Genomic DNA, 55,688 nt, shown 5'->3' on the forward strand with positions numbered 1-55,688 from the left:
ACCAACGTGCAGGTCACCAACCTCGGCGGCCTGGGCGCATTGACCAGCGGCAACGGCATCGAGTTGATCAGCGCCGTCGGCGGTGCCACCACCACGGCGCAGACCACCAAGAGCGCGTTCAGCCTCGCGGGTGGCCACGTCGATGCGGGTGCCTACGAATACCGGCTGTACGCGGCCGACGCCAGCGGCGCGGGCGAGAACTGGTACCTGCGCTCCACCACCACGGCCGTGCCGCCGGCCACCGGTGGCGGCACGGGCACGGGGACAGGGACAGGGACCGCCACCGGCGGCGGCCTGGTCGTGCCGACCTACCGCGCCGAAGTGCCGCTGTACGCCGCGCTGCCCGAGCAGTTTCGCCAGGCCAACCTGTCGATGCTGTCCAACCTGCACCAGCGCGTGGGCGACGACGGCCCGAGCGGCGCCAACACCGCGTCGCCGGAGCAGGGCTACCGCCAGGCCTGGGCCCGCATCATCAGCACCGACCGCACCATTTCGCAGGGCGGCACCGTGAGCCCCACCAGCAAGGGACGCCTGACCGGCTTCCAGGCCGGCACCGACCTGTGGGCCGACCCCAACTGGCGCGTGGGCGTGTACGTGGGCCAGCTCGACGGCGACATGCGCGTGACCGGCTTTGCCAGCGGCCTGGCGAACCTCGGCGTGGGCTCCACCGACCTGCGCAGCGAGTACGTCGGCGCCTACGCCACCTGGAAGAACGACAGCGGCCTGTACGTCGACGGCGTGCTGCAGGCAGGGCGCCACCGCTACACCGCGTCGCCCACGCTGAGCTTCGGCAGTTCGGGCAAGGGCAACAGCCTGCTGGCGTCGATCGAGGTCGGCCAGTCGTTTCCGCTGGCCGAGAACTGGACCATCGAGCCGCAGCTGCAACTGGTGCACCAGCGCGTGAACCTGGGCGACACCGGCATCGCCGGTGCGCTGGTGCAGCAGGACAGCCACAACGGCTGGCTGGTGCGCGCGGGCGTGCGGGTCAAGGGCGAGATCGCCACCAGCGCCGGCCTGCTGCAGCCTTATGTGCGCGTGAACGTGTACCGCAGCGGCAGTGGCACCGACGTGACCCGCTTCGTCGGCCCGGCCGGCTTCACCGACATTGCCACGCGCACGGGTGGCACCAGCACCGAGCTGGCCGGCGGTGCCACGCTGCAGCTGACCGAGAGCACGAGCCTGTATGCGGAAGTGGGCAAGCTGTGGGGCTCGGGCGGCGGGGCGCGCACGAAGAGCGGGATCGAAGGCAGCATCGGGGTGAAGGTGCGCTGGTAAGCGTGAGCGCGGGCCCACGCCAACGCCCGCGCCCTCAACGCGGCTGCTGTTGCGTGGTGCAGTGGATGCCGCCGCCGCCCGCGGCGATGGCATCGATGTCGAGCTGCACCACCTCGCGTCCCGCAAACAGCTCGCGCAGCAGCGAACGGGCGTTGCCGTCGGCGCGCGCGTCGCCGAACTGCGGCGCGAAGACGGCACCGTTGCACACGTAGAAGTTGATGTAGCCCGCCGCGAACTCGCGTGTCTCGAAGGTCTTGCGCACCGTTGCCGGCCCCTTGAGCACCTCCACGCGCAGCCGCTGTCCGCGCGCATCGGTGGCCTGCCGCAGGATCTCCAGGTGGCGCCGCGTCACCGCGTGGTCGTAGGAGTCGGGGTCGTCGTCGAGGCCGGCCACCACCACGCCGGGCGACGCGAAGCGGGCGTAGAAATCGGTGTGGCCGTCGGTGATGTCGCGGCCCGCGATGCCCGGCAGCCAGATGATCTTGCGCAGGCCCAGCAGTCGCCTGAGCTCGGCCTCGCAGGTCTCCTTGCTCAGGCCCCGGTTGCGGTTGGCGTTGAGCACGCAGCTCTCGGTGATGATCGCCGTGCCGGCGCCGTCCACCTCGATGGCGCCGCCCTCCAGCACGAGCCGGGTGCGCAGGCGCTGTACCTCGGCCGCGTCGCTCACGTACTCGGCCACCTCGGCGTCGTGGCCGTGCGACTGCTTGCCGCCCCAGCCGTTGAAGTTGAAGTCCACGCCGGCCCGTTCGCCGGCGGCGTTGCGCACGAACACCGGCCCGGTGTCGCGCATCCAGAGATCGTCGACCGGCTGCACCTCCAGCTGCACGCGGTCGCCGCACAGGCGCGCGGCGATGTCCTGCTCTTCCTCGCGCACCAGCATGTGCACCGGCTCGAAGGCGGCGATGCCGCGGGCAATGCCGGCCAGGTGCTCGCGCGCCGGCTTCAGCAGGCGCCGGCCCCACACTTCCTCGCTGGGGCCGAAGGACATCCAGGTGGCGCGGTGCGGCTCGCCTTCGTCGGGCATGTGCCATGTGTCACCCGTGGCCCCGCCCGGGCTTGCGGCCCTGGCGGCTGTGACCGCCGTGACCGCCGGCATGACGGCCCAGCCCAGCGGCGCGAGGCCCAGGCCGCCCAGCAGGCGGCGGCGTGTCGCGGAAAAACGCATGTCGGGCTCCTCGGTGGGCGGCGCGCTCACGCCGGCTCCTGCTGCGTCGTGCAATGAATGCCGCCGCCGCCCGCGGCGATGGCGTCGATGTTCAGCTGCACGATCTGATGGCTGGGCAGATGGGCGGCCAGCGCATCGCGCGCCGCCCGGTCGGCGACAGCATCGCCGAATTCGGGCAGGAACAGGGCCTTGTCGGTGATCAGGAAATTCACGTAGCCGGCCGCGAAGTCCTTTCGCGCGTACGCCGGCCGTACCTGTCCCGGCGTTTCCAGCGTGACGATCTGCAGGGCGCGTCCGCGCGCGTCGGTGGCCGTGCGCAGCAGTTCCAGGTGCCGCCGCGTCACGGCGTGGTCGAACGACTGGCTGTCGTTGTCCAGCGCCGCCACCAGCACGCCCGGCTTGAGGAAGCGGGCGTAGAAATCGGTGTGCCCGTCGGTGATGTCGCGGCCCGCGATGCCCGGCAGCCAGATGATCTTTTCCAGTCCCAGCAGCCGCTTGAGCTCGGCTTCCGCATCGGCCTTGCCCACGCCCGGATTGCGGTTGGCGTTGAGCACGCAGCTCTCGGTGATGACGGCCGTGCCCTGGCCGTCGACCTCGATGCCGCCGCCCTCGAGCACCAGGCTGCTGCGCAGCAGGGGAACGCCCGCCTGCCCGGCCATGAAGGCCGCCACCGTGGCATCGCGCGCATGGGCCTGCTTGTTGCCCCAGCCGTTGAAGTTGAAGCCCACGGCGGCGCGTTCGCCGCGTGCGTTGCGCACGAACACGCAGCCGGTGTCGCGCATCCAGAGGTCGTCGATGCCGTGTTCGATCAGTTGCACGTTGGAGCCGCAGAGCTGCCGCGCGGTGGCGAAGTCTTCCGGGGTCACCAGCATGCGGACCGGCTCGTACACGCTGATGGCATTGGCGATGCGTGCCAGCGCCTGCTGCACCGGCTGGCGCAGCTGCGCCGTCCAGATGGATTCGCGAGCCGCGAAGGCCATCCATACGGCGCGGTGCGCGCCGCCTTCGTCGGGCATCTGCCAGCCGTCGCAGCCGCTGGAAGCCACGGGGGCGGCCGCCGGTGAAGGCGTGAGGGAAGGAGAAGGGGGCCATGCAGGGAAAAGGGCGGACGAGCCGCCGCCACTGCCACCACCGCCGCAGGCGCCGAGCATTCCGCCCAGCAATCCGAGGCTGCCCAGGCCCATCAGGGCACGTCGAGTTGTCATGAAAACTAAGGGTTACTACCAGGGCATCGGATTCTGTCGACCTTTATTCATTTGCATAACTGATCTTTATTGGCTGAATCAATCAACCCAGCTCATGATTGTCTTGCGCGTCGCGCGCATAGCCCAGCAGGCTGTCGAAGACCTCGCGCACCAGCGGCAGCCGCGGCTCCCCGCCGGTGCGCGACATCCATACGGTGCCCAGCGGCAGGCTCGGAAAGCCGGCCAGGTGTTGCAGCTGGCCGTTGCGCAGGGCCTCGTCGGCCAGCAGCCGCGAGAGCAAGGCCAGGCCGCGCCCGCGCAGCGCGGCGTCCAGCAGCAGGCGCGGATCGTCGTAGATCGCCACCTTGCGCAGGCCGCCGAAGTGCTCGCGGATGAAGGGACCGATGCGGTCGCTCGTGAGGTCGCCCTCCAGGCACAGCATGCCGGTGTCCTGCGGTGCCCCCGCGCCGGGCACGCCGACGGCGATCAGCTCGTCGTCCAGCAGCGGCACTTCGAGCACGCCCTGCTGCTTGAGCGGCTCGCGCGTGATGGCGATGTCCACGTCGAGTTCGTCGATGTAGCGGGCCGTCTCGTCGATCGAGATGATCGGGCACAGCGCCGGGTGCGCCTGCAGCAGCTGGTCCACGCGCGCCTGCAGCCAGCCCCTGACGATCGGCGCGGGGCAGACCACCGTCACCAGGTTGTCGTCCATGTAGGTCTCGATGCGGCTGAGCCCGTTGCGGATCTGCTCCAGCGACTTGCTCACGCTGTCCAGCAGCAGGCGCCCCGCCACCGTCAGTTCCACGCCGCGGCCCTTGCGCCGGAACAGCGGCTGGCCGACCTGCTGCTCGAGCTGCGCGATCTGGTGGCTGATGGCCGATTGGGAAACGAAGAGCTCGTCCGCGGCGCGCGAGTAGTTGCCCAGGCGGGCGGCCGCCTCGAAGCCGATCAGGAACCTGAAAGAGGGCAGTCTGGCGTTTGACATATGCACATATGAGCTGGGTCGATGAATACATGGCAAATTCATCGTTTTTCAATCAGCTGGGTTCAACTCATAGTACGCGTCCCTTTGAACGACACACCCGAGGAACGACGTGATACCGAACGATTTCGACTGCCGCCGCGCCGGCTTGCGCATGCCCGCCGAATGGGAGCCGATGGCGGCCACCTGGCTGGGCTGGCCGGTGCTGGCCGACCGCGAAGAACTCTGGGGCACGCACTACGACGCGGTCTGCCGCGCCTTTGCGCTGCTCGCGCGCACGATCGCCCGCTACCAGCGCTGCATCGTCGCCGCCCACGCACCGCTGGCCGACCGGGCGCGCGAGCTGTGCGGCCCGCGGGTCTGCGTCGTGCCCATGGCCGTCGAGGACAACTGGCTGCGCGACTGCGGCCCCGTCTTCCTGGTGGACGCGCAGCGGCGCACCCAGGTGGCCGCGGGCTTCCGCTTCAACGCGTGGGGCGGCAAGTACCACCCGCACGACGGTTGCCGGCGTTGCGCGGCCGACATCGCGGCATGGGTGGGCGTGCCGCTGGTCGCGTCGGACATGGTGCTGGAGGGCGGCGCCTTCTACGTCGACGGGCAGGGCACCCTGCTGACCACCGAGAGCTGCCTGCTGCATCCCAACCGCAATCCGGGCATGCGCAAGGCCGACATCGAGGCCGAACTGCGGCGCATGCTGGGCGTGCGCAAGATCGTCTGGCTCCCGGGCCACCCGGGCGAGGTCGAGACCGACGGCCATGTGGACGGCATCGCCTCCTTCACGGCACCGGGCCGCATCCTCTTCAATGCCGCCGACCCCGACCAGGGTGAGCTCTACTGCGCCATGCAGGAAAACCGCCGTGCGCTGGCGCTGGCAACCGACGCGCAGGGCCGCCGCTTCGAAGTGCTCGACCTGCCCGTGCCGCGGCAGGTTCGCAACCACGGCAGCGAGCGCTTCTGCGACACCTATGCGAACTACATGCTGGTCAACGGCGCGGTGATCTCCACGGCCTTCGGCGTGCCGCAGGACGCACAGGCGCGCGAGGTGTTCGCCCGTGCCTTCGCGGGCCGCACGATCGAGCTGCTGCCGATCGATGCCATCTCGCTGGGCGGCGGCGCCGCGCACTGCTCGACGCAGCAGCAACCCCTGCCGGCCGCCCGCTGGCGCGGCGCGGGCTTCGGCCCGGCCTCCTAGGGAATTAGGCCCCTGTGTTCATCGCCGCAAACCCGCGCGCCAGGTCCGCCACCAGATCCGCCGGTGCCTCCAGCCCGACATGCAACCGCACCACCGCCCCGCGCCCGCTCCAGTCGGTCACGCTGCGTGCGGCGCGCATGTTGGTCCACGCCACCAGGCTTTCGTAGCCGCCCCATGACGAGCCACGCCCGAACAGCGTGAGCGCATCGACGAAGCGCTCGACCGCGGCGTTCCCGGTGCCGGGCTTCAGCTCGATCGACAGCAGCCCGTTGGTGCCGCTGCAGTCGCGCTTCCAGATGTCGTGGCCCGGGTGCTGCGGCAGCGCCGGGCAGAACACGGTGGCCACCTCGGGCCGCTGCTCGAGCCAGTGCGCCACTTCGAGCGCATGCCGCTCGTGCATCTGCAGCCGCGCCGACAGCGTGCGGATGCCGCGCAGCACCAGCCACGCGTCATCGGGGCTCACGGTCATGCCGAAGGCGTCGCAGCGTTCGTTCAGTGGCCGCCATGCGGCCTCGGTGGTGGCGACGGTGCCCATCATCACGTCGGAGTGGCCCGAGAGGTACTTGGTCGCGGCCATCGTCGAGATGTCCGCGCCCAGCGCGAGCGGGCGGTACTGCAGGCCCGAACCCCAGGTGTTGTCGGCCGCCAGCAGCGCGCCGCGCGCATGCGTGAGCGCGGCCAGCTTCGGCAGGTCGCACATCTCGTACACCAGCGAGCCGGGGCACTCCGCGTACACCAGCCGCGTGGCGGGCTCGAACAGGTCCTCGATGCCGCTGCCGTCCGCCGCGAAGAAGCTGCTGCGGATGCCGTAGGGCTCGAGGAACGAATGCACGAGGTTGCGCGTGGGCTCGTACACGCTGTCCGACATGAGCACATGGTCGCCCGGCTTCAGGTACGACAGCAGCACCATGCCGATGGCGGCCAGCCCGGTCGGGAAGAGCCGCGTGCGGTAGGCGCCTTCGAGCTCGCTCACCGCGTCTTCGAGCGCGAAGGTGGTCGGCGTGCCGCGCGCGCCGTAGCTGAACACACGCTCGCCGTCGCGCCGCGCCCGCGCATCGCGCATGGCGCCCACGCTGTCGAACAGCACGGTGCTGGCGCGCACCAGCGGCGTGTTGACGGGCGAGCCGCCCGCATGCGACGGGTTCTTGCCGGTGCGCGTGAGCCGCGTGTCGGGGGCCAGGTCTGCGGGGACGTTGTGCGGGTCGGACATGGTGATGAAGAGGGCGGATGGCGAAAGAATTTCAGGCCGCTATGTTGCGTCAATCGGCGCGGGCGCCGGAGAGCTTGACGATGCGCGACCAGCGATCGATGTCCTGGCGCATCTGCGCGGCAAAGGCTTCCGACGAATTGCCGACCACCTCGCTGCCGCCGTCGGTCACGAGCTTGGCCACTTCGGGCAGGCGCAGCGCGCGCACGATGGCTTCGTTCAGGTAGGCCACGCGTTCGGGCGGCGTGCCGGCCGGTGCGAAGAAGCCGTACCAGTCCTCGAAGCGCGCGCCGGCGTAGCCGAGCTCTTCGAGCGTCGGTGCCTTGGCGAACACGCCGATGCGCCGCGGGCTGGTCACGGCCAGCACGCGCAGCTTGCCGTTCTGCACCAGGCCCGCCACCGACGCGGTGGAGGTCACCAGCACGTCGACCTGCCCGCCGAGCAGGTCGGTCAGCGCGGGGCCGGCGCCCTTGTAGGGCACGTGGGTCATCTCGATGCCGTTGTCCTTGCCCAGCACCACGCCCACCAGGTGCGACAGCGTGCCGTTGCCCGGTGTCGCGTAGGTCACCTTGCCGGGGCTCGACTTGGCCTTGGCGGCCAGGTCGCCGAAGCTCTTGAGGGCCGAGTTGGCGTCGACCACCAGCGCGAGCGGCGCGGCGTTGATCTGCGTGATCGGGATGAAGTTCTTGACCGGGTCGAAGCCCGCCTGCGCATACAGCGTGGGGTTCACGGCCATGATCGACACCTGCGAGGTGAGCACGGTGTAGCCGTCGGGCTTGGCGTCGGCCACGGCCTTGGCGCCGATGTTGCCGCCCGCGCCGCCACGGTTGTCGACCACGGCCGCCTGGCCGATGATTTCCGGCAGGCGCGTGGTGACGAGGCGCGCGGTGGCGTCGTTGCCGCCGCCGGGCGGGAAGGGCGAGATGAACTTGATCGTTTGCGACGGGAAGCCGTGGCGCTGCGCCATCGGCTCGGCGGTGGCGGGGTGCACGACCAGCGCCGCGAGCCAGGTGGCGGCGACGGCGAGGCGAACGAGCGGTGAGATGCGACTGACAGACGACATGACAGGACTCCTGGAATAGGAACGGACAAGGACGAACAACAGAAAGCGAAAACCGGGGGGTGGATCAGGGGTGGATCACTGGTGCGATGGCGTGGCCGCCACCGCCGCAGGCAGGCGGAAAGCGGCTTTTTCCTGCGCATCGAGCTGCGCGACGAGACCGGTCTCCCATGCGAGGTAGCGGCGAGCGGCTTCCTTGTTGCCGTCGTGGCGGTCGTGCACGAAGAACAGGTAGTCGATGCAGTCGGCATCGGCGGGCAGCGCGGGCGTGGCTTCCAGCGGCAGGCCGGCGGCGCGCCAGGCGGCCATGCCGCCCTGCAGCAGCAGCGGCGCAGGCAGGTTCGCGAGTTCGGAGGCCGCGGTCCAAGCCGCGAGCGCGGCGTCGTCGGCCACCAGCACCAACTGGCGCGTCTCGTTCTTCACGTCGGCGGCCAGGCGCGGGCGGATCGACCAGCGCGCCTGTGCGATGTGCCCGGCGCGAAACGGCATGCTGCCGCGCAGGTCGATCACCGCCACGTCGTTCTTCTCGAGCCGCGCGGCGAGCGCTTGCGCATCGATGGTGGCCAGTGGAGGAGCCGCCGGTGCCTTGGCGGGCGCCAGCGACAGCCCGCTCGCGAGGCCGCCTTCGAGCACGCTCGCGTCGTGGCCCATCTGCCGCAGCCAGCTCGCGATGGTCGGCGCGCGCACGCCGTCGTTGTCGAACAGCACGAGCCGCGCGCCGCGCACGCCGACGTACTGGTCGCCGGCCTGCATCAGCTGGCCGCCCGGCGTGTGCTGCGCGCCCGGCAGGCTGCCGGCGGCGAACTCTTCGGGTGTGCGCACGTCGCACAGGAACAGGCTGCGGCACGTGTTGGCAGCCTCGGCGGCCCACTGCTGCACCGTGGGCGCGGTGACCACCGGTACGTCGAAGCGCGCGGCCAGTGCTTTCGCGGCGGGGCGCAGGTCGGTGTTGCCGCTGTCGTCGGCGTAGCGGCGCGTGCCGCCGTGCTCCAGCACGTGGTCGTTCAGGTACCAGCCCTGCGTGCCGTTCTCCAGCGCGTACACCGGGTTGGGCAGCCCGAGGTTGATCAGCGTCTGCGCGCCGATGATGCTGCGCGTGCGCCCCGCGCAGTTGATGACGATGGGCGTGGTGGTGTCGGGCACCAGCTGCCGCACGCGGTAGGCCAGCTCGCCGTTGGGGCAGCAGGTGGCGCTCGGGATGTTCATCTTGTGGAACTCGCTCACGGGCCGGCCGTCGAGCACCACCACCTTGTCGTTGCGCGCCAGCATCTCGGCGAGCTGGTCGGCGCTGACGCGGGGCGTGTGATAGACCTCCTCGGCCAGTTCGCCGAAGGTCTTCGAGGGCAGGTTGACGCCCGCGAAGAGCACGTAGCCCGCGGCCTTCCATGCGAGGGCGCCGCCCTGCAGCACGTGCACGCCGGTGTAGCCCAGCGCGGCCAGCTGCGCGGCGGCACGCTGTGCCACGCCGGCGGATGCGCCGTCGCCTTCGTCATAGACCACCACCCGCGCGCCGCGGCGCGGCACCAGGCGCGGCACGTCGAGCTCGAGCCGGCTGAAGGGCAGCGGGATGCCGTAGAACAGGTGCGCCTCGCCGTACTGGCCGTGCTCGCGCACGTCGAGCAGCGCAATCTCCGCGCCGTCGTGCAGCCAGGATTTGAGGGTCTTCGGGTCGATGAAGGAGGTCATGAGAACAAGTCGTTGGGACGAACGGGGTCCTGCGAGGCCGCGCGTGCGGCCCGCATGAACAAAAGTGGAAAGCCGGAAGGCGCTTCAGCGGCGCGTCTGCACGCCGATGCCCATGGTCTGGTAGGTGCCCGCGGCCAGGTCGTAGGCGGTGCGCTGGTTCAGCGTTTCGAGCGCGCGGCCGTACATGTGCAGGTGGCGGATCACCTGCTCGCCCTGGATCTCCACCGAGTGGATGTCCTCGGGCATCAGCGCGATGCCCGTGCCCGGTGCCACGACGACCAGTGCCGTTTCCTCGAGCCGGCCCTTGCCGGCCACGGCGCCGTCGTCGGTGCGCTCGTACACGCGGTTGTGCTCGGTGCCTTCCACGGCCGCGATGCAGGCCCAGGTCGTGTGGTTGTGCGGCACGATCTTCTTGCCGGGGCGCATCACGTTCAGGTAGAGCGCATAGCTCTGGTCGGCGTCTTCGGCGATCAGGTAGCGCGCCTGGTGCTCGCCGGCCTCGGGCGGCGGGAAGTCGGCGGCGCCCCAGTACGCGGTGTGCGCGGCCAGGTCTTGCAGCGAGCCGAGCACCACGTCGAGCGTCTCGCGGGTTGCTTCAGCGCCGCCGATGGCTTTCTTCATCGCATCGATGGACGCGGTCACGGCCTGCTGGCGTTGCTCGGATGGGGTGCTCATGCGTGTTCTCCAGTGGGGTTGCGTGTTCGGTATGCATTCACTGTAGTGACCGGCGCGTGACGCAACAATCCAAGCGGTGCAACAAACACATCAATAAAATTAATGTATGGCCACCCTCGATCTTGAACTGCTGCGCTCCTTTGCCGCCGTTGTCAGCCACCACAGCTTCGCGGCGGCGGCCGTTCACCTGGAGCGCACGCAGTCGGCCATCACGCAGCAGATGCAGCGGCTCGAGGAGCAGATCGGCCATCCGCTGTTCGCCAAGCAGGGCCGCCAGAAGCGGCTCACCGAGCACGGCGAACGCCTGCTCACCTACACGCACCACATGCTCGCGCTGAACGACGAGGCCCTGCGCAGCTTGCGCCAGGGCCAGCTCGAAGGCAACCTGCGCATCGGCGCGCCGCACGACGTGGCCGAGACCATGCTGCCGCTGCTGCTGACCGAGGTGGCGCGCACCTCGCCGCTGCTGCAGCTGGACATCCACATCGGCCGCAGCCCCTACCTGATGACTTCGCTGAAGAGCGGCGAGGTCGACATGATCATTTCCAACCGCGCCGATGCGCAGTCGCAGTTCGAGGGCGTGGTGCTGCGCAACTCGCCCACCGTGTGGCTGTGCGCCGCGGGCTACGTGCACGACCCGACCAAGCCGGTGCCGCTCATCATGGCCGACGGCCCCAGCATCTTCCGGCGCATCGGCCACGAGGCGCTCGACACGGCGGGCGTGGCCTGGACGCCGCGCTACACCTCGTCGAGCCTGATCGGCATCAAGGCCGCGCTGCGCGCGGGGCTCGGCGTGACCGCGCGCGGCGTGGAGCAGCTCGACGCCGGCCTGCGCGTGCTGGGCGCGGGCGACGGCATGCCGCGGCTGCCCGACCTGGCGTACTACCTCTACGTGCGCAGCCATGTGGTGAACCCGGTCACGCGCCAGGTGTTCGAGACGCTGAAGAAGCACCTGCGGCTGCCGCGCACCGACGTGCCGGCCTGAAGCACCAGAAGAGCCAGAACCTCGGAACGTCAAACCCGAGAGCGCGAAACGGCTTGTGTGCGCTTGGGCGACAGTTCTGCAAGGAATTGTTGCTACAGTCGGCGGCGTCATGGGTCGACGAAACAAAGCGCTCGTATGGCGCCTGCTGTGGGTGATGCTTGTGCTCGCAGGGCTGGGATGGAGCGTTTCCGCCCGCGCCGTGACGCTGGTGGAGCAGGCGCAGCTCACGCTGGCCTTGCGCGGCCAGGCCCCGGCCCCCGCCGAAAGCCCCCAGACCGTGTCGCTGCCCTACCTCTGGGACGAGCGGCAGGGCGCGGTCGATGGCGAGGCGCGGTTCACCTTCGAGATTCCGGCCGCCGACCCCCACACCCCTCTTGCGCTGTTCGTGCCGCGCCTGGGCAACAGCTACCGGCTGTCTGTGAACGGCCATGAAATGGCGCGCTTCGGCGCCTTTCCCCCGGGCCCCTATGACGACGCGGCGATCGAGCCGCAGTACTTCCTGCTGCCGGCCTCGGGCCAGACATCGCCGCAGCGCGTGGAAATCGCCATTGCCGCGCAGGCCGCGCGGCAGGGCGGCCTGTCGCCGGTGGTGGCGGGCAGCGAGGCCGAGATTCGTCCGCTGTACGAGCAGGCGCTGTTCTGGCACGTCAGCGGCGGGCGCTTCATTGCCATCGTGAGCGGCGTGCTGGGTGCTCTGTCGCTGCTGGTGTGGCTGCGCCAGCGCGAACCCATCTACCTCTACTACGGCCTGGGCGAGCTGCTGTGGTCGGTGCAGACGGCGCGCGTGCTGTTCACGCATGCGCCCTTGGCCTGGCCCTGGTGGGGCGTGCTGCCGCTGGCGGCGTTCCAGGCGGCCACGCCCCTGCTGTGCCGCTTCGCGCTTTCCGTGGTGGGGCGCGACGACAGCCCGCTGGCGCGCTTCCTGGGCCTGATGGCGTGGCTGGCGCCGGTGACGGCCGCGATCGGCATCCTGGTGCCGGTGCTGTGGCTCATGCCGTTGTGGCGCGGGCTGAGCCTGCTGATGGCGCTGGCGATGATGGTCGTGGTGTTGCGCGTGGCGCTGCGCAGCGCGGTGCTCGAGCATCGCGTGCTGGCCGTGGCCGTGCTGCTGATCGTGCTGTGCGGCGCGCGCGACGTGTGGGTGATGCGCACCTCGCCCGAGGCCTACGCCATGGTGCCGTGGGTCCGCTTCGCGTGGGTGGGCTTTGCCATCTCGCTGGCCTGGATCATTGCCGAGCGCATGCGCAAGGACGCCCGTGTCATGGCGGCCATGAACGTCGCGCTGGAAGCCGAACTCGCCGAGCGCAACGCCGCGCTGGAGGCCGCCTTTGCCCGCGAGCGCGAAGGCGAGAAGGCGCGCGGCGCGCTCGAGGAGCGACAGCGCCTCACACAGGACCTGCACGACGGCCTGGGCGGCCAGCTCATGGGCGTGCTGCGCATGGCCCAGCAGCCGGGCGCGGCGCTCGGCGACGTCGCGCTGCATTTGCGCGACGCGGTCGACCAGCTCAAGCTCACGGTGGACGCCATGCACGGCTGCGAAGGCGACGTGGCCTCCGCGCTGGGCACGGTGCGCTACCGGCTCGGGCCGCGGCTGCAGGCCGAGGGCATCGACCTGCACTGGGACGTCGGCCACCTGCCGACGATGGCGGGCTGGACCGCGCGCGAGTCCCACCAGATGCAGATGCTGCTGTTCGAGGCGTTCGCCAACATGATGGCGCACTCGGCGGCCACGCAGGCCAGCCTGGTTGCGCGGCTGGTGCCCGGTGGCGGGGAAGGCGAGGGCAACGGCAACGGCAACGGCAACGGCAACGGCAACGGCAACGGCCAGCGCATCGGCGAACGCATCGAGATCAACCTGTGCGACAACGGCCGCGGCTTCGACGCCAACGCCAGGTCCGGCGGCCGGGGCCTGACCAACATGCGCGTGCGCGCCGCCGCGCTGGGCGGCACGCTCACGCTGCGCTCGCGGCCCGGGGAAACCGTGCTGTGCCTGCACCTGCCGGTGCCCGAGGCAACCGCGGGTGGGGCCGCCTTCGCCATCGACTGACGCGCGCCTTCGAAGGTGGCGCCTGAAAGATAATCGGCCGCCCTGCGCCGCGCACTTCCTGTCCGGGTCAACGCTTGCATTCGGGCCAGCGCCATTCACTCGGGCCCGGCACCTGAAAACCGAACTTCCCAGCATGACAGAACCCACTCGCCGTCGAGGCGCCGATGCGCTGATCCAGTCCCTGCAAGCCGCGGGCGTGAAGCGCATCTTCACGCTGTCGGGCAACCACATCATGCCGGTGTTCGACGCCGCGTTCGGCGCCGGCATCGAGCTCGTGCACACGCGTCATGAGGCCAGCACGGTCCACATGGCCGATGCGTGGGCGCGCATCACCGGCGAAGTGGGCATTGCCCTGGTGACGGGCGGCCCGGGGCACGCGAACGCGGTGGCGGCGCTGTACACCGCGCAGATGGCCGAGGCGCCGGTCGTGCTGCTGTCCGGCCACGCGCCGAACGACCAACTCGGGCAGGGCGCGTTCCAGGAGATGCGCCAGGCCGAGATGGCCGCGCCGGTCTGCAAGGCCGCCTGGACATGCGCCAGCGCCGACGACGTTGCCGCCGACATCGCCAGGGCGATCCGTCTCGCGCGGTCGGGCCGGCCGGGGCCGGTGCACCTGAGCTTGCCGACCGATGTGCTCGAAGCTGCTGTGGCAGACGCTTCCTTCACTTTGGATGCGGCAGCGTTCGCACCCGAGCCGATGCCGCTCGATGCGGCCGTTGCGGCGCGGTTGCTCGACTGTCTTGCAGCAGCCCGCAACCCCATGATCGTCGTCGGACCCTCGTGCATGACACGCAGCGGCCGCGCGCTGACCCATGCGCTCGAAGAGGCGACCGGCATTCCCGTGGTCGGCATGGAGAGCCCGCGCGGCGCCGGCGATGCAAGCCTGGGCGCGTTCGCCCAGCTCGCGGCCCGCGTCGACTGCCTGCTGCTCGTGGGAAAGCGGGTCGACTTCACGGTCAAGTTCGGCGCTGCCTTTCCCGCGGCGACGCAGGTGCATCAGGTCGATGCCGAGCAGGCCGAGATCGATCGCAGCCGCCGTGCGCTCGGCGACCGGTTGCAGACCGTGGCGCAGGCCGATGCCGCATCGGCATTGCGCGCGCTGACCGATGCCGCATCGCCGGCCGCGCGCGAGCCGGCGGCTTCTGCGTGGCTGAGCGAAGCGCACGAGGCGCTGGCCTACCGGCCCGCCGCGTGGGACAGCGCCAGCGCGCCATCGCCGGGCCGGCTGCACCCGGTGCAGATGCTGCGCCCCCTTCAGGCCCTGCTCGACAGCCATCCCGAATCGGTGCTCGTCTGCGATGGCGGCGAGATCGGCCAGTGGGCCATGGCCTGCCTGCGCGCACCGCACCGCGTGAACAACGGCGTGGCCGGGTCGATCGGCGCCGGGCTGCCCTATGCGCTCGCGGCGCGCTGCGCCCGACCCGAGGCGCCCGTGGTCGCGGTCATGGGCGACGGCACCGTGGGCTTTCACATCGCCGAGTTCGACACCGCGGTTCGCTACGGGCTGTCCTTCGTCGCGGTGGTCGGCAACGACGCGCGCTGGAACGCCGAGTACCAGATCCAGCTGCGCGACTACGGGCCCGAACGATTGATCGGCTGCGAGCTGCGGCCCACGCGCTACGACACCGTGGCGCAAGCCTTCGGCGCGCATGGCGAGTGCGTGACGGAGGCCGCCGAGCTGCTGCCCGCCGCGCGGCGGGCGCTCGCCAGCGGAATGCCGGCGTGCCTGAACGTGGTGATCGAGGGCGTGCCCGCGCCGCAGATCCGGCGCTAGCCGCCGGTAGCGCCAGTAGCGCCGGCCGAACCGGTAGGGCCGGCAGCACCGGAACGAAGGCCCGGCTCGGCGCCGGTCTTCGGCCTGTGCAGCACCACCTGCACCTCGGCCGCGCGCGCCCTCAACTGGCCGCAGCCGCCGTCGATGTCCTGGCCGGCCGAGTTGCGCAGCTTCGTGAGGATGCCGCGCTGGTGCAGCGTGCGCGCCATCTGCTCGCAGCGCTCCCACGACGGGCGGCTGAACGCCACGCCGTCCACCGCGTTGAACGGAATCATGTTCAGCACGCCGTACTTGCCCGAGAGCAGTTGCACCAGGCCTTCAATCTCGTCCGGCCCGTCGTTCACGCCTTCCAGCAGCGTCCATTGGTACTGAATGGGGTAACCCGTGGCGCGCGCATAACGCTCGCCCGCGGCGACCACTTCCTCGGGCGTCATGTTGGGCGCGCGCGGCAGCAGCTTCCTGCGCAGCTCGGCCTTGGTGGTGTGCAGCGAGAGGGCCAGCGCGGGCTTCACGCGCTCCTGCTGCAGCCGCTCGAACGCGCGCGGGTCGCCCACGGTCGAGAACACCAGGTTCTTGTGGCCGACATTGCCCACCGTGCCGAGCAGCTCGATGGCCTCCAGCACGTTGTCCAGGTTGTGGGCCGGCTCGCCCATGCCCATGAACACCACCTTGCGCACCGGCCGCCGCAGGCGCGCAAGGGCGACCTGGGCAATGATCTCGGCGCTGCCCACCTGGCGCAGCAGGCCGTCGCGGCCCGTCATGCAGAACTGGCAGCCGACCGCGCACCCGACCTGCGACGAGACGCACAGGCCGTCGCGCGGCAGCAGCACGCTCTCCACGGTCTGCCCGTCGGCAAGGGCCACCAGCAGCCGCTCGGAGCCGTCGGCGCCGGGGTGCACCGCGTGAATGCGCGCCAGCCCCGCAAGCTCGGCCTCGATGGCGGGCAGGGCCTCCATCAGCGACGACGGGAAGAAGCTGTGCGGCAGGCGCCGGCCGCTGTCGCGCGGCAATGCATGTGACCACAGCCGCAGGATGCGCTGCTCGTGGCTGGGGCCCGCGCCGGCTTCGCGCAGCCGGCGTTTCAGTTCGTGGATTCGCATGCGTGGGGCAGGGCAGGGGGGCGCTGCGGGCTCTGGTGGCTCTGATGACCGTAGTGGCTCTGGGACGACATGCGACAGATTGTGCATGGCAGTCACCCGAAGTCAGGCGGCTTGTGCCCCCCGATGGTGGCGCGCAGAATCGCGCTCCCCGCCCTGGAGGCATGGAACATGACGATTCCGTACTTTGTCCTGACGCCCGAGCGGCGCGACAGTCCTCTGAACGTGGTCGGTACGCAGGTGACCGTGCTGGCGTCGAACGCGACGACGCAGAGCTTCGGCATCACCCTGCAGCGCGGCGACGAGGGCACGGGCCCGCCGCCGCACAGCCACGACTGGGACGAGGCTTTCTACGTGCTTGGCGGCCAGATCACGTTTCTCTGCGACGGCAAGGCCCACATGTGCCAGCCGGGCACGCTCGTGCATGTGCCGCGCGGCACGGTGCATGGCTTCCAGTACGGCAAGGGCGGCGGGCAGATGCTCGAGATCACGGGCCAGGGTGCCCTCGCGTCGGAAATGTTCGCCGCCGTCGACCACGAGATTCCGGCGGGCCCGCCCGACATTCCCCGGCTGCTGGCGGTGCTCGCGCGCAACGGGGTCACCGTCGAGTCGTGAGCTTCAGCCTGCGTACCGAGGCGAAGCAAAGGCCGGTCACTGCCGGGCCGCAAGCCATTCACGCGCGGACACGCCGACCTTCTGCGTGAACAGGCGCGACAACGCCGACGCATTGGCATAGCCGAGCGCCTGTGCGATGGTCTTCACCGATGCGCCCTTCCTGAGCTCGGCCTGCGCGATGGTCAGGCGCCAGTTCGCCAGGTAGTCCGCCGGCGTGGCGCCGACCACCGCCTTGAAGCGCTGGGCGAACGCGCTGCGCGACAGGCCGGCCTGTTGCGCCATCTGCTCCAGCGTCCACGGCTCGCCCGGGCGCTCGTGCATGGCGACCAGCACGCGCGCCAGTTGCGGGTCGCCGAGGCCGGTCAGCAGGCCGGCCGGCAACTCGCTTTCCTGCGGATGGTCGAGCAGCCAGCGCAGCAGCTGGATCAGCACCACCTCGAACATCCGGTCGGCCAGCAGCCGGTGCCCGCATAGCACCCGCGTGGTCTCGGCGAAGAGCAATGACAGCGACTGCTCGAGGCCTTCCACCGCGTGCAGCGGAAGGCGGATCAGCGCAGGCAGCGCACGTGCCAGCGGGTGCGCGTCGCCGCCGTCGAAGTCGAGCGTGGCGCAGACGAAATCCGAGCCTTCCGTCGGCGCGTTGTGAAAGTTGTGCGCCAGCGGGCGCGGATAGAAAAGCAGGCTCGGCTCCTTCACCACGAGCTTGCGCGGCACGCCGGCGCGCGACGAATGCGTGACGACCATCTCGCCGCGGCGCAGCACATGCAGGAAGCCGCGCCCCTCCTTCGCCTCGAAGCGCGTGGTGCCGCACAAGGGGCCGGCATGGAACAGATGCGCCCGGACATGAAAGCGCTCGAGCAGCGAGGAAAGCCTGTCGATGGGCGGCGTGCGGGGCGGCATTGGACGAAAAGGTACGTTATCTGGATAAAACGAGCCAAATCATACGACCGATGCAAAGACACTTGTTCCCACCACTTCATTTCAAAGGAACACCATGACTCGCATTCCCCTCGTGACCGACGCCGCTGCCAACGGCGAAGCCAAGGCACTGCTGTCCGAGATCCACGGCGCCTTCGGCGCCACGCCCAACATGTTCCGCGCCGTCGCCCACTCGCCGGCCGCGCTCAAGAGCCTGTGGGGCGCGTTCGGCGCGCTGGGCGGCGGCGTGATCCCGGCGCAGCTCGGCGAGCAGATCGCCGTGGCCGTGGCCGACCGCAACGCCTGCCACTACTGCCTGGCCGCGCACACTGCGCTGGGCCGCAAGGCCGGCGTGTCCGCCGCCGACATGGCCGCGGCGCAGGCGGGCGAATCGGCGAACCCGCAGACCGCGGCGGCATTGCGCTTTGCGCTGAAGGTCGTCGACCAACGCGGCCAGGTCGACGCAGCCGACGTGCAGGCGCTGCGCGCCGCGGGCTTCGACGACCGCCACATCGTCGAGATCCTGGCGCACGTGGCCTTGAACCTGTTCACCAACTATGTGAACGTCGCGTTCGAGGTGCCGGTCGATTTCCCGTCGGTCAAGCTGCGCGCGGCGGCATGACGAAGACCTTGCCGACGGCCTGGCTGGCGCAACTCGAATGACGGTGCAAGCCACCACCATCGACGCGCTGCTGGTGGGGCAGGTCGGCTTGCTGCCCGACGGCCGCTCGGCGAGCGGCATCCACAAGTCGCCCGCTGAAGGCGCGCTGTGGCTGTCCGCCACCGGCCTGCAGGGCGATGCGCAGGCCGACCCGCGCATTCACGGCGGCCCCGAAAAGGCCGTGCACCACTACCCGCGCGAGCACTACGCAAGCTGGGCCTCGTGGAGCCGCCGCGCCGATCTGCTCGGAAGCCCGGGCGCCTTCGGCGAGAACGTTTCCACGACGGGCTGGGACGAATCGAACGTGTGCATCGGCGACGTGGTGCGCCTCGGCGATGCGCTGGTGCAGGTCTCGCAGGGCCGGCAGCCCTGCTGGAAGCTCGACGTTCGCTTCGGCGAGCCCGGCATGGCGCGCGAGATGCAATCGCGCGGCTGCACGGGCTGGTACTACCGCACGCTCGAACCCGGCTGGGTGCGCGGCGGCGCGCAGGCGGCGCTGGTCGACCGGGCGCACCCGCAGTGGCCGTTGTCGCGCCTCATCGCCCTGCTGTTCGCGCGCGACGAACGCTTCGCGCCCGAGTGGGCGGCTGCCGCCGAGTTGCCCGCATTGGCCGAGCGCTGGCGCCGCACCTTCGGCAAGCGGGTGGCCGCCGGGCACGTCGAAGACTGGGAGCCGCGGCTGCGTGCGCCTTCGAAAGACACCTGAGCTGTCAGCTTGCAGGGGCACAATCGCGGCGTTCATCAGCCCCCCAAGAGGTACGCCCATGCCCGCCAGCCAGCGCATCGTGCAAGTCTGTCTCTTCGTCGTTGCCGCCATCGCCTTGTTCGGCGGCACGCTCCAACTGTTCATGGGGCAGCCCGAGACCACGCCCAGGCTGGACAACGTGCACCGCTTCATGGGCGGCGTCTACCTGTCGACGGGGGTCATCAGCCTGTGGGCGGCGCTCACCATCCGCCAGCAGGGCACCCTCGTCTACCTGATCGCGTTCGCGGTCTTCATGGCCGCGGTGGGGCGGCTGGTTTCCATGGCCAAGGTCGGGCTGCCGGAGCCCGGCGGCGTGTGGCTGGCCTACCTGGCCTCGGAGCTGGTGTTCCCCGTGATCATCGTCTGGGCCCAGTGGGTGGCGCACCGCATCCGGTAGCGGCCGATGCCTCGGCTTTACGGCGGGAGGGGCAGCCACTATGCTCTCGCGCACAGCCAGAAGAAGCTGCGACCTTGACCGCGATGCGCGGGAAGGGCGCATTCGAAACACTCGCGTCGCCGCCTGATGCGAATGTGCCCCCGCCGATCGCGCAACAGGATCGCCAGGGAGCGGCTGCCGAGGCGTGCTTGCCGAAGTGACGCAGCGAACCTGCGCAGCCTCGGCCTGTGGGGGCCGAACTCGCCGTCATCAACGGCCTCATCCACCCAAGCCTGAAACTTGAATGGGCCGCGCCCTGGTCGAAGGACCGGGGTCGCGGGTGGACAGGTCGAGCGGCATGGCGCCGCGCGACGTACAAGGCGACTTCATGAACGCTTCCAGCACGGCCCCGCGCCTGGCAACCCTGATCTTTCTGTCGGCCGTGGCGGTCTTGCCGGTCAACATGTTCGCGCCGTCGCTGCCCCACATCGCGCGGGCTTTTGGCGCCGACTTCGCGTTGGTGAACCTCTCGGTCGCCGGCTTCGCGGTGGTCGCGGCGCTGACCCAGCTCGTTGCCGGGCCGCTGTCGGACCGGTACGGGCGCCGCCTTGTGGTGCTGGCGGCCGTGTCGATCTTCGTCGTGGCGTCCATCGGCTGCGCGCTCGCGCCCTCGATCGGCGTCTTTCTCTTCTTCCGCTTCATGCAGGCCGTGATCGCGGCGGGCTACTCGGTCTCGCTGGCGGTCATCAAGGAGACCTCGGGCGAGCGCGAAGCCGCGAGCAAGATCGGCTACGTCGCCTCCGCGTGGGCGCTCGCCCCCATGGTCGGCCCGGCGTTCGGCGGCATGCTCGACCAGCTCTTCGGCTGGCGCGCGAACTTCGTGGCCTTCGCGGTCTTCGGCGCGGCCGTGCTGGCCCTGGCCGCCGCCGACCTGAAGGCACCGGTCAAGACGGCCGCCCGCCCGCTGGCAAGCTACCTGCGCGGCTACGGCGACCTGCTGCGCTCGGCACGCTTCGGCGGCTACGTGGTCTGCATGGCGTTTTCGACGGGAACGCTCTATGTCTTCCTGGGCGGCGCGGCATCGGCGGCCGGCCCGCTGCTCGAAGGTTCGAGCGCGAAGCTCGGCTTGCTCATGGGCGTGGTGCCCGCGGGCTTCATCGTCGGAAGCCGCCTGGCCAGCCGGTACGCCGCCCGCCATCCGCTGAGCACGACCGTGCTCGCCGGCCGGCTGTTGACATGCGCCGGGCTGCTGGCGGGCCTGCTGCTGTCGGTGTTCGAGGTCGGGCACGTGCTGGCGTTCTTCGGGCCGTGCGTGTTCATCGGCGTGGGCAACGGCCTGACCTTGCCCGGCGCGAACGCGGGTGCGATGTCGGTCCGGCCCGACCTGGCCGGCACCGCCGCGGGCCTGGCGGCATCGCTCACGATCGGCGGTGCCGCCTTGATCGCCTCGGTCGCCGGGCTTTTCCTGGCGGAAGCGAGCAGCACGCACGCACTGCTCTGCGTGATGCTCGCATCGGCCTCGCTGGGTTTGGGCGCGGCGCTCGTGGTCGTCTCGCTGGACCGACGGGTGTGAGCAACGACAACCTGCGGCTACATTCGGCCAGGCGCCCCTTGCAGGGGGCGTTCGAGAGCGTTTGCAGGCCGAACCCCAAGGAGGATGCGTGGAAGTCCGTCAAATCGACCCATCGGAACTGGACAGCCTTATGGCCCTGTACCGGCATCTCCACGAGTCCGACGACCCTTTGCCGGACCCCGGGATCGTCGAGGCCGTGTGGCGCGAGTTGGTGCAGAACCCGCGCTGCAGGTACTTCGGCGTCTACGTGGCCGGGAGTCTTGTCTCGAGCTGCACCGTCACCGTGATTCCCAACCTCACCCGCGGCTGCAGAGCGTATGGCGTGATCGAGAACGTCGTGACACGTGCCGACCACCGCAAGCGGGGATACGGCCAGGCCGCGCTGGCCGAGGCGCTGTCCTTTGCGTGGTCCCAAGGCTGCTACAAGGTCATGCTGCTGACCGGCAGGAAAGACGATGCGACCTTCCAGTTCTATGAATCGGCCGGCTTCGACCGCAACGGCAAGCAGGCCTTTGTTGCGAAGCCTCCCGTCGCGAGGACTGAAGGTGGCTGAGCCGTGGGCTGGCCCGCAACGGTCCAGGCAAGCATGAACAGCCCTGCCGACCTCGACATTGCAGGGATCCTCTGCGAGTCTGGCGCGATCAGGTTCCGTTACGCGCGAGTGATGTCGGCCGACAAGACCCGATGGGTTCGCCATGGTCTCTTCGTTGCGTACGACGAGAACGGCACGCCGGTCTCCGAAGGGCATTGCGTCGACGGCAAGGAGCACGGGCCTTGGCGCGATTTCCATCCGGACGGCACGCTTGCGGCCGAGGGCCGTTATCACGAAGGTAGCGGGGTCGGCCTGTGGCGGTTCTGGAATCCGGACGGTACCGAAGGGCCGGGCACCAACTGCGACGCATGACGGCCGCGACCGGATGGCGTCTTCGAGCACGGCCTCGTTCACGAAGGTGCTGAAGTCTTGAAAGGCCTCAAGTGCGCATTGCGGTCGGACGCCATGTTCGGGCCGCGCTGAGCTTCAAAAGGCATTTGCAGCCACAAGCAGCCGTTCGCTCGGTCCGGCAGAATCTGTCCACAAGCGCCCACTCGATGGCACCTCTGTCTGTTCTCGGGCCAACGCTATCTCTTTGTTCGTTCCCCAACCTGAAAGAAATCACCATGGCAAAAGCCTACTGGGTCAGTGCGTACCGTGCGGTCAAAGACGCAGACAAACTTGCGGCCTACGCAAAACTGGCCGGGCCGGCCATCACCGCAGGAGGCGGACGCTTTCTGGCGCGGGGGCTTCCGGTCGAGGTGTATGAATTCGGACTGGCCCAGCGCACCGTGCTGATCGAATTCGACAGCGTCGAGCATGCGAAATCCGTTCACGACAGCCCCGACTACCAGGCCGCGTTGGCCGCACTTGGCGACGGTGCCGAACGGGATCTGCGGATCGTCGAAGGGGTGTGAGCAGCGCCGAGGTCTTTGCTTCATGCCGACGATCCTGCTGCCTGTGCAGTTCTCGGCGTGTTGCATCGACGGGTTGAATCCGCCGCTACAAGCGGTCTCTCGCGGGAGCGGCAATTCGGAGAGGAGCGGACCGTCGCCGCTACCGCTACAGAATCCGACCACAAGTCGGGGACGGATCAGGTTCGTTCCAGGGATGAGTACAAAACCGATGCAATGCAAAAGCTCAGCGTCAGCAGGAGCGCCTCATAGGTCGCAAGTCCCAGCCAGAATTTGAAGGGCTCGTGCCGTTTGAAGACTCTATGCCTGCCACCGATGACGCCCGTCTTTATCGCAAAAAAGGGGTACCACACAGGCAACAAGAGCCAGCACAGCAAAGCGACCACGCAGAACGCTTGCGATCCCGTGCCGGGACCAATGCCTGCTGCGGCGAGTGGCAGGAAAAGGCCGCCCATCAACATGCCGATAGAAATTCGGTCGGAGGGCGCGACATCAGGCTGCAAGTCTGGAGTAGGCATCATCGAATCGTAATTTCTCCATGCAATGCGGGGTCGCGGACGTCGATGATTTCGCAATGATTTGAGCGTGGGGCAAGCTTGAAGGTATGTCTTCGAGCGGCGAAAAGCGTACTTGACCGCGACTATTCTCGGGGAGTCGAATGATCGCGACCGGGCGCATGTGCGCTCGACATCAGCGAGCCGGACCGGGCCACAAGCAGTCCCTCGCGGCCGAGGCTGAATGCGGTCAGGAAACGCTCTACCTCAGCCGCTGGCGGCATCAGCGCGCGGCCGATGGAAAAATCCGGCCACAACCGTCGCTCGACACGGGCGGCAACACACCGCAAGACAGAAACCAGAGTTGAACACCGTCAGTACCGGCGCTCAAAAAATGCAACGCGGCCAAAAATCCTATGTCTGCATTCACGTTTTCGACAACGTGAAGCCGGTCCTCCTTGTAGCGAGGGAGGGTGGGAGCTGGTGCTTTGTTTGCGGCGGGGAGCATGCCGACAATGCGTCTGAATACAGAGTCGTCGGGATGGGACACCTGCTCGACAGCGACCCTGCCCTTGACGCATTGCTTGATTTAGCTCCCGAGTGGGAAGCAGAGCGGGCCAACGTTCACTCACCCTGGATTCGCAGCAAGTGCGCGCCGCTTGATGACTAGTTTTCTAGCGGGACGACTCTCGGCCAGAGCCGGTCGTTGCGAATGGACTTCGTTAGAGCGGTGCGTCGGGTCAAAATAATTTCACAAAAGGCCATCTATGCTTGCTCGCCGCGCACACTTCTGGCTGTGTTGCATGCCCGGCCAGATTGAGGATTACGAAGAGCTGCTATCCGGCACGCCGATGAGAATTCAACGAGCCAAGGAGCCTTTGAGCAAGTTCGGGCCATACAGCTATATCTTCATCGATAGCCCGAAATGTGACGAGCCAATCGATTTTGTTTTGAAGTCCCTTCTCGACATTCTGGAGCCGTACGCCGAGATGATGCTTGGACTAGACAAATCTCTCTCGGGCATCAATGTAGAAATAAAAAGTACCGATCCGAGATACTCGGAACAGATTGGCTCAGAAACGTTCGTCAGATTCGCGGCACTAAAGCTAGATGTGGCATTTGCTTTTGAGCATGTACCCGAAGACGTTGGAATTTCGTCAAATCTTAGGTAGCGCTCCCCTGAGCAAAGACACGCCGTAAGCGGCCGTTTTGACGCCCTGAATCCACGAGGATGAAAGACCGCAGTGCGCCCGTGCCCGATCTTCGATCGAGTGAACGCTTTCGGATGAGGCCGATGTCTGGAATGGCGCGCACAGCAGCCTTCCCCATAGCAACCCCCAAGCCCAAGCCACTCCCAACCTGATCCGCAGCCCAGCCGCCCCCCCCACAGTCCTCAGGCCTGCTGCACCACCCCAGTCACCGCACCCGCCACCACAGAGCGCCCCCGCCCTCTCTGCTTCGCCTGGTACATCGCCTTGTCCGCCGCGGACAGCAGGTCCTGCGGCGTTTCGTCCCCGCAGCCCACGGCGATGCCGATCGACACCCCCATCACCGTCTCGGACCCCCTCAGCCGCAGCGGCAGCGCAATCGCGTCGATGCAGCGTTGCGCCAGGATCAACGCGGCCCGCTCGGCGGAGTCTTCGAAATCGGCGGCCAGCAGCACGAACTCGTCGCCGCCGATGCGCGCCACGGTGTCGGTCTGGCGCACCAGGCCGAGCAGGCGGCGTGCGACTTCTTCCAGGGCCTCGTCGCCCGCCTCGTGGCCGAGCGTGTCGTTGAGCGCCTTGAACCCGTCGAGGTCGAGGTACAGCACCGCCACCTGGTGGCCGTGCCGCTTGGCGCGCACCAGCGCCTGCTGGAGCCGGTCGTCCAGCAGCTTGCGGTTGGGCAGGCCGGTCAGGCTGTCGTGGTGGGCCAGCCGGGCCAGCGCGGCCTGGTTGTCGACCAGCTTGGCCAGCAGGCGGTTGAAGGCCTGCGTGAGGTGGCCGATCTCGTCGTCGCGCACCACGCGCAGCGGCGCCAGCCCGAGCTCGCCGCGGGTCATGCGGTCGGCCTGGTTGGCGGCGCGCAGCAAGGGCCGCAGCAGCCAGGCCATGATGAAGCCGATCAGGACGAGCACGGCAGCCACCGCGGGCGCGCGCTGCTGCAGGATGAAGGTCTGCATGCGCGCCACCGGCGCCAGCGCTTCCGACACGGGCAGCCGCGCCACCACGAACCACCCGCTGGTCGGCACCGAGGCGATGGCCGAGATCTCGTCGATGCCCTTGGCGTTGCGCGTGGTGCCGCTGCCGCGGTAGCCCGCCATGGCGCGGTCGTGCAGCAGGTTCACGCCGTCGGGCGGGGTCGGCGTGAGCGACATCGACACGTCCGTCGAGGCAACGAAGAGCCGGTCGCGCGGCGACACCACCAGAATGCCGCCGGCCTGGCCCACGCGCCCGGTCTGCAGGTGGTCGAGGAAGCCGTCGGCCGTGAGGTCCGCGGTGCCGACCAGCACGGCGGCCACCTTGCCCGCGGCGTCGCGCACCGGGGTGGTCATGGGCAGCACCGAATGCCGGGACACCGCGGCGGCCCGCGGAACGCCCAGCGCGGGCTTTCCCTGCAGCGCGCTGGCGAATTCCGGACTCTGCGCTGCGAGTTGCCCCTCGCCGTCGAGCCGCCGGCCGGCGGCGTCGGCGACCGCCAGGCCGAGCGGGAACATGGCGTTCAGCGTGCCGCGCTCCGCCAGCCAGGCGTGCAGCTGCTCGGGGCGGGCCAGCAGTTCGGGCGGCAGGGTGACGGCCAGGCGCTGCAGGAACGACAGCCGTTCGCCGAGGTAGTTGTCGACGTCGCGGGCCACGTAGTCGGCCAGGGCCTTCTGCTGGGTCGCCACCGACTGGGTCAGGTCCTGCCGCAGGAAGCGGCTGAGCTGGATGTAGCTGACGGCGGTTCCAAAAATCGCCATCAGCAGGCCCATTGCGAGCAGGCGAACAACCAGACTGTTGGCAGATTTTCTGAAGTTCACTCTGGCGGCAAGTCGTGAAGCGGTGGTGCGGGACTGTATCCCAACCGCCCGATGTGCAAACCGCGGTACTACCCGTTGTGTGCGGCCAGGCCCTCGCGCGCGGGCCGCTGCCGGCGCGACCAGACGAAGATGGCGCCCATGGCCAGCACCAGGAAAGCGCCGAAACCCGCAAGCGTGGGCAGCAGCGGCGCGTCCAGGTAGAGCAGGGCGCCGTACACCGCCAGCATCGCCAGCGAGGCCAGGCTCTCGTTGGCGTTCTGCACCGCGATCGACTGGCCCGGGTGCATGCGCTGCAGCCCACGGCTTTGCAGCAGGGCGTTCATCGGCACCAGCAGCAGGCCAGCCAGCGCGCCGATCAGCACCAGCATCGCGGCGGCCACGGCGGGCCGGGTGACCAGCGTCATGGCCATCACCGCGGCGCCCAGCGCCACGCCCAGCGGCAAGGCGCGCCTGGCGCGTTCCAGCGGAAACCAGCGCGACGCGCCGATGGCGCCGGCCACCATGCCGATGGCCACGGCAATCTGCAGCAGCGCGCCCTGCGACAGCGGCAGCCCCAGCCGCTCGGCCGCCCAGCGAAGCACCAGGAACTGCAGCGTGGCCGACGCGGCCCAGAACAGGCTGGTGACGGCCAGCGAGATGCGCGCATCGGCATCGGCCCACAGCAGCCCCAGCGAGCGCCAGAAGCCGCGCAGCAGCGCCACCGGATGCGCCAGGGCCGCGCGGTCGCGCGCCGGGCTGTGCGGAATGGCCAGGGTGCAGGCGGCGGCCAGCAGGTACACCGCGCCGATGGCGTGCAGGCCCAGGGCGCTGTCGACCAGCGTGCTGCCCAGCGCCACGCCGAACAGGATCGACAGCACCGTGCTCGCCTCCACCCAGCCGTTGGCCCTGACCAGCTGGTCCTGCGGCAGCAGCTCGGGCAGGATGCCGTACTTGGCCGGCGAGTACGCCGCCGCGCCCAGCCCGACCAGCGCATAGGCCACCAGCGGCTGCACGTGCCACAGCAGCAGCGCGCAGCCGCCCAGCTTCACGAGGTTGGTGGCCATCAGCACGCGGCCCTTGGGCGCGGCGTCGGCCACGGCGCCCGCGAAGGCGGCCAGCAGCACGTACGACAGGTAGAAGAACAGGCGCAGCGCGGGCGTCATCCAGCCGGGCGCGTGGCGCTGCGCGAGCAGGCCGATGGCGACGATCAGCAGGGCGTTGTCGGCCAGCGAGCTGAAGAACTGGGCGGAGACGACCGCGCGCAGCGCGCGCCTTGAATGCTGTGCCGGCTGTGCCCGCGTTGAAAGCGGTACAGGCGGTGCAGGCGGAGCAGGCGGCCGCGCCAGAGGCTTCACGCCGCCACGCCGAAGAAGTGCTGGCGGTAGCGCGGGGCAACGTCGTCCAGCCGCAGCATCAGCGGCAGGTCGGCCGTGTTGAAGGCGACGTCGAGCGCCGGCGGGCCGAGCAGGCGCGCGCCGCAGCGCAGGTAGCCCTTGATGAGCGGCGGCGGCGCCGGGGGTGCGGCGTCGCTGTCGGCATCTGCGTCGGGGTCGGTGTCCAGCGGCAGCGCGATGCGGGGCTCGACGCGCCAGCGCTGCTCGACCAGGTGGGTGCGGCACAGCCGGTGCCACAGCCGCGCGGCGCTCAGGCCCTGGTCGTCCAGGCCGATGCTGGCGCAGCCGATCATGGTGTCCAGCCGGTGCTCGACCATGTACTGGCCCAGCGCGGTCCACAGCGCCATGATGACGCTGCCCGAGCGCCATTGCGCGTCCACGCACGAGCGGCCCAGCTCCAGCGCACTGCCGCGCAGCGGCGCGAGCGGTGCCAGGTCGAACTCGGTGTCGGTGTAGAAGCCGCCCGCGCGGCGCGCCGCCTCGGGCGTGAGCACGCGGTAGGTGCCGATGAGCGGGCCGGGGCCGTTCACCGGGTCCACCGCGCGCACCAGCAGGTGGTCGCAGAAGGCGTCGAAGCGGTCGGCGTCGAGGCCGGGCGGCGTGCCTTCGGGCGGCGACAGGCTGGCACCCATCTCCTGCGCGAAGACGCGGTAGCGCAGGCGCTGGGCGTCGCGCAGGTCTTCCTCGCAGTCGGCCCAGCGCGTTTCCAGCACGGGGGCGGGCGTGAAGGCGAAGGCGGTGGTCGTTGTGCCCATGGGCATGCGCTCTTTCATGCGGTGGCTCTTCAGTTGGAAGGGGGATAGCGGTCGACCAGGCGGTTCTGCCGCCGGTTGAGCCGCGCGAGCGCCAGCAGGCCGATGGGCCGCACGCCGGCCTTGCGCTGCGCCGCGCCAATGGCGAACAGCAGCCGCTGCTTGGCGAAGACCATGCGAAAGCCCTGCACCACGCCGGTGTCGGGGTCCCAGGCCTCGATGGCCTCGGAGCCCGCGCCGTTGATCTCCATGATGGTGAACCCGCGCCCCGCGCCCAGTTCGCGCAGGCTGTCGTAGCGCACGTCGAAGCGGCCGAAATGAAACTCGGGCATGTCGCGCGCCACGGCATCGATGGCGCGCACCAGCTCCGGCGTGATGAGCGCCACGCCGTCGCGGTACAGCCCGCCCACGCGCGTGGAGCCGATGGTGGCCAGCCGCACCTGCTGGCCGGCCGCGGGCACGCTGTCGGGCGGCACGCTGCACTGGTGGCGCGGCGAGCGCCCGATGCGCCGGGCGCGCACGTCGCCCGCCACGAGTTCGGCCACGGTGCTGCGCCCGTCGCCCGTCACGCGCGGAAAGTAGCGCAGCGCCAGCCCGATGATGCGGCCCTCGCCCGTGGCCGGGTCGCGCGCATAGAAGATGCCGGCCTCGCCCTCCTGCGGCAGGTAGCGCTGCAGCACCACGGTCTCGCCGGTGGGGAACGCCGCCAGGTACGCCTGCAGTTCGCCCATGCCGTGCAGCAGGCGCACGCCGTAGCCGCACAGGCCCAGGTCGGGCTTCGCGACCACCGGGAACGCGAGGCCGCTGCCGGCCATGGCTTGCTGCAGCGAAGCCGGCGTGGCCGCACCGTCGTTGAACACCGCGCAATGCGCGGCCGTGACCGAGCGCGCCAGCGGCCCCATGCCGCGGAAGTATTCGAGCTTGCCTTCGCCCACGAGCCCGCCCGAGGTCAGGTGCGGGTTGGCCGCCGAAGGCACCGTGGGCCCGCCGTAGCGCAGCGACAGCCACAGCCACTGCACCACCAGCGGCACGCAGATGAGCCACTTGGGCATGCGCTCGAGCACGCTGCATGCGCGCACCTCGGCCAGCCGGCCGGTGTCCACGCCAAGGTCGGCCGCGCCGAGCCGGGCGGCCATCAGGCGGCCTCCGGTGCCTGCGTGGCGACAAGGCCCACGGCGGCGATGCGGTCGATGTGCGCGTACACGGGCCGCTCCAGCTCCTCGCCGAACACGTCGGGGTCGATCTCGGTGTACGACCAGTCCGTGCCCGAGGCGGCCAGCAGCGGGCGCATCTCGGCCAGGAACGGGTCTTCGCCGTCGACCATGGCCACGCCCGTGTACAGCAGCAGCTGCCCGCCCGGCGCCAGCCGTTTCAGCGAATCGGCCGCGATGCGCGCGCTCAGCGCCCGCCCGAGCCGCGTGCCGCCGTGGCGGTAGGCGCGCTGCGCGGCGTCGTCGAGGTACGGCGGGTTCGACACGATGAGGTCGAACGCACCGTCGACCGCCGACAGCGCATCGCCCTGCGCCAGCGTCACGGGCACGCCGGCCACTTCGGCGTTGGCGGCGGTGTACTGCAGCGCGAGCGGGTTGATGTCGTTCATGACCACCGTGGCCACGATGCCCATGGCCGCCAGCGCGCGCGCCACGGCGATGCCGCCCGCGCCGCTGCCGCAGCCCACGTCGAGCACGCGCAGCGGCGGCTGCTGTGGCTTGCGTGCGTGCTGCGTGTGGCGTGGCGCCAGCGCATGCCCGATGAAGCGCGCGAAGCGGCTGGTGTCGGGGCCGAAGAACACGGCGTTCTCCTCCACCGTCGGGTACGCCGAGTGAAGGAACAGGTCGTCCCCCAGGCTGGCGATGCGCACGGTGCTGCGCAGCAGCGAGCCGGTGCGCGCGACGACGCCGGCATGCTCCATCGCGGCCAGCAGTTCCGGCGGCACGGTGCGCGCCTCGAACGGCAGGTTCCAGCCGAAGATGTCCCGCAGCGTGGCGCCCGGCTCGCGCCCGCGGCGGGCCAGCACGCGCTGGTGCGTGAGCGGCGTGACGGTCGTGAAACGGTAGCCCGTGGCCGCCACCTGGCGCAGCAGGCCGGCCGCGTTCAGCATGCGGCGACCTCCTCGGCGTGCAGGGCTTCGTCGAGGTGCGCGCCGTAGCGCGCGAAGCAGCGCTCGCCGCACACCAGCCGCATGAGCGCGCCCTCGGCAATGAACTGGCCGCAGGCCGGGTCGGCCGCCACCAGCGGGTGGATCACTTCGCGCAGCCATGCGCGCGCGTGCGACACGTCGAGCGCCGCGTGCAGGTCGAAATAGGCGCGCGCCCGCCCGCTCAGGCCCAGGCGCCGCATGCCCGCCGCCACCTGCTTCACGCGCCCCGGCGCGGTGAGCTCGATGACGCCGAGCGCGCCGACGGCGTGGTAGCCGTAGCGCCGCGTGGTGGCCAGGCCGACCATGGTGTTGGCGAGCGCCAGCGACTCCCACACGGTGGTGTCGATCGACGGACGCAGCCCCAGTTCGCCCACCATGTGCTCGAGCATCTGGCCGTGCATGGCGCTTTGCTTGCCGTGGCCCATCTCGTCCCAGAAGTTGCGCGCGCACTCGAGCTTGGGCCGGGGCGGCAGCTTGACCTGGGTGTAGGCCAGCAGGTCTTCGAAGCCCGCCTCGCCCGCGGCCTCCTGCGTGAGGAACCAGCGCATCTGCGGCAGCGTGGCCTCCTGCGCCAGCCGGTCGAACAGCGCGTGGTTCTGGCCCGGGCCGGTGTGCGCGAGCTGCGCGAACCAGCTCACGAAGTGGTCTGCATTGCCGGCCGAGCCCGCGGCCGTCACCTGCACCGTGGCGCGCAGGTCTTCGAGGAAGCGGCCTTCCAGCAGCCGGTATTCGTGTTCGCGCGCGAGTTCGTCCTGCCATCGGGGCGAAGGAATGCCGAGCTTCAGCCGCTCGGCATTGAAACGGGCCAGCCGCCGATGAAGTGAGGTGTTCGTCTCCGGGGTCTTCTGAGCAGGCATGGCCGGTCCTTGTCACCGCTGGGCAAAAGGGCAGCGTGCGCCTTTGCGCAGCGGCTGTCCGTCAGACAGCGGCTACAAATTCGCTCCCCGCTCCGGGGGGAGGGCGCTCAGGTCGCCCAGATCCGCGGAGTGGCCGCGGGCAGCTGCCAGAGCTCGCTGCGCCATGCCTGCCACACCTGCCGCAGCAGCTGCATCGCGGGCTCGACCACGGGCGCGAGCACGCGCAGCACCACCACCTCGGCATGCGGGCTGGTGGCGCCGGCGTTGTCGAACAGGGGGCTCGCCTCGAGCAGCGTGCGCGCATGCGCGAGCAGCGCGTCGCGCCGCGCGCGGGCCACCGGCGAGCCCGCCACGAAGAACAGCGAGGCCATGCAGCGGTGGCCGCCCAGGCCGATGGGGCTTTGCAGCAGCCGGTGGTCGGCCGCGTCGATGCGCCCGCGCTCCAGCCACAGGCCGGGTACCTCGATGTGCTGCAGGTAGGTACCCCGTTCGAAGGGCTGGTTGGCGTTGGGCAGGCCGAGCGCGGTCACGTCCCAGCCGATCAGCTCGGCGCCGGGCGCGACCTCGATCGCGAGGCGGTTCTCCGCCTGGCAGCCGCTGTAGCAGATGGCCTCCAGCGGCAGCCATTCGAGCCGCGCGCCGGCCGCGAGCCGGATGCGCGTGCGCTGCAGCGCGAGCTCGCCTTCGGAACGGTAGAAGCGCGAGGCACCGGGCGTGGTGATGAGGCCGTGGCTGCCGTCGGCGGCCTCGATGTCGATGTCCAGCGTGTCGCCGCCCACCAGGCCGCCGGGCGGGTGCACCAGCACGTTGTGGCAGACGGTGTCGCCCTCGGGGTAGAGGCTTTGCAGGATGCGCAGCGGGCCGTCGTGGCGAAAGCGGGCGACGGTGCGGGCGGCTTCGTTTTGGTAGGAGAGATGGAGACGGGCGTGCCAGGGCATGCGGCGAGTCTCGCATGGGGCGTATGAGGGACGCACCCGGCGCGTCCGGGGGGCATACGGGGCTTGCTTACGAGGCGGTGCGCACCGACGATCTCTGCTTCTTCATCTCGGCCGCCGCCTTCACCACCACGTCTTTCAGTTCCCGGACCATGAGGCTGCCCTGCATGGCGCTGGTGGTGAGGAAGCTCACCGGTGGAAGGTTCCACCCCAGCCGGTAAGGCAGGGCTCGCCAATGGCCCTTGGCCTCCATGTCGTCCACGACGTCGCGCGAAAGAATGGAGATGGCATTGGGCTCGTCGCGCAGGGCGGTCTCCAGGGTCCTGATGGAGGTGGACTCCAGCATGGGCACGGGCGGCTGCACGCCCGCGCCGACGAAGACGGCGTTGTAGGTGCGCCGCATCGGCGTGTTCAGCGGCGGAAGTATCCAGTCGAGCCTGGCCAGGCCGGCCCAGTCCAGCGGGCCGCGCGACAGTCTCCTGGCGCTCTTGGCGGACACCACGAGGCAGGGCTCCTGCTCGTAGAACGCCTCCTGCACGAGGCCGGTGGCGTCGCCGTCGTAGGAGCGGCCGATGGCGCAGTCCAGCTCCCCCGCGAGCAGCAGTCCCACCAGCTCGTCGGTGGTGCCTTCGCGCACCATCGCCGCGACGCGTGGCGTGCGGTGCAGCAGGTGGTCGAGCAGGGCAGAGATGAACTTCTGCGGCACCTGCTGCGTGAGCCCGATGCGCACCCGGCCGCCACGGCCTGCTTCGTACGACGACAGCACCTGGGCGGTCGCTTCCAGTTCCGCCAGGCCGCGCTTCGCATAGGCCAGCACCGCCTCGCCGCTGGGCGTGGGAACCAGGCCGCGACTGGTCCGCTGGAAGATCGCGCTGCCGAAGATCTCCTCGACCTCCTTGAGCGCCTTGGTCACCGCGGGTTGGCTCACGCGCATCTCGGCGGCGACCCTGCCCAGCGTTCGATGCCGGTCGATGCGTTGCAGCAACGCAAGTTGCCGCAGCTTCAAGCGGGACAAAAGCGCCTGGTGCAGCACCTCGGCGGGATCGCGGAAGGAAGACAAGCCATAACTCCAGGGTTATCGGTGCATCAGTTTATAGGTGCTTTTCTTGAATTGACCGGCCTAGACTTTCTTCATGACATCGCCGTGCAACATCAATGACCTCGATCTGGACCTCCTCGCGGCCTGCGCCACGCCGGGGGAGGGAATGGCGGCGATCGATGCGCTGCGGCGCAGGATCGCACCGCAGTCGATCTTCAGCATCCAGCAGAACGTGACGACCGCGCGCGATGCGGCGGGCGAGGTGCTCCTGCGCCGTTTCCATTCGTCGGAGGCCGAGAGCTTTCCGGTCAACGGCGCCAAGCGCAAGACACGGACGCCATGGACCGAATGCCTCTTTGTCGAGGGGCGCGCCTTCATCGGCGAAGGAGAGCAGGTGCTCGCGCAGCACTTCGACGACTTCGAGCAGATGCGTGCGATGGGCTTGCGCAGCGTGATCAATGTGCCGCTCATGCAGGGCACGCTGTGCTACGCGACCTTCAATGTCTTCGGCACCCGCGACCGCTGGCTGCCGGGCGAGGTCCTCGGCATTCGGCTGCTGGCGCTCGCAGCCGCGCGCTGGGTGCCGGCCATGCCCGGGCTTTCCTACCGGTTCACGGGTTTGCCTGCCGTTCCCGCCATCGCCGCGATCCCCGCGATCCTCGCCATTTCCGGTATTTCCGGCATTTCCGCCATGGATGCGCGAGTGCGCTGAAGGAGTACTTCCATGCCCGTAACCGCCTTGCATCACTTCACCATCCGCTGCGCGCCGCAAGAGCTGCCGCCGCTGCTGGACTTCTACACCCGCGTGCTGCGCCTGGAGGCCGGGCGGCGGCCCGAGATTCCCGCGCCGGGCGCCTGGCTCTATGCCGAAGGCCAGCCGATCGTGCACCTGTTCGCGCACCTGTCGACGCCGGACGCGCCCGTGCAGCCGGTCACCGGGCATGTCGACCACATCTCGTTCCGTTCGCACGGGCTGCGGGAGATGCGCGCGCACCTGCGCGAGCTGGGCGTGCCCTTCAGCGAGGCGCCGATTCCCGGCTGGGACATCCAGCAGCTGTTCTTGCATGACCCGCGCGGACTGAAGATCGAGATGACTTTCTGGCTGGACCAGGAAGAAGGTGTGGGACAGAGCATGGAAGAAGGTTTGGAAGAGGGCGTGGAAGGCAGCGCGCCATGACCGAATTCCTGCAGGCCGGCGAGGTGCGCATCGCCTTCGACCGGGCCGGCGAAGGCCCGCCGCTGGTGCTCATGCACGGCGCGGAAGCCACGCGGCAGATGTTCGCGGCGCTGGTGCCGCACCTGGCGAGCCACTTCACCGTCATCACCTACGACCAGCGCGACTGCGGCGAAACCGAAGCACCGGAACAGGCCAGCACGCTGTCGGACCTCGCGAACGATGCGCAGCGGCTGATCGGCGGACTGGGCTTCAGGCGCGCGCATGTGTTCGGGTCGTCCTTCGGGGGACGGGTGGCGCAGGCGCTGGCCCTGATGCATCCGCGTGCCGTCGATCACCTGGTGCTGGGCAGCACCTGGCCGCTGCCGAGGCCGCTGGAAGAACTCTGCCCCGACGCACGTCGCCTGGCCGAGGTTCGGCGCGGCCTTCCCGGCACCGCCGAAGAGCTGGCGACATGGTTCTTCCCCGAGGCTTTCCTGGCGCAGCGGCCCGAGTTGCGGCGCTTCTTCGCCAACGCGCGGCCCGCGTCGCCACGGTCCGCGCGCCGCGCCGCCACCGTCCAGACCGCGCTCGACAGCGGCGTGGCCGACATCGTGGCGCCCACGCTGCTGCTGGCCGGCGAACTCGATCGCGTGGTGCCGCCGAGCGTGACCCTTGCCATGGCGGCCCGCATCCGCAATGCCGACGCCGTGCTGCTGCCCGCGGTGGGCCACGTGACGGCGATGCAGGCGCCCGAGGCCCTCGCCCGGCACATGGTTCATTTCTTGAAGCCCACAGGAGCCGACGCATGAACGCACCCCTGCGCCCCGACTACATCCGCATCGAGGGCCTGTCCAAGAACTTCGGAGGCGGCACCGACGGCGTGCTCGCGCTCAAGGACATCGACTGCACCATCGCGCAGGGCAGCTTCGTCACCATCGTCGGGCCGAGCGGCTGTGGCAAGAGCACGCTGCTGCGCATCCTGGCCGGGCTTCTCGACTACAGCATGGGCACGGTGATGCTCGACGGCCAGCCCATCCGCGGCACGCGCCGCGACGTGGGGGTGGTGTTCCAGAGTTCCATCCTGCTGCCGTGGCGCACCATCCTGGAGAACGTGATGCTGCCGGCGGAGGTGCTGGGCCTGGACAGGAAGAAGGCCCGCGACCGCGCCATGCAGCTGCTGCAGATGGTCCGGCTCGAAGGCTTCGAACACAAGCTGCCGCGCCAGCTCAGCGGCGGCATGCAGCAGCGCGCCTCCATCGCGCGGGCACTGCTGCACGACCCGAAGATCCTGCTGATGGACGAGCCCTTCGGCGCGCTCGATGCCATGACGCGCGAGCGGATGAACCTCGAGCTGCAACGCATCTGGATGGAAAGCGGCAAGACCGTGGTGCTGATCACGCACTCCATTCCCGAGGCCGTGTTCCTGGGCGACAAGGTGTTCGTGATGTCGCCGCGCCCCGGCACGCTGGAGCGGGTGCTGCCCATCGACCTGCCGCGCCCCCGCACCATGGACGCGATGTCGCACCCCCGCTTCGCGTCGGCCTCCGCCTCGATCCGCGAGCGCTTTTCGCACGCTGCCTCGTTTGACTGAAAGGGCGCTCCCATGACCACCGCCATGCTGAACTCTTCCCAAGCCGCGCCGTCCACCGGTGTTGCTGCGGCGCCCCTAGCGTCAGTCGTGGGATCGCCGCCGCGCCGACGCTTCAACCCGCTCGCGTCCACCCGCGTGCAATCCATCCTGCTGCTGGCCGCGCTGCTGGGCTCGTGGGAGGCGGCCGTTCGGCTGTTCAAGGTGCCGCAGCACCTGGTGCCGCCGGTCAGCGACATCGCGGTCGCGCTGTGGCGCGGCCTGGCCACCGGGCCGATGGCGAAGGACGGCTTCTGGTACCACGGCGGCGTCACCCTCGCGGAGATCCTGCTGGGCTTTTTCGTCGGTGGCGGCATCGGGCTCGCGATAGGCATCGTGATCTCGCAGATGCCGCGGCTGGAGGCGCTGCTGGAGCCCTACGTGGCGGCGCTGCAGAGCGTGCCCAAGGTGGCGGTGGCGCCCATCATCGTGGTGTGGCTCGGCTTCGGCATCAGCTCCAAGGTCGTCATCATCTGCCTGCTGACGTTCTTCCCGGTGCTGGTGACCAGCATCGCGGGCTTCAAGGCGGTGGACACCGACCGCATCGACCTGCTGCGCTCGCTGTCCGCGTCGTCCTGGCAGATCTTTCGCAAGGCCAAGTTCCCCACCGCGCTGCCGTACATCTTCGCGGGCCTCAACATGGCCGCCGCCTTCAGCGTGGTGGGCGCCGTGGTCGGCGAGTTCGTGGGCGCGCAGGCCGGGCTGGGCGTGCTGATCCTGCAGATGGAAGCGCAGGCCGACACCGGCGGCAGCTTTGCGGTGTGCATCGTGCTCTCGGTCATCGGCATCCTGCTGACATCGGCGTTGCGCCGCGTGCAGCGGCGGGTCTTGCACTGGATGCCGGCCGATACCTCCCAGCGCCCGGTGAACACCTGAACCGGCGACACCCCGAGCCATCTTTTCCTGAAGGAGCACAGCGATGTTGACGAGACGTGATCTTGGCCTGGGCCTCGGTGCCTGGGCCCTTGCGACCGGACTGCCGGCACTGGCGCAGAGCGTGCGCGTGATGAAGCTGGCGAACACGGCGGCGGTGAACGACCCGCAGCAGTGCTTTGTCACGGCGGGCCAGCATCCGCGGCTCAACTTCTACAAGCCCGCCGGCGTGGACCCGGAGTACGTCAACATGTCGAGCATGACGCAGGCGCTGCAAAGCCTGCGCGCCGGGCATGTGGATTTCGGGCCCGCGGTGCCGGGCATCCTGCTCCCCGCAATGGCGAAGGACCCGTCGCTGGACCTTGTGAGCGTCTACAAGTGGCTGCCGGGCAATGCCAACACGGTGGTGGTCAAGCCGGGCAGCCCGATCAAGTCGGTGGCGGACCTCGTGGGCAAGCGCATTGGCGTGCGCAGCCAGGGCGACGCGGGCATCGTCGTCACCAAGACCATGCTGGGCGAACTGGGGCTGAAGGACGACACGTGCGAATACATCGCGATCGGCGACGGCGCGCCCGCCGGGGCGGCGATCGACAACGACCGGGTGGACGCCATGGTGGCCTTCGACACCGCCACGGCGCGCATCGAACTGGTGGGCACCCGACTGCGGTATGTGCCGCTCACGCCCAGGTTCGCGCGCTTGGGTTCGGGCTGGTTGTGCGTGCCGCGCAAGCTGCTGAAAGATGAGCGCAAGTCGCTGGTGGCCCTGTTCCAGGGCATGGCGAAGTCGACCATTTTCTCGAACGCCAACCTCGATGCGGCCATCGACCTGCACTGGGCGGTCTACCCCGAGAGCAAGCCCAAGGGCCGCAGCGAAGACGAAGCCCGCAAGGAGCTGGCGTTCATCCTCAAGGACCGCAAGAACAGCTGGATGCGCCGCCCCGACGACCCCGACCAGCGCATGGGCGCTTCTTCGCTGGCCGAGTGGAACTCGAACATCGAGATGGCCGCGGAAAGCAGCAAGAACCCCAAGCTGGGCAAGGAGCTGGGCGACCCGAACCGCCTGTTCACGAACGACCTGGTCGACGAGATCAACAACTTCGACAAGCAGGCGGTGATCCGGATGGCCAGGGACTTCAAGCTGTAGACAACGGCAACACGCCCATGCCGCCGAACGGGTACCCACGCTCAACACTCAGGAGCCGCACCATGAATGTCCTAGTCTCCGGCGCCAGCATGGCCGGCCTTTCCGCCGCCTACTGGTTCGCCCACCTTGGCCACCGGGTGACCGTGGTCGAGCGTTCGGATGGCCTGCGCCCCGGCGGTGCGCCCATCGACGTTCGCGGACGGGCGCTCGGCACGGCGCAGCGGATGGGAATTCTCCAGAGGATCGACGACGAGAAGGTCGTGGTCTCGCAGCCGGCGCCGGTGCTCGACGCCAAGGGAATGCAGGTGGCCACGCTCGACCTGCGGTGGTTCGCCAACGAGACCGACGACGACATCGAGATCTCGCGCGATCGTCTCAACAACATCCTGCTGGGTCTCATCCCGAAAGAGGTCAAGTTCCGCTTCGAGGTGTCCATCGCGTCGCTCGTGGATGACCAGGACGGCCAGGGCGGCGTGGACGTGGCCCTGACCGATGGCTCGCAAGGCCGCTACGACCTCGTGGTGGGTGCCGACGGCCTGCACTCCAACGTGCGCAAGCTCGCCTTCGGGCCCGAGAAGAACTACGTGCGGCACTTCGGCTACTACGTGGCGCTGCTCGACCTGCCGAAGGAGCGTGAGTGGTCCCGCGGCATGCTCAACGTGCCCGGCCTGAAGATCAGCGTGCGCAACGCGGGCGACGGACCGCAGGCCATGATGATCGCCGCCAGCCCCGAGATCGACTACGACCACCGCGACCTTGCCGCGCACCGGAAGATCATCGATGGCTTCCTGTCGCGCGTGGATGCGTGGCAGGTGCCCGCGATACGCGCGGCGTTCATGGACCCCGCCGCCAAGGGCTTCTACTTCGACTCGGTGAGCCAGACCCACATGCCGAGCTGGACCCAGGGCAACGTGGCCGTCATTGGCGATGCGGGCCACTGCGCGGCCCTGCTGTCAGGCATGGGGACCACGCTGGCCATGGTGTCCGCGGAAACGCTCGCGAGAACCTGGAGCGATTGCAACGGCGACATGTCCGCCGCATCCCCCCTCTATCACGAGAGCCTGCGCCCCTACGTCGCGCAGTGCCAGGCCTTCGCGCACGAAGGCGCGCCGATCATGGTGCCCATGACGCAGGAGGCGCTCGACCAGCGCAACGCGAGCTTCCGCAGCTGCGCCGAAAAATCAGCGGCATCGTTGGCTGCAACAGCCGTCGAGGGCAGCGACCGGGTTCGCGCCTGAGTTCGCGCCTGAGCAGGCAGCACCCGCCCGTTTGGGTCAGGGCAGCAGCAGGATCGCGCCAGTCACCGAGCGGCTTTCGGCGGCCCGGTGCGCGTCGGCCGCATCGGCCAGCGCAAAGCGCGCGCCGATCGACGCGCGCACCGCGCCCGAGGCCATGGCGTCGAACACGTCCTTCGCGTTCGCGCGGAAGGTGGCGGGGTCGGCGTTGTGCGGGAACACCGACGGGCGCGTGAGGAACAGGCAGCCCTTCTTGTTGAGCAGCTCGGGCTCGATGGCCGGCGCCGGGCCCGAGGCCGCGCCGTACAGCACCACCATGCCGAAGGGCGCGGTGCAGTCCAGCGAGCCCATGAAGGTGTGCTGCGCGACCGAGTCGTACACCACGCGCGCCTTGCGCCCGCCGGTGGCGTCGATCACCTGTTGCACCCAGTCGGGCTGCGAATAGTCGACGGCCACGTCGCAGCCGGCCGCGCGCGCCGCTTCGCACTTGGCGGCGGAACCGGCGGTGCCGATCACCGTGGCGCCCAGCGCCTTGGCCCAGCCGCTCAGGATCTGCCCCACGCCGCCCGCGGCCGCATGCACCACGACGATGTCGCCGGGCTGCACCGCGTGCGTCTTCTTCACGAGGTACTGCGCCGTCATGGCCTTGAAGAACACGGCGGCCGCGTCCTCGTCGGAGATGGCGTCGGGAATGCGCACCAGCTTCGCGGCCGGCACGTTGCGGCGTTCCGCATAGGCGCCGACGCCGGCGTTCATGTAGACCACGCGGTCGCCCGCCTTCAGGTCGGTGACGCCTTCGCCCAGCACCTCGACCACGCCGGTGGCCTCGTGGCCCAGGCCGGTGGGCGAGGGCAGCGGGTACTTGCCGCTGCGCTGGTACACGTCGATGTAGTTGAAGCCGACGGCGGTCTGGCGCAACTGCACCTCGAGCGCGGCGGGCGCGGGAAGGTCGACGGTTTCGAGGCGCATGGCCTCGGGGCCGCCGAATTCGGTCACGCGGATGGCTCGGGTGGTTCCGGTCTGTGGGGTCTGCTGTGTCGGGGTCACGGGGCTTGCTCCTTTTTGCTTCTCATGGGCCATGGCGGCCGATGCGATTCTGGGCGAAGCCGGAGTCCCGGGCAGGCGCGGGTCTTTCGGGCGTCCAGGCCTTCAGGAGAAGCGCAGGAGGCGAGGCGTCGGGGCGTTCGGCCTTCAGGCCTTCAGGCCTTCCAGGCCCCGTCGTGCGCCGCGCTGGCCTCGTCGATCAGCGCGGGCCCGATGCACTCGATGCGGTGCGGCGACGCGCGGAACACGTCGCGGCACGACAGCTCGGCGTCGCGCTGGTCCTGCCGTTCGCCGCGGAACACGCGCAGGCGCTCGGCGTCGATGCCGAACACCACGCGGCCGATGTTCGACCAGAAGATGGCGCCCGCGCACATCACGCAGGGTTCGCCCGAGGCATAGAGCGTGGCGCCCGCCAGCTCTTCGCGCGAGATGTTGCGCCCGGCCAGCGCGCGCAGCGCGTTCACCTCGGCGTGCGCGGTGCAGTCGCCGGTCTCGGTGTTGCTGTTGCCGGCCTCGGCCAGCACCTCGCCGGAGGCCGAGACGATGACCGAGCCGAAGGGGCGGTTGCCGCGGCGGCGCGCCGCGTGCGACCACACGATGGCCTTGCGCAGGTAGCGGCCGTCGCGCTCGTCGAGTTCGTTTTCCGCGGGGTAGGTTTGGGTGTTGTTGTTGAAGTTCATGCCTGGGGTTGGGTCCTGTGTCACGCCTTGGGAAGATTGCGTTCGCTGCGCAATGGGAGCATCGAAGTGTTGAAGATGGCGTCGGACGCGGGCTTGATCTTGAGGCCGAACACATCGGCCACTTCGTCGACCTGTTGCTCGAGCGTGAGCTTTTGGATGTCGCCCAGCCCGTGGCCGCGCGTGTCGGCCGCGCCCACGTACTGCGCCGTGATGCCCCAGCGCTCCAGCTCGATCTTCTCGTCGAGGATGGGCTCGCGCTGGCGCATGGCCGCGATGCTCGGCGCCGGGTTGGCGAAGGTCTCGACGATGGCGCGGTTGCTCGCGCGCAGGAAGGCGGCCACCACCTTCGGATTCTGCGCGATGAGGTTGCTGCTCGCGAGGATGGCGTTGCCGTACAGGTTGACGCCCGCGTCGGCGTACTTGAGCACCGAAAGCTCTTCGGGCTTCATGCGCGCGAACAGCGAGACGGCCGAGTCGTGGAAGTAGGTGGCGGCATCGACGTCGCCGCGCACCATCACGTTGTCGCGCGCGCTGAAGTCGGTGGTCTGCCACTGGAAGGCGTCGCCGCGCATGCCCTGCTTGCGCGCCACCATCGGCCAGGCGCGGCGGGTCGATTCGACGGCCGCCGCGGCCACCTTCTTGCCCTGCAGGCTCCTGAAGTCGCCGGTCACGCCGCGGTCCTTGCGCCCGATGATCACGAACGGTGCACGGTTGTAGTACTGGTACACGGCCTGCACCATCGGCGTGCCCGGGTTCTGCGCGTTGAACTCCACCAGCGAGCTGATGTCGCCCAAGCCCAGCTGGTACACGCCGCTGGCAATGCGCGTGATGGAGGCGACCGAGCCGGCGCCCGTGTCGATGCTCACGTCGAGGCCTTCGTCCCTGTAGTAGCCCTTGGTCATCGCGAGGAAGAAGGGCGCGGTCTGGCCGTTGATGCGGAAGTCGAGCGTGAACTTGAGCGGCGTGAGCTTGCCGGTGCCCTGCGCGAAGACGGCGGGTGCGGCAATGGGGGCGAGGGCGGCGGTGCTTGCCGCAAGAAAGAATCGACGTTGCATGGGGGGAGCCTCGGAATCTTCTGGTCTTGAATCCCTCCGCACAAAGCGGAAGGCGCTTCAAGAGCAATTTCCGGGCGAGCGCACTTTCGTGGTGCGTGCGCTGCTGAACGCTTCTACTCTCGGGAGTGTTGATGCACGACGCATGCCAAGGCCTTGGCTCGGGCTGTGTCGAAAAATTCCACACGCACAAGCAGAATCAATGGTGCCCACGGCCGCTGTATGAATCAAGCACTTGCCGTCCACAAACTCCGTGAGCATCCTGATTCGCACAACTTCAGCGCATCTTGTTGGATTTTGCCGATCTCCGACCCTGGATTCAGCAGACGTCGAATTGGGCTGGGAGTGCACGCACCACGGGCCCTGCGGTGAAATAAACCCGGCCTTGCCCGCACGGCAGAGGTGGGTTCGGGTCGACAGCAAACGCTGCGCCACGCAGGACCGGGGTTCGCAGCCCGCCCCCACTTGCGTTCACCTGCACGCAGGGGATTCACCCATCACCGGACGGATATGGCTTTCCCCGCCGGCGTTGCATCGAAGCTCAGCGTGGCGGGCCAGCGCGGCCATGCGACGCCCAAGCTCGTATCGTTCGGATCACCCTTGAGCGCGAAGGCGCCGATGCTGCGCATCATGCTGTCCGACAGGGCAAGCCGGCCCTGCTCGTTGGCCTTGCTGAACATGATGTTGGCGTACAGCGAGGGGCCGAAGTTGCCGAAGGCGAAGGGCAGATCGAAGGCATGCGCTGCGCCGTAGATGCTGTCGAACGGCGCGGGCTCTTCATCCCAGTCGAAGCTGTAGGCCCACAGGTTGCTCTGCTGTGACGCGAGGGCGCCCGCAACGCTGTCGCGGCTGGCGCCGAAAAAGAGCTGGGTCAATCGGGAAGCCACGGCGTCGAAGCCGGTGCCCGGGGTCGCCACTGGCAGGTAGGCCGATGGGATCCACTGTGCAAGCGTGCTCTGCGGTGCGGCGTCGGGCTGGTAGTTGAATGCGGTGGAGAACACCTGCGAATCGCCCAGCAGCCGCGCGCTGCCCGTGCCGCCGGCAAGCGGAAACAGCGTGGGGAAAAGTTTGCCCTCGTCTCGCGCATTGCCGATCAGCACCGGCACCTTCGCGTACTTGCCGGCCTTGATCGCCGCGATGGGGCTCGTCGGCACCACGTTGCCGTCGGGAATCGGCCCCGACCCTGAAGCACCCAGCGGTGCAAGCCGCGTGAGTACCGTGTGCAGCACGAAGTCGGCGCTCTTGCCGCGCATGTATGCGGCAATCTGGTCGCTGCTCTGCGTCGCAAGGTAGGCCTGCGCAGACGGTATGTCGGTGGCAAGCCCGTCGTCGATCACCATGTAGACGATCAGCAGCCCCCATTGGCCCGCATAGTCCGACGCGCGCGCGAGCGTCGCGACACTGCCGGCCGGCAATTCGCTCGCCAGCGAGATGCCACCGCTGATGGGCAGCGCGCGGTGTATCAGCGCAGGCTTCGCATTGGCCACCAACGGCGACGTCATGGCCGCGTAGACATTCACGGCACCTGCCGACTGGCCCATCAGCGTGACGTTGCCGGGGTCGCCGCCAAAACTGTCGATGTTGGCCTGGACGAACTGCAGCCCCTTCACGATGTCCAGGATGGCGAAATTTCCCGAGTCGTTGAGCGGGTCGCCGTTCTTGAGGGAGCTCGCATTCATGAAGCCGAACATGCCGAGCCGGTAGTTCACCGAGACCACCACGGCGTTGGCCGTGCGCGCAAGGTTCGCGCCGTCGTAGACGGGGTCGGCCGTGTAGCCGGTGATGTTGCTCCCCCCGTGCACCCACACGATCACCGGCAGCTTTGCGGTGTCGTTGGCCGGCCGCCAGACGTTCAGGTACAGGCAGTCTTCCGAGCCGACCGTCTGGCCGAGCGTTGTGCCGATGGTGGCGTCGTACGTGTTGTTCAGGCCCGGCCCGTACAGTCGGCCGGTCGATGCACAGGCGTTGCCGAACTGCTGCGTGTCCCTGGGCGAGTTCCACGCCTGCGGGTCGACCGGCGGTTTCCATCGCAGCTCGCCCACAGGCGCCTTGGCAAAGGGAACACCCTTCCAGGCGAAGGTGCCGCTGGTGGCTGAGTTGTCTGTGCCGACGACCCAACCGAAAGCGGTTTGGCGCTGCATGGAAGGTGCCGATGTCAGTGGCGGCGGCGGTGCGGCCGGCTGCGCGGGTGGGGGCGCCTGCGTGCCGAGACCGCTCAGGTCGATGGCGCCGCTGCCACTGCCGCCACCACCGCAACCGGCCAGCATCAGCGCCGTCAAGAGCATCGCGGGCAGGCTGCGATGGAGCGACTTGCCAACCGCAGTTCGTGTTCTCTTCATGTTGTCTCCTGGATTTTTTCGAGCCCCGGTCGGCGAGGGCCGAACGGGTGCCGCGTGCCTGCGCTGCGCGACCGCTCTAGTCTGGCGGGCTGCCATCCGCGTTCAATGGCAGCGGAGCACACCGCTGGGCAGGACGCGGTGTGCGCAGGATCTACCGGAAGAGCCCTTGAAGAGTTGGCGCAGAGGTGGCGCAAAGGTGGCGCGACCCCCTGGCTCAACCAGCGATCGCGCCGGGCACTCGGAAGCTCTTACTCGTCCCGCAAGGCAGGCAGCGCGCCGGCCGCGCTCAGGCTCCACAAACGCAGCGCCATGTGAATCTCCAGTGCCCGGCTGGCGCTTCCCCAATGGCCCAGCAGCTCTTCCACGCTCGCCAGGCGCTGGCGCACCGTGTTGACGTGGATGCCCATGCGAGATGCCGTCGCCTTGGCGTTCTGGTTGCTGTCGAAATAGGTCAGCAGCGTGGATGTGAGTTCGGAGCCCCTCTTGCTGTCGTGCGACGTGACGGGGCCGATGGTCGCGCCGAGAAACGAGGAGAGGCTGGACTGGTCGTGCGTTTCGAAAAGCACCGAGTACAGCGCCATCTCGTTCTGCGCGACGACGACCGCGCGCATGCCCAGCCGTGCCAGTACCGACAGCCCGCGCCGCAGGGCGGCGTACAGCGCCGGCAACTCCGCCGGCGCCAGTGCAGGTCTCGACGTCACGCCCCTGTAGGCCTGCCCGAGTTCGCGCCGGGCGAACGCGCCGAACTGCCCGAGCACGTCGTGCGCCCTCGAGGCGTTGCACACCAGCACCAGCACGCCGTCCACCTCGTCGAGCACCTGGTCGCCCAGCACAGGGTCCGAACGCAGGCGCCGCGACCAGAACCCCGCCGTGGACTGGTCCGTCTCGACCACAAGCAGGGACATGGGCTGCGACAGGTCGAGCCCGAAGCGCTCGGCCCGGTCCTGCGCCAGCGCAGGCTCGCCCTGCCGCGGAGAGATGAGCGTGCGCAGCAGCGCGGACACGTCGCGGCTTTTCTCCGCTTCCACGCGTTCCTGCGACAGCAGCATGACCCCGATGACGCTGGAACTTCGCTCGAAAGTGCGCAGCGAAATCCCGCGCAGGTCTTCGTGCCGGAAGAGCAGCACGGCGCCCAGCATGTCGTTGCCACCGATCACGGCGATGGCCCGGCAGAGCTCGTCGCCGTGCGTGAAAGCCGCGACCGACCGGCCGGCCTGCCGGCTCTCGCGCAGCGCGCGCGTCAGGTCCGCGCTGTGAGCGCCGTTCGGCGAATAGGCTTGCGCCGCCGTGCCGTCATAGCCAGGCTGCTTGGCGCTGGCAATCACGTGGCCGGCCTCGTCGAGCACCAGGACGCTGCCGTTGAGCAACTGCGCAACCGACTCGCACAACACGCCCAAGGAGGCACCCCTTGCAAGCAACGACGTGAGCTGCTCGTGCGCCTCGGCCGCGCCTTGCACGTCGCGCGCATGGCGCTCCAGCTCGGCGCGTGCCAGGTCGGCGTTGGCCAGGGCCGCCTTCGCTTCGGCGAACGCCTTGGCGTTGTTGATGGCCACGGCGGCATGCGTGGCCAGCGTGCACAGGATCGACACGTTGAGCGCGGTGTGCGTGCGGTGATACCGGTCCGCCACGAACAGCAGGCCGATGACGTTGTCCTCGCAGATCAGCGGCGCGCCCACCAGCGCGGCCACGCCCTCGTCGCGGAAGGTGTCGTCCAGCGCGGGGTCGTGCACGAAGCGCTTGTCGTGCAGGTAGTCGGGCGTGAAAAAGGGCAACCGTGTCGACATCACGACGCCGGCCACGCCGAGGTTGCGCCCCGCGGTCATCCTGCCCGTGCGTTGCGAGATGGCACCGTCGGCCACCACCACCTGGAACTCGCCGGTGTGCGCATCGACCACCGTCAGCCAGCACAGGTGCGAGCCCATCAGGTTGCGTGCACGGTTCGCGATGGCCTTGAGCAGCCCTTGCAGGTCGAGGCGGCTCGACAGGTCCTGTGCCGACTCGATGACCGCGAGCATGCCGCGTTCGCGCTGCTCGTGCAGTTCGAGCCGGTTGCGCAGCGCCATGGCCATGCGCACGAGCTCGACCAGGCCGGGCTTGCCGCGCAGTGCGTCGGGCAAGGCCTCGACGTTGGAAAGGCGCGCCGCGAATTCCTCGGCGGAGGCGCTGCGGTGCAGCAGGCCGATCAGGTCGGCGGCAATGTCCTCGGGGGCGAGGCCCGAGGCCGGCGCCTGTGAACGCTTTCTTTCGAGGGGCAGTGATGACATAGGGCTGCGAAGGCTAGCAGAACGAGGCGGCCCGGGCATGGGCGCAAGCCCTGAGCCGCGGGGCGCGTTTTCCCGGAGGGTGGCGCGCACATCGCGACGGCGGCGCGTGTGTGCGCGGCTCACATAGCCAGCGGCGCATGCCTTCCGGACACTCGATGCATTCAGTCGTCGACCGGCAACCCCACTCACGTTCTACAGGCATTCATGAGCATCATCGATTCACTCCGGCCCGCGCCCGGCCTGCGCGTGCTGGTCACCGCGGGCGCTTCGGGCATCGGCGCGGCCGTTGCGCGCGCGTTCTGCGAGGCGGGTGCCCGCGTGCATGTGTGCGACATCGATCGGGCCGCACTCGACCGGCTGGGCGCCGAGCTTCCCGAGGTCACCGCGAGCATGGCGGACGCATCGGTCCCCGAAGACGTCGACCTCGTCTTCGACGACGTGCAGGGCGCCCTGGGCGGCCTGGACGTGCTGGTCAACAACGTCGGCATTGCCGGGCCCACCGGCGCCATTCAGGACCTGCGGCGCGGCGACTGGGAGCGCACCGTGTCGGTGAACCTGAACAGCCAGTTCTACTTCGCGCAGCGCGCGGTGCCGCTGCTCAAGCAGTCCGTGAACAACCCCTCACTGATCGCGATGAGCTCGGTCGCGGGCCGGCTCGGCTACCCGTTGCGCACACCGTATGCCGCGACCAAGTGGGCCATCGTCGGCCTCATGAAGTCGCTGGCCATCGAGCTCGGTCCGCACGGCGTGCGCGTCAACGCGATCCTGCCCGGCACCGTGGAGGGCGAGCGCATGAACGGCGTGATCGGCGCGCGCGCGGCCACTGAAGGTGTGTCGGTGGAGGCCATGCGCGCGCAGTACCTGCAGAAGATCTCGCTGCGCCGCATGGTCACGCTGGACGACGTGGCGGCCATGGCGCTGTTCCTGTGTTCACCCGCCGCGCGCAACCTCAGCGGGCAGGCCATCAGCGTCGACGGGAACATGGAATACCTCTGACGCCCAGCGAGCTTCCCCCGCGGTTCGCACCCCGCGCCTCTCGTACCTCCCCCCGCATTCCGCTTTTCAAAACAAGGAGACATTCATGCAAAAACGCAAAACTTCCGCCTTCGATTTCGCGCTGATCCCCACGGTCGGGCTGCTGCTCTCGGCGGCCGCATCGGCGGCGCCGGTGAAGATCGGCGTGCTCGAAACCCTGTCGGGACCACAGGCCTCGTCGGGCCAGGCCTACCGCAGCGCGGTGCGCTACGCCATCGACCAGATCAATGCGGCCGGCGGCTGGAACGGCGAGCCGGTGCAACTGCTGGAGTACGACAACCAGGGCGGTCCCACCGGCGCGGCAGACAAGCTCAAGGCCGCGGCGGCCGACGGCGTGCAGATGATCGTGCAAGGCGCCTCGTCGGCCATCGGCGGGCAGATCACCGAGGACGTGCGCAAGTACAACCTGCGCAACCCGGGCAAGGAAATCGTCTACATCAACGTGGGGGCGGAGGCGCTCGAGCTGACCGGCGACAAGTGCAACTTCCATCACTTCCGCTTCAGCGGCGATGCGCAGATTCGCACCAAGGCGCTGGTGAGCGCCATGAAGCAGGCCAACGCACTCGGCACCCGCGTGTATTCGATCAACCAGAACTATTCCTGGGGCCAGGACATGGAGCGCGCCATTTCCGACAACGCGTCGGCGGGCGGTTACCAGGTGGTCGAAAAAACGCTGCACGACGTCAACAAGGTGCAGGACTTCGCGCCTTATGTCGCCAAGATCGCCGCGGCCAAGGCCGACTCGGTGCTCACCGGCAACTGGTCGAACGACCTGCTGCTGCTGATGAAGGCGTCGAAGTCGGCGGGGCTGAAGGTGCGCTTCGGTACCGTGTTTCTCGACCAGCCGGGCAACCTCGCCAATGCCGGCGACCTGGCCATCGGTCACTTCGTGGTCCATACCTTCAATGCGGAGGCGGGCGGCGCGGACGGCGAGCGCTTCGTGAACGACTACAAGGCCAAGACCGGCCACGCGCCGGCGTTCATCGAACCGCAGACCGTGTTCGGCATGGCGATGGTCGCCGACGCGCTGAAGCGCACGCCGGCCGAAGGCGGCAAGCTCAATGTAAACGCCTTCGCCAAGGCGCTGGAGACCGCGAAGATCAAGTCGCCCATGGGCGAGATGAGCATGCGTGCCGCGGACCACCAGGTGCAGATGCCCATGGTGGTGTCGACCGTCAGCAAGGACGCGCGCTACAAGGCCGACGAGAGCGAGCTGGGCTTCAAGCCGGTCAAGCGCTTCTCGGCCGAGGAGGCTTCCGCGCCGGCCCAGGCCAGCTGCGTCATGAAGCGGCCGGGCTGACCGGGCGGCGACATGGACCAGTTCCTCGTTTCGCTCATGAACGGCGTCATCTACGGCCTGCTGCTGTTCATGGTGTCCGCCGGGCTCACGCTGATCTTCGGGATGATGGGCGTGCTGAACTTCGCGCACGCCTCGTTCTACATGCTGGGCGCGTACTTCGCCTACACGCTGCAGGACCTGATCGGCTTCTGGGCCGCGGTGGCGGTGTCGCCCGTCATGGTGGGGCTGGTCGGCGTCGCGGTGGAGCGCTTCTTCCTGCGGCGCGTTCACCAGTACGGGCATGCGCACGAACTGCTGCTGACGTTCGGGCTGTCGTTCATCGTGGCGGAATCGATCAAGCTGTTCTTCGGCAACTTCCCGGTCGACTACCGCATTCCCGCGGCGCTCGACGTGCCGGCCTTCAGCATCGGCGGTGCGCAGTACCCGGTCTACCGGTTGCTGATGGGCGGAATTGCCATCGCGATGTTCGTCGTGATCTACCTGCTGCTCACGCGCACCCGCGTGGGCATCGTGGTGCGCTCCGCCATCTACAAGCCGCGCATGGCCGAGGCGCTGGGGCACAACGTGCCGCTGGTGTTCATGGGCGTCTTCGGCGTGGGGGCCGCGCTGGCGGGGCTGGCCGGCGCCGTGGCCGGCGCGTTCTACACGACCAACCCCAACATGGCGCTGGAGCTGGGCGTGATGGTGTTCGTGGTGGTGGTCGTGGGTGGGCTTGGCTCGCTGGGCGGGGCCATGCTGGCGTCGCTGCTGATCGGCGTTGTCACGTCGCTGGCCGTGAGCGTCGACCGCAGCCTCGCGGACCTGTTCGCGCTCGTCGGCGCGGGCGACTGGGCGCGCGATGTCGGGGGCTTGCTGACGCTGAAGATCTCCAGCCTCTCGGCGACCATTCCTTTCGCATTGATGCTGCTGATCCTGCTGGTGCGCCCGGGCGGGCTCATGGGCGAGAAGGTCTGACGCGATGAAGACTGTTTTCATTCCCGTGGTCGTCGTTGTAGTCGCAGGCGTGGCGTTGCTGCTCGCGTTGCCCTTCCTGCTGTCGCAGGGCCTGCTCAACGCGGCCGTGCAGATGCTGATCGCGGCTCTTTTCGCCAGCGCCTACAACCTGCTGTGCGGCCAGGCCGGCATGCTGTCCTTCGGCCATGCGGCGTATTTCGGCGTGGGCGCGTTCGGCACCGTGCACGCCATGAATGCCGTGGGCGGCGCAGGTTTGCTGCCCACGCCCTTGCTTCCGTTGGTGGGTGCGGCCTTCGGCCTGCTCTTCGGTGGCATCGCGGGTTGGTTCGCGACCAAACGGACGGGCACCTACTTCGCGATGATCACGCTGGCCATTGCGGAGCTGGTGCATTCGCTTGCGCCGCACCTGAAGGGGCTGTTCGGCGGCGAGGCCGGGGTGTCCACGATGCGCATGCCGGCGTGGGGCCTCGACTTCGGCTCGACCACGCAGGTGTACTACCTCACGCTCGGCTGGGCATTGCTGTGTGTGGGGCTGCTGTACTTCTTCACGCACACCCCGCTCGGGCGCCTGGCGTACGGGCTGCGCGAGAACAGCCACCGCCTTCGCTTCCTCGGCTACAACGTGCATGGCCTGGGCATGGCGGTGTTCGCGATCTCGGCCATGTTCTCGGGCGTTGCCGGCGCGCTGCAGGTGCTTTCCAACGAGTCGGCCAACTATGTGGTGTTCGATCCGGGCCTGTCCGCGGCAGTGATCCTCAACAGCTACATCGGCGGGGTGAAGATGTTCCTGGGTCCGGCGCTCGGCGCGGCGCTCATGACCTTCTTCGGCTATGCCGTCTCCGACCTCACGCAATCGTGGCTGCTCTACCAGGGCATCCTGTTCGTGCTGGTGATGATGTTCATGCCTTCCGGACTCGCGGGGCTGCCCGGCACCCTGGGCCGGCTGCGCCAACGCTTCGGTCTTGCACGAGCGACGCCGCTGGTGCTGCTGTCGGTGGGGGCGGCGCTGCTGTTGAGCATGGGCGGTACCTTCATGATCGAGCTGCTGCAGCGCGTCTTCTCGCAAGACTACCGGTCGGCGGTGCGTCTTCATCCGGGCGATGCATGGCCGCCCGTGATGCTGCTGTCGCGCGAATGGTCGCCTGCCTCGGTGGCCACCTGGTCGGTGCCGCTCACGCTGTTTGCTGCCGGACTGCTTCTCGCATGGATCGCGCGCCGTCGCCGCGCCGCGCTGGAAGACGGCCAGGCCGAGAGCCCGCCGCCCGGCCACAGGGTCGCGCGCACGGAGGGTGCCGCATGAGCGAGCCGATCCTCAGCATTCGCGGCTTGCGCAAATCCTTCGGACCGACCGAAATCATGCGCGGGGTCGACCTCGACCTGCGCAGCGCCGAAAGGCACGCGTTGATCGGGCCGAATGGCGCAGGCAAGTCCACGCTTTTTCATCTGGTGTCGGGGCACCTGGCGCCCAGCGCCGGGGAGATCCGCTTCGACGGGCAGGACATCGGGGGGCGCTCGCCGCAGGCCATCAACCGGCTGGGCCTGGCGCGCTCGTTCCAGATCACCAACATCTTTCCCAAGCTCAGCGTGTTCGAGAACATCCGCCTCGCCGTGATGCGCCCGCGCGGCGTGCAGTACACGTTCTGGAAGGTCATGGCGCGCGACAAGGCGATCCAGCGAGAAACCGAGCGGCTGCTCGAACTGGTCCGCCTGACCGCGCGGGCGTCGACGCTCGCGGGCGAGATGGCCTATTCGGAGCAGCGCTCGCTGGAGATCGCCATGACGCTCGCATCCGACCCCAAGCTCATCCTGCTGGACGAACCGATGGCCGGCATGGCCAGCGAGGAAACCCACTACACCGCGCAGCTGATTCGCGAAGTGACCCAGGGGCGCACGCTGGTCATCGTGGAGCACGACATGGACGTGGTGTTCGCGCTCAGCGACCGCATCAGCGTGCTCGTGTACGGCCAGGTGATCGCCACCGGCACGCCCGACGAAATTCGCAACGACGCGCGCGTCAAGGAAGCCTACCTGGGCGAGGAGGTGAGCGCATGAACGCCGCTGCTGAAGACAGCCTGCTCGATATTGCCGAGCTGCACGCGCACTACGGCAAGAGCCACATCCTGCACGGCGTGAACCTGCGGGTGGCGCACAACGAGGTGGTGAGCCTGCTGGGGCGCAACGGCTCCGGCCGCTCCACCACCATGAAGGCGATCATGGGGCTGGTGGCGCCCTCGGCCGGCCGCATCCGGCTGCAAGGCCGCGAGTTGGCGGGTCAGAGGCCTTATGCCATCTGCCGCGCCGGCATTGCCTACGTGCCCGAGGAGCGCGAGGTGTTCGCCAACCTCACGGTCGACGAGAACCTGCGCATGGGCGAGCAAGCCGCGCCCGCGGGTGCGCACCGTTGGAGCGTGCAGGACATGTTCGACTATTTCCCTCGCCTGAAGGAACGCCGCAACACCCGCGCGGGCAGCATGTCCGGTGGCGAGCAGCAGATGCTGACCATGTGCCGCTCGCTGCTGGGCAACCCGCGCGTGATGCTGATCGACGAGCCCACGGAAGGCCTCGCGCCCAAGATCGTGGCGCAGGTCGGCGAGTGCATCCGCGACATGCACCGCAAGGGCGTGTCGGTGCTGCTGGTGGAGCAGAAGCTGGCCATTGCACTGAAGGTGTCCACGCGCGTGTGCGTGATGGGGCACGGGCGCATCGTGTTCGAAGGCACGCCGCAGGCGCTGGCGTCGAACGAGGAACTCGTCGCGCAGTGGCTGGCGGTGTAAGGCCGCGGCCTTTCGCTGCTGCGCCGCCGGGGCCACGGCGCCCCCGGCATTTCATCCAATCATCGAGAGGGCCGACATGGCAATCACACAAGACAAGGTCATCATTTCCTGCGCGGTCACGGGGTCGGTTCATACGCCGACCATGTCCGAGCACCTGGCGTTGACGCCCGAGCAGATCGCGGAGCAATCCATCGAGGCCGCGCAGGCCGGCGCCGCCATCCTGCATCTGCACGCGCGCGATCCGGTCGACGGGCGGCCCTCGGCCGACCCCAAGGTGTTCGACCAGTTCGTGCCGCGCATCCGGGATGCGACCGACGCCGTCATCAACATCACGACCGGCGGCAGCACGCGCATGACGCTGGAAGAACGCCTGGCCTATCCGCTGAAGGCGAAGCCGGAGATGTGCTCGCTGAACATGGGCTCGATGAATTTCTCCATCCACCCGGCGGCGCGGCGCATTTCGCAGTGGAAGCACGACTGGGAGCAGCCGTACGTGGAGGGCATGGAGGACCTGATTTTTCGCAACACTTTCCGCGACATCAAGCACATCCTGAAAGTGCTGGGCGACGACTGCGGCACGCGCTTCGAGTTCGAGTGCTACGACGTGGGCCACCTCTACAACCTGGCGCACTTCGTGGACGAGGGGCTGGTCAAGGGGCCGCTGTTCATCCAGAGCATCTACGGCATCCTCGGCGGCCTGGGGCCGGACCCCGAAAACCTGGTCACGATGCGCACCACCGCGGACCGGCTGTTCGGCCGCGGCGGCTACCGCTTTTCCATCCTCGGCGCGGGGCGCCACCAGATGCCGCTGCTGACCATGGGCGCGGTGATGGGCGGCAACGTGCGCGTCGGCCTGGAAGACAGCCTCTACCTGGGCAAGGGCCAGCTTGCCAAGTCGTGCGCCGAGCAGGTCCGCAAGATCCGCCGAATTCTCGAGGAGCTGTCGCTGGAGATCGCGACGCCCGACGAGGCGCGCGCCATGCTGGGTCTCAAGGGCCGCGATGCCGTGGCGTTCTGAGGACCGGGAGTCCTGCCCGCGCGTGTCTCCCCGTGCCTCCCCTGTAGCTCCCCTGTAGCTCCCCTGTAGCTCCCCTGTGCCTCTTTCTTTCAAATCCCGAGGAACTTCGATGAAGAAATTTTTGGACGGCCGCGTGGCCATCGTCACCGGCGCCGGCAGCGGCCTGGGCAAGGCCCACGCACTGGCGCTTGCGGGCCATGGCGCGCGCGTGGTGGTGAACGACGTGGCGGGCTCGCAGCCGGGTTCGCCCGGGCGTGCCGTGGCCGACGAGATCGTGCGTGCCGGCGGCTTCGCCATGGCCGACGGCGGCGACGTGACCGACTTCGCGCAGATGCAGGCGATGGTGGCGCGTGCCGTCGGCGAATGGGGCCGTGTCGACATCCTGGTCAACAACGCGGGCGTGCTGCGTGACCGCACCTTCGCCAAGATGTCGCTCGACGACTTCCGCCTGGTGATGGAGGTGCACCTGATGGGCTCGGTGAACTGCGTCAAGGCGGTGTGGGACCTCATGCGCGCGCAGAAGTACGGGCGCATCGTGATGACGACGTCGTCCTCGGGCCTGTACGGCAACTTCGGCCAGTCGAACTACAGCGCCGCCAAGATGGCGCTGGTCGGGCTGATGCAGACGCTGGCACTCGAAGGCGAGCGACAGGACATTCGCGTGAACTGCCTCGCGCCGACAGCCGCGACGGCCATGACCGAGGGGGTGCTGGCGCCTGATGCACTGGCCCGGCTGCAGCCCGCTTCGGTGAGTCCGGGGCTGGTTGCGCTCGTGGGCGAGGACGCGCCCACGCGCACCATCCTGCTGGCGGGGGCGGGCAGTTTCGAGAGCGCGAACATCACGATGACGCGCGGCGTCTTCATCGGTGGCGTGCAGGACGCGCAGGACACGCAGAGCGTCGCAAGCCAGGTTCGCGCGCGGATGGACGAGATCCTCGACCGCGAGGGCGAGTCGGTGCCCCGCACGGGCTTCGAGCAGTACCGGCTCGAACTGGCAAAGGCCGGCGTCGAGGTTGCGCTGCCGGGCTGATCGGGGTTTACGCGGCATGTGGGCCGCACATCGCATGCGCCGATCCGGTGTGCGGTCCGCACATTGGTTTCGGTGCGCCACGGCGGGAGACTTCGCCGGCGAACGAAAAAACACAGGAGACATATGAAAAGCAGACTCGGAAAACTGGCGCTGGTCGCCACAGCCTGTGTCGCCACCAGCGCGGCATTGCTCGCATGCGGTGGCGGCGGAGGAGGAGGGGGCGCGGGCTTCCCGCTGATCCTGCCGCCGGCGGCCAACCCGCCGGCCTCGGAACAGCCAGGCCAGCCAGGCCAGCCAGGCGAACCGGTCGTGCCCGCGGGTCCCTCCGCGCTGACCTGCGACCAGTTGCAGGGCATGGCCATTCCCGCCGCGTCCATCGAGCTGCCGACGACGGGCGCGACCGTCACGGCCGCCAAACCCATTGCCGCAAGCGGCACGGGTGTCGCTGCCGTTCCCGCCTACTGCGAGGTCTCCGGAAAGATCGCGCCGGTCGATCCCGCGGCGCCGAACATCCTGTTCCAGGTCGGTTTGCCCGAGAACTGGAACCAGAAGATCGTCATGTTCGGCGGCGGCGGTTTCGACGGCACCATTCCCAGCGTGAAGTCCAACGTGCCCAACGGACCCGTCGACAAGCCCACGCCGCTGGGCCGGGGCTACGCCACCTTTGCCAGCGACTCAGGCCACCAGGCGAACGCGATGGGGTCCCAGGACGGCCGGTTCGGGCTCAACGACGAGGCGGTGCGCAACTTTGGCGGGGACGTGCTGAAGAAGACACGCGATGTGGCCGTTGCGATCATCAAGGCGCGCTATGCCGCCGGTCCGGTGAAGTCGTACTTCGCGGGCGGCTCGACCGGTGGGCGCGAGGCCCTGGCCGCCATCCAGCGCTGGCCGGCCGACTGGGACGGCGCC

At 68.9% G+C, this 55,688-nt stretch carries 54 protein-coding genes (1 of these 54 running past the window's edge); 31 read left to right on the forward strand and 23 right to left on the reverse strand.

Annotated elements, in window-relative coordinates; translation table 11 throughout:
* Positions 1–1,275 (forward strand): autotransporter family protein (locus tag BM004_RS22430; protein WP_143120471.1); only part of this gene is annotated, 1,275 nt, incomplete at its 5' end.
* A gap of 34 nt (positions 1,276–1,309) precedes the next feature.
* Here BM004_RS22430 and BM004_RS22435 read toward each other — a convergent pair.
* The 3 genes from BM004_RS22435 to BM004_RS22445 form a co-directional block, all read right to left on the reverse strand.
* Positions 1,310–2,371 carry an agmatine deiminase family protein gene (locus BM004_RS22435; protein ID WP_371270388.1) on the reverse strand — a complete coding sequence of 354 codons (1,062 nt, stop codon included), beginning with the start codon at positions 2,369–2,371 and terminating at the stop codon, positions 1,310–1,312.
* 95 nt (positions 2,372–2,466) lie between these two features.
* On the reverse strand, positions 2,467–3,645 hold the full coding sequence (locus BM004_RS22440; protein ID WP_371270264.1) for an agmatine deiminase family protein: 1,179 nt from the start codon (positions 3,643–3,645) through the stop codon (positions 2,467–2,469).
* Positions 3,646–3,727: 82 nt separating this feature from the next.
* Positions 3,728–4,609 carry a LysR family transcriptional regulator gene (locus tag BM004_RS22445; RefSeq protein WP_093216879.1) on the reverse strand — a complete coding sequence of 294 codons (882 nt, stop codon included), beginning with the start codon at positions 4,607–4,609 and terminating at the stop codon, positions 3,728–3,730.
* Between the two features lie 109 nt (positions 4,610–4,718).
* On the opposite strand from BM004_RS22445, the gene BM004_RS22450 reads away from it, so the two are divergent.
* Positions 4,719–5,798, forward strand: a complete 1,080-nt coding sequence (locus tag BM004_RS22450) for an agmatine deiminase family protein (protein WP_256219992.1) — start codon at positions 4,719–4,721, stop codon at positions 5,796–5,798.
* Between the two features lie 4 nt (positions 5,799–5,802).
* Here the strand turns inward: BM004_RS22450 and metC are convergent, their stop codons facing one another.
* The 4 genes from metC to BM004_RS22470 all read right to left on the reverse strand — a co-directional run bounded on the left by metC (position 5,803) and on the right by BM004_RS22470 (position 10,426).
* Positions 5,803–7,008, reverse strand: a complete 1,206-nt coding sequence (metC, locus tag BM004_RS22455; protein WP_093216883.1) for a cystathionine beta-lyase — start codon at positions 7,006–7,008, stop codon at positions 5,803–5,805.
* Positions 7,009–7,057: 49 nt separating this feature from the next.
* Positions 7,058–8,068 carry a Bug family tripartite tricarboxylate transporter substrate binding protein gene (locus BM004_RS22460; RefSeq protein WP_093130218.1) on the reverse strand — a complete coding sequence of 337 codons (1,011 nt, stop codon included), beginning with the start codon at positions 8,066–8,068 and terminating at the stop codon, positions 7,058–7,060.
* Positions 8,069–8,143: 75 nt separating this feature from the next.
* Complete coding sequence (locus tag BM004_RS22465; RefSeq protein ID WP_093216885.1) at positions 8,144–9,751, reverse strand: rhodanese-like domain-containing protein; 1,608 nt, start codon at positions 9,749–9,751, stop codon at positions 8,144–8,146.
* 84 nt (positions 9,752–9,835) lie between these two features.
* The gene (locus tag BM004_RS22470; protein WP_093216888.1) at positions 9,836–10,426 is read right to left on the reverse strand and encodes a cysteine dioxygenase family protein; all 591 of its coding nucleotides are present in this window, start codon (positions 10,424–10,426) and stop codon (positions 9,836–9,838) included.
* Positions 10,427–10,532: 106 nt separating this feature from the next.
* Between BM004_RS22470 and BM004_RS22475 the strand changes: the two genes are divergently transcribed.
* The 3 genes from BM004_RS22475 (at position 10,533) to BM004_RS22485 (ending at position 15,232) form a co-directional block, all read left to right on the forward strand.
* Positions 10,533–11,411: a LysR substrate-binding domain-containing protein gene (locus BM004_RS22475; protein WP_093216891.1), complete on the forward strand. Its 879-nt coding sequence runs from the start codon at positions 10,533–10,535 to the stop codon at positions 11,409–11,411.
* Between the two features lie 154 nt (positions 11,412–11,565).
* Positions 11,566–13,458 (forward strand): sensor histidine kinase, encoded by a 1,893-nt coding sequence (locus BM004_RS22480; protein WP_143072476.1) that lies wholly within the window; start codon positions 11,566–11,568, stop codon positions 13,456–13,458.
* Between the two features lie 133 nt (positions 13,459–13,591).
* Positions 13,592–15,232: a thiamine pyrophosphate-binding protein gene (locus tag BM004_RS22485; RefSeq protein WP_093216896.1), complete on the forward strand. Its 1,641-nt coding sequence runs from the start codon at positions 13,592–13,594 to the stop codon at positions 15,230–15,232.
* Here the strand turns inward: BM004_RS22485 and BM004_RS22490 are convergent.
* Complete coding sequence (locus tag BM004_RS22490) at positions 15,229–16,332, reverse strand: RNA methyltransferase (protein ID WP_256219993.1); 1,104 nt, start codon at positions 16,330–16,332, stop codon at positions 15,229–15,231. The two genes, BM004_RS22485 and BM004_RS22490, sit on opposite strands and share 4 nt — an antisense overlap.
* Positions 16,333–16,500: 168 nt before the next feature.
* Between BM004_RS22490 and BM004_RS22495 the strand changes: the two genes are divergently transcribed.
* The gene (locus BM004_RS22495) at positions 16,501–16,944 is read left to right on the forward strand and encodes a cupin domain-containing protein (RefSeq protein ID WP_093217391.1); all 444 of its coding nucleotides are present in this window, start codon (positions 16,501–16,503) and stop codon (positions 16,942–16,944) included.
* Between the two features lie 36 nt (positions 16,945–16,980).
* Here the strand turns inward: BM004_RS22495 and BM004_RS22500 are convergent, their stop codons facing one another.
* On the reverse strand, positions 16,981–17,844 hold the full coding sequence (locus BM004_RS22500; RefSeq protein WP_093216899.1) for an AraC family transcriptional regulator: 864 nt from the start codon (positions 17,842–17,844) through the stop codon (positions 16,981–16,983).
* Between the two features lie 94 nt (positions 17,845–17,938).
* On the opposite strand from BM004_RS22500, the gene BM004_RS22505 reads away from it, so the two are divergent.
* The 7 genes from BM004_RS22505 to BM004_RS22535 all read left to right on the forward strand — a co-directional run bounded on the left by BM004_RS22505 (position 17,939) and on the right by BM004_RS22535 (position 22,666).
* Complete coding sequence (locus BM004_RS22505; RefSeq protein ID WP_093216901.1) at positions 17,939–18,484, forward strand: carboxymuconolactone decarboxylase family protein; 546 nt, start codon at positions 17,939–17,941, stop codon at positions 18,482–18,484.
* A 37-nt stretch (positions 18,485–18,521) separates the two neighbouring features.
* Complete coding sequence (locus BM004_RS22510) at positions 18,522–19,229, forward strand: MOSC domain-containing protein (RefSeq protein WP_093216904.1); 708 nt, start codon at positions 18,522–18,524, stop codon at positions 19,227–19,229.
* Positions 19,230–19,287: 58 nt separating this feature from the next.
* On the forward strand, positions 19,288–19,665 hold the full coding sequence (locus tag BM004_RS22515) for a DUF4345 domain-containing protein (RefSeq protein WP_093130209.1): 378 nt from the start codon (positions 19,288–19,290) through the stop codon (positions 19,663–19,665).
* 367 nt (positions 19,666–20,032) lie between these two features.
* A complete protein-coding gene (locus BM004_RS22520) occupies positions 20,033–21,217 on the forward strand; it encodes an MFS transporter (protein WP_256219994.1) in 1,185 nt (394 codons plus the stop codon).
* 88 nt (positions 21,218–21,305) lie between these two features.
* Positions 21,306–21,770, forward strand: coding sequence for a GNAT family N-acetyltransferase (locus BM004_RS22525; RefSeq protein ID WP_093216906.1), 465 nt, complete (start codon positions 21,306–21,308; stop codon positions 21,768–21,770).
* A 33-nt stretch (positions 21,771–21,803) separates the two neighbouring features.
* Positions 21,804–22,121: a toxin-antitoxin system YwqK family antitoxin gene (locus BM004_RS22530; protein ID WP_093217396.1), complete on the forward strand. Its 318-nt coding sequence runs from the start codon at positions 21,804–21,806 to the stop codon at positions 22,119–22,121.
* 254 nt (positions 22,122–22,375) lie between these two features.
* On the forward strand, positions 22,376–22,666 hold the full coding sequence (locus tag BM004_RS22535; protein WP_093216909.1) for a DUF1330 domain-containing protein: 291 nt from the start codon (positions 22,376–22,378) through the stop codon (positions 22,664–22,666).
* Positions 22,667–22,842: 176 nt separating this feature from the next.
* On the opposite strand, the gene BM004_RS22540 is transcribed toward BM004_RS22535, so the two are convergent.
* On the reverse strand, positions 22,843–23,181 hold the full coding sequence (locus BM004_RS22540; RefSeq protein ID WP_093334553.1) for a hypothetical protein: 339 nt from the start codon (positions 23,179–23,181) through the stop codon (positions 22,843–22,845).
* A 340-nt stretch (positions 23,182–23,521) separates the two neighbouring features.
* Between BM004_RS22540 and BM004_RS40750 the strand changes: the two genes are divergently transcribed.
* Positions 23,522–23,827 carry a hypothetical protein gene (locus tag BM004_RS40750; protein WP_143072477.1) on the forward strand — a complete coding sequence of 102 codons (306 nt, stop codon included), beginning with the start codon at positions 23,522–23,524 and terminating at the stop codon, positions 23,825–23,827.
* Between the two features lie 133 nt (positions 23,828–23,960).
* Positions 23,961–24,329, forward strand: a complete 369-nt coding sequence (locus tag BM004_RS22545; protein WP_143072478.1) for a hypothetical protein — start codon at positions 23,961–23,963, stop codon at positions 24,327–24,329.
* Between the two features lie 221 nt (positions 24,330–24,550).
* Here the strand turns inward: BM004_RS22545 and BM004_RS22550 are convergent, their stop codons facing one another.
* The 8 genes from BM004_RS22550 to BM004_RS22585 form a co-directional block, all read right to left on the reverse strand.
* Complete coding sequence (locus BM004_RS22550; protein WP_256219995.1) at positions 24,551–26,098, reverse strand: GGDEF domain-containing protein; 1,548 nt, start codon at positions 26,096–26,098, stop codon at positions 24,551–24,553.
* A 128-nt stretch (positions 26,099–26,226) separates the two neighbouring features.
* A complete protein-coding gene (gene lplT, locus BM004_RS22555) occupies positions 26,227–27,492 on the reverse strand; it encodes a lysophospholipid transporter LplT (RefSeq protein WP_093216919.1) in 1,266 nt (421 codons plus the stop codon).
* Positions 27,489–28,304, reverse strand: coding sequence for a GNAT family N-acetyltransferase (locus tag BM004_RS22560; RefSeq protein ID WP_256219996.1), 816 nt, complete (start codon positions 28,302–28,304; stop codon positions 27,489–27,491). Before BM004_RS22560 ends, lplT begins: the two co-directional genes overlap by 4 nt.
* A gap of 11 nt (positions 28,305–28,315) precedes the next feature.
* Positions 28,316–29,419, reverse strand: a complete 1,104-nt coding sequence (locus BM004_RS22565; protein ID WP_093216920.1) for a hypothetical protein — start codon at positions 29,417–29,419, stop codon at positions 28,316–28,318.
* Positions 29,419–30,384 carry a methyltransferase gene (locus BM004_RS22570; RefSeq protein ID WP_093216923.1) on the reverse strand — a complete coding sequence of 322 codons (966 nt, stop codon included), beginning with the start codon at positions 30,382–30,384 and terminating at the stop codon, positions 29,419–29,421. Before BM004_RS22570 ends, BM004_RS22565 begins: the two co-directional genes overlap by 1 nt.
* Complete coding sequence (locus BM004_RS22575; RefSeq protein WP_093216925.1) at positions 30,378–31,280, reverse strand: iron-containing redox enzyme family protein; 903 nt, start codon at positions 31,278–31,280, stop codon at positions 30,378–30,380. The genes BM004_RS22570 and BM004_RS22575 overlap by 7 nt, the downstream gene beginning before the upstream one ends.
* Positions 31,281–31,387: 107 nt before the next feature.
* Entirely contained in the window at positions 31,388–32,218 is an 831-nt protein-coding gene (locus BM004_RS22580) for an urease accessory protein UreD (protein ID WP_093216928.1), read from the reverse strand.
* 67 nt (positions 32,219–32,285) lie between these two features.
* A complete protein-coding gene (locus BM004_RS22585) occupies positions 32,286–33,275 on the reverse strand; it encodes a LysR family transcriptional regulator (protein ID WP_093130197.1) in 990 nt (329 codons plus the stop codon).
* Positions 33,276–33,348: 73 nt separating this feature from the next.
* On the opposite strand from BM004_RS22585, the gene BM004_RS22590 reads away from it, so the two are divergent.
* The 7 genes from BM004_RS22590 (at position 33,349) to BM004_RS22620 (ending at position 39,292) form a co-directional block, all read left to right on the forward strand.
* Entirely contained in the window at positions 33,349–33,966 is a 618-nt protein-coding gene (locus BM004_RS22590) for a hypothetical protein (RefSeq protein ID WP_093216930.1), read from the forward strand.
* A 12-nt stretch (positions 33,967–33,978) separates the two neighbouring features.
* Positions 33,979–34,431, forward strand: a complete 453-nt coding sequence (locus BM004_RS22595; protein WP_143072479.1) for a VOC family protein — start codon at positions 33,979–33,981, stop codon at positions 34,429–34,431.
* Complete coding sequence (locus BM004_RS22600; protein ID WP_093216936.1) at positions 34,428–35,219, forward strand: alpha/beta fold hydrolase; 792 nt, start codon at positions 34,428–34,430, stop codon at positions 35,217–35,219. Before BM004_RS22595 ends, BM004_RS22600 begins: the two co-directional genes overlap by 4 nt.
* Positions 35,216–36,001 carry an ABC transporter ATP-binding protein gene (locus BM004_RS22605; protein WP_093130193.1) on the forward strand — a complete coding sequence of 262 codons (786 nt, stop codon included), beginning with the start codon at positions 35,216–35,218 and terminating at the stop codon, positions 35,999–36,001. Before BM004_RS22600 ends, BM004_RS22605 begins: the two co-directional genes overlap by 4 nt.
* 12 nt (positions 36,002–36,013) lie before the next feature.
* Positions 36,014–36,913 carry an ABC transporter permease gene (locus BM004_RS22610; protein WP_093216938.1) on the forward strand — a complete coding sequence of 300 codons (900 nt, stop codon included), beginning with the start codon at positions 36,014–36,016 and terminating at the stop codon, positions 36,911–36,913.
* A 43-nt stretch (positions 36,914–36,956) separates the two neighbouring features.
* Positions 36,957–38,054: an ABC transporter substrate-binding protein gene (locus BM004_RS22615; RefSeq protein ID WP_093216941.1), complete on the forward strand. Its 1,098-nt coding sequence runs from the start codon at positions 36,957–36,959 to the stop codon at positions 38,052–38,054.
* A 62-nt stretch (positions 38,055–38,116) separates the two neighbouring features.
* Positions 38,117–39,292, forward strand: a complete 1,176-nt coding sequence (locus tag BM004_RS22620; RefSeq protein WP_177206572.1) for an FAD-dependent monooxygenase — start codon at positions 38,117–38,119, stop codon at positions 39,290–39,292.
* A gap of 36 nt (positions 39,293–39,328) precedes the next feature.
* On the opposite strand, the gene BM004_RS22625 is transcribed toward BM004_RS22620, so the two are convergent.
* From BM004_RS22625 to BM004_RS22645, 5 genes are all read right to left on the reverse strand, one after another.
* On the reverse strand, positions 39,329–40,258 hold the full coding sequence (locus tag BM004_RS22625) for a quinone oxidoreductase family protein (protein WP_256220020.1): 930 nt from the start codon (positions 40,256–40,258) through the stop codon (positions 39,329–39,331).
* A 230-nt stretch (positions 40,259–40,488) separates the two neighbouring features.
* Positions 40,489–41,013 (reverse strand): nucleoside deaminase, encoded by a 525-nt coding sequence (locus BM004_RS22630; RefSeq protein ID WP_093216949.1) that lies wholly within the window; start codon positions 41,011–41,013, stop codon positions 40,489–40,491.
* Positions 41,014–41,033: 20 nt separating this feature from the next.
* Complete coding sequence (locus BM004_RS22635) at positions 41,034–42,068, reverse strand: ABC transporter substrate-binding protein (protein ID WP_093130187.1); 1,035 nt, start codon at positions 42,066–42,068, stop codon at positions 41,034–41,036.
* 494 nt (positions 42,069–42,562) lie between these two features.
* Positions 42,563–44,500: a carboxylesterase/lipase family protein gene (locus tag BM004_RS22640; protein ID WP_256219997.1), complete on the reverse strand. Its 1,938-nt coding sequence runs from the start codon at positions 44,498–44,500 to the stop codon at positions 42,563–42,565.
* A gap of 152 nt (positions 44,501–44,652) precedes the next feature.
* Positions 44,653–46,668, reverse strand: a complete 2,016-nt coding sequence (locus tag BM004_RS22645) for a helix-turn-helix domain-containing protein (protein ID WP_093216955.1) — start codon at positions 46,666–46,668, stop codon at positions 44,653–44,655.
* A gap of 204 nt (positions 46,669–46,872) precedes the next feature.
* On the opposite strand from BM004_RS22645, the gene BM004_RS22650 reads away from it, so the two are divergent.
* The 9 genes from BM004_RS22650 to BM004_RS22690 form a co-directional block, all read left to right on the forward strand.
* Positions 46,873–47,664, forward strand: a complete 792-nt coding sequence (locus BM004_RS22650; RefSeq protein ID WP_093130184.1) for an SDR family oxidoreductase — start codon at positions 46,873–46,875, stop codon at positions 47,662–47,664.
* Between the two features lie 85 nt (positions 47,665–47,749).
* On the forward strand, positions 47,750–49,003 hold the full coding sequence (locus tag BM004_RS22655; protein WP_093216958.1) for a branched-chain amino acid ABC transporter substrate-binding protein: 1,254 nt from the start codon (positions 47,750–47,752) through the stop codon (positions 49,001–49,003).
* A gap of 12 nt (positions 49,004–49,015) precedes the next feature.
* Complete coding sequence (locus BM004_RS22660) at positions 49,016–49,957, forward strand: branched-chain amino acid ABC transporter permease (protein WP_093130182.1); 942 nt, start codon at positions 49,016–49,018, stop codon at positions 49,955–49,957.
* Positions 49,958–49,961: 4 nt separating this feature from the next.
* On the forward strand, positions 49,962–51,257 hold the full coding sequence (locus BM004_RS22665; protein WP_093216960.1) for a branched-chain amino acid ABC transporter permease: 1,296 nt from the start codon (positions 49,962–49,964) through the stop codon (positions 51,255–51,257).
* Entirely contained in the window at positions 51,254–52,009 is a 756-nt protein-coding gene (locus BM004_RS22670) for an ABC transporter ATP-binding protein (RefSeq protein ID WP_093216963.1), read from the forward strand. Before BM004_RS22665 ends, BM004_RS22670 begins: the two co-directional genes overlap by 4 nt.
* Positions 52,006–52,731, forward strand: coding sequence for an ABC transporter ATP-binding protein (locus tag BM004_RS22675; RefSeq protein WP_093216965.1), 726 nt, complete (start codon positions 52,006–52,008; stop codon positions 52,729–52,731). Before BM004_RS22670 ends, BM004_RS22675 begins: the two co-directional genes overlap by 4 nt.
* A gap of 76 nt (positions 52,732–52,807) precedes the next feature.
* Positions 52,808–53,749 carry a 3,5-dioxohexanoate:acetyl-CoA acetone transferase gene (locus BM004_RS22680; protein WP_093216968.1) on the forward strand — a complete coding sequence of 314 codons (942 nt, stop codon included), beginning with the start codon at positions 52,808–52,810 and terminating at the stop codon, positions 53,747–53,749.
* A gap of 109 nt (positions 53,750–53,858) precedes the next feature.
* Entirely contained in the window at positions 53,859–54,779 is a 921-nt protein-coding gene (locus BM004_RS22685; RefSeq protein ID WP_093216970.1) for an SDR family NAD(P)-dependent oxidoreductase, read from the forward strand.
* Positions 54,780–54,902: 123 nt separating this feature from the next.
* A protein-coding gene (locus BM004_RS22690) for a tannase/feruloyl esterase family alpha/beta hydrolase (protein WP_256219998.1) crosses the window boundary here: on the forward strand, positions 54,903–55,688 show its start. Its footprint extends 1,014 nt past the window's final position; only the first 786 of its 1,800 coding nucleotides appear in the window; its start codon is at positions 54,903–54,905; its stop codon lies off the right edge, out of view.

Origin of the sequence: Variovorax sp. OK212, assembly GCF_900112425.1 — a bacterium.
GTDB lineage: Bacteria > Pseudomonadota > Gammaproteobacteria > Burkholderiales > Burkholderiaceae_C > Variovorax.

Bases quoted from the DNA above. Each gene is read 5' to 3' on its own strand.
- BM004_RS22595 (WP_143072479.1), top strand. From the start codon at position 33,979: ATGCCCGTAACCGCCTTGCATCACTTCACCATCCGCTGCGCGCCGCAA.
- BM004_RS22550 (WP_256219995.1), bottom strand. From the start codon at position 26,098: ATGGCGATTTTTGGAACCGCCGTCAGCTACATCCAGCTCAGCCGCTTC.
- BM004_RS22570 (WP_093216923.1), bottom strand. From the start codon at position 30,384: ATGCTGAACGCGGCCGGCCTGCTGCGCCAGGTGGCGGCCACGGGCTAC.
- metC (WP_093216883.1), bottom strand. From the start codon at position 7,008: ATGTCCGACCCGCACAACGTCCCCGCAGACCTGGCCCCCGACACGCGG.
- BM004_RS22590 (WP_093216930.1), top strand. From the start codon at position 33,349: ATGACATCGCCGTGCAACATCAATGACCTCGATCTGGACCTCCTCGCG.
- BM004_RS22660 (WP_093130182.1), top strand. From the start codon at position 49,016: ATGGACCAGTTCCTCGTTTCGCTCATGAACGGCGTCATCTACGGCCTG.
- BM004_RS22495 (WP_093217391.1), top strand. From the start codon at position 16,501: ATGACGATTCCGTACTTTGTCCTGACGCCCGAGCGGCGCGACAGTCCT.
- BM004_RS22600 (WP_093216936.1), top strand. From the start codon at position 34,428: ATGACCGAATTCCTGCAGGCCGGCGAGGTGCGCATCGCCTTCGACCGG.
- BM004_RS22680 (WP_093216968.1), top strand. From the start codon at position 52,808: ATGGCAATCACACAAGACAAGGTCATCATTTCCTGCGCGGTCACGGGG.
- BM004_RS22580 (WP_093216928.1), bottom strand. From the start codon at position 32,218: ATGCCCTGGCACGCCCGTCTCCATCTCTCCTACCAAAACGAAGCCGCC.
- BM004_RS22675 (WP_093216965.1), top strand. From the start codon at position 52,006: ATGAACGCCGCTGCTGAAGACAGCCTGCTCGATATTGCCGAGCTGCAC.
- BM004_RS22630 (WP_093216949.1), bottom strand. From the start codon at position 41,013: ATGAACTTCAACAACAACACCCAAACCTACCCCGCGGAAAACGAACTC.
- BM004_RS22470 (WP_093216888.1), bottom strand. From the start codon at position 10,426: ATGAGCACCCCATCCGAGCAACGCCAGCAGGCCGTGACCGCGTCCATC.
- BM004_RS22670 (WP_093216963.1), top strand. From the start codon at position 51,254: ATGAGCGAGCCGATCCTCAGCATTCGCGGCTTGCGCAAATCCTTCGGA.
- BM004_RS22540 (WP_093334553.1), bottom strand. From the start codon at position 23,181: ATGCCTACTCCAGACTTGCAGCCTGATGTCGCGCCCTCCGACCGAATT.
- BM004_RS22490 (WP_256219993.1), bottom strand. From the start codon at position 16,332: ATGCGAATCCACGAACTGAAACGCCGGCTGCGCGAAGCCGGCGCGGGC.
- BM004_RS22605 (WP_093130193.1), top strand. From the start codon at position 35,216: ATGAACGCACCCCTGCGCCCCGACTACATCCGCATCGAGGGCCTGTCC.
- BM004_RS22485 (WP_093216896.1), top strand. From the start codon at position 13,592: ATGACAGAACCCACTCGCCGTCGAGGCGCCGATGCGCTGATCCAGTCC.
- BM004_RS22515 (WP_093130209.1), top strand. From the start codon at position 19,288: ATGCCCGCCAGCCAGCGCATCGTGCAAGTCTGTCTCTTCGTCGTTGCC.
- BM004_RS22640 (WP_256219997.1), bottom strand. From the start codon at position 44,500: ATGGCAGCCCGCCAGACTAGAGCGGTCGCGCAGCGCAGGCACGCGGCA.
- BM004_RS22650 (WP_093130184.1), top strand. From the start codon at position 46,873: ATGAGCATCATCGATTCACTCCGGCCCGCGCCCGGCCTGCGCGTGCTG.
- BM004_RS22655 (WP_093216958.1), top strand. From the start codon at position 47,750: ATGCAAAAACGCAAAACTTCCGCCTTCGATTTCGCGCTGATCCCCACG.
- BM004_RS22505 (WP_093216901.1), top strand. From the start codon at position 17,939: ATGACTCGCATTCCCCTCGTGACCGACGCCGCTGCCAACGGCGAAGCC.
- BM004_RS22565 (WP_093216920.1), bottom strand. From the start codon at position 29,419: ATGGCCGCCCGGCTCGGCGCGGCCGACCTTGGCGTGGACACCGGCCGG.
- BM004_RS22520 (WP_256219994.1), top strand. From the start codon at position 20,033: ATGAACGCTTCCAGCACGGCCCCGCGCCTGGCAACCCTGATCTTTCTG.
- BM004_RS22615 (WP_093216941.1), top strand. From the start codon at position 36,957: ATGTTGACGAGACGTGATCTTGGCCTGGGCCTCGGTGCCTGGGCCCTT.
- BM004_RS22475 (WP_093216891.1), top strand. From the start codon at position 10,533: ATGGCCACCCTCGATCTTGAACTGCTGCGCTCCTTTGCCGCCGTTGTC.
- BM004_RS22685 (WP_093216970.1), top strand. From the start codon at position 53,859: ATGAAGAAATTTTTGGACGGCCGCGTGGCCATCGTCACCGGCGCCGGC.
- BM004_RS22500 (WP_093216899.1), bottom strand. From the start codon at position 17,844: ATGCCGCCCCGCACGCCGCCCATCGACAGGCTTTCCTCGCTGCTCGAG.
- BM004_RS22440 (WP_371270264.1), bottom strand. From the start codon at position 3,645: ATGACAACTCGACGTGCCCTGATGGGCCTGGGCAGCCTCGGATTGCTG.
- BM004_RS22635 (WP_093130187.1), bottom strand. From the start codon at position 42,068: ATGCAACGTCGATTCTTTCTTGCGGCAAGCACCGCCGCCCTCGCCCCC.
- BM004_RS22620 (WP_177206572.1), top strand. From the start codon at position 38,117: ATGAATGTCCTAGTCTCCGGCGCCAGCATGGCCGGCCTTTCCGCCGCC.
- BM004_RS22530 (WP_093217396.1), top strand. From the start codon at position 21,804: ATGAACAGCCCTGCCGACCTCGACATTGCAGGGATCCTCTGCGAGTCT.
- BM004_RS22460 (WP_093130218.1), bottom strand. From the start codon at position 8,068: ATGTCGTCTGTCAGTCGCATCTCACCGCTCGTTCGCCTCGCCGTCGCC.
- BM004_RS22480 (WP_143072476.1), top strand. From the start codon at position 11,566: ATGCTTGTGCTCGCAGGGCTGGGATGGAGCGTTTCCGCCCGCGCCGTG.
- BM004_RS22645 (WP_093216955.1), bottom strand. From the start codon at position 46,668: ATGTCATCACTGCCCCTCGAAAGAAAGCGTTCACAGGCGCCGGCCTCG.
- BM004_RS22510 (WP_093216904.1), top strand. From the start codon at position 18,522: ATGACGGTGCAAGCCACCACCATCGACGCGCTGCTGGTGGGGCAGGTC.
- BM004_RS22575 (WP_093216925.1), bottom strand. From the start codon at position 31,280: ATGCCTGCTCAGAAGACCCCGGAGACGAACACCTCACTTCATCGGCGG.
- BM004_RS22445 (WP_093216879.1), bottom strand. From the start codon at position 4,609: ATGTCAAACGCCAGACTGCCCTCTTTCAGGTTCCTGATCGGCTTCGAG.
- BM004_RS22665 (WP_093216960.1), top strand. From the start codon at position 49,962: ATGAAGACTGTTTTCATTCCCGTGGTCGTCGTTGTAGTCGCAGGCGTG.
- BM004_RS22545 (WP_143072478.1), top strand. From the start codon at position 23,961: ATGCCCGGCCAGATTGAGGATTACGAAGAGCTGCTATCCGGCACGCCG.
- BM004_RS22610 (WP_093216938.1), top strand. From the start codon at position 36,014: ATGACCACCGCCATGCTGAACTCTTCCCAAGCCGCGCCGTCCACCGGT.
- BM004_RS22625 (WP_256220020.1), bottom strand. From the start codon at position 40,258: ATGCGCCTCGAAACCGTCGACCTTCCCGCGCCCGCCGCGCTCGAGGTG.
- BM004_RS22465 (WP_093216885.1), bottom strand. From the start codon at position 9,751: ATGACCTCCTTCATCGACCCGAAGACCCTCAAATCCTGGCTGCACGAC.
- BM004_RS22435 (WP_371270388.1), bottom strand. From the start codon at position 2,371: ATGCCGGCGGTCACGGCGGTCACAGCCGCCAGGGCCGCAAGCCCGGGC.
- BM004_RS22535 (WP_093216909.1), top strand. From the start codon at position 22,376: ATGGCAAAAGCCTACTGGGTCAGTGCGTACCGTGCGGTCAAAGACGCA.
- BM004_RS22560 (WP_256219996.1), bottom strand. From the start codon at position 28,304: ATGAAAGAGCGCATGCCCATGGGCACAACGACCACCGCCTTCGCCTTC.